This is a genomic window from Pontibacter arcticus (genome assembly GCF_003284895.1).
Taxonomy (GTDB): domain Bacteria; phylum Bacteroidota; class Bacteroidia; order Cytophagales; family Hymenobacteraceae; genus Pontibacter; species Pontibacter arcticus.
In genome coordinates, this window is record NZ_QMDV01000002.1 from 922,745 (window position 1) to 980,415 (window position 57,671).

Consider the following 57,671-nt stretch of genomic DNA (forward strand, 5'->3'; position numbering starts at 1 on the left):
TTTATCACCAGGTCGTTAAATGAAATCTTAACCGGTGATACTTCATTCATACTGGCGCGCGCTTCCATTGCCTTATCCATGTCTATTTCCATGGTGAGGTAGAAGTGCGGTGCCGTGAACTTACTTTCTGACAGACGGCGGGCAATTACCTTGCGCATCTGCGATACGTTCACTTCTTCAAAATCAGCAGCAGGTGCGCTGGCAGGAGCTGCAGCTGGTTTGCTTTGTTGCGGCGCAGCCTGTTGCTGGGTCGCAGCAGCCGGTTTATAGTTTTCAATATCACGCAGCACAATGCGACCGCCTTCAGCAGAACCTTTTATATCAGCCAGGTTAAGGCCTTTTTCTTTGGCAAGCTTTTTAGCTAACGGAGAGGCTTTGATGCGGCCACCTTCTGAAGTTTGCGATTCGTTAGCAGCCGGAGCTTCGGCGGGTACACTTACCTCATCTGATTTATCTGATCTGGCAGCCTCAACACTTGTATCGATCGCTTCGTCTGTCTGTGCGTTTTCCTGGCGTTCCTGTGTATCATCAGAACCAGCCGAGCTTCCACCTTCCAACAGCGCTTTATAATCAGCACCTTCCTCGCCTATTACAGCTATTACAGCATCCACCGGAACAGAGTCGCCGGCAGTTACGCCTGTGTAAAGCAGTGTGCCATCTTCATAAGATTCCAGCTCCATGGTTGCCTTGTCCGTTTCCACTTCAGCCAGTACATCACCGGATTTAACTTTATCACCGGTTTTTTTCAGCCAGTTTACCAGTACGCCTTCCGTCATGGTATCGCTCATTTTCGGCATCCGGATAACAGACGCTTTGATGTTGCTGGTATCTACCGTTGTTTTGGCAGCCGGCGCTTCGGCTTTCGCAGCAGCAGGTTTTACTTCCTCTTTTTTTGGAGCGCTGGCCTTTTCTTCTTTTGGCTCATTGGCTGCTGGTGCAGCTTTCGCATCTCCGCCAAGCAGCGCAGCGAAATCTTCGCCTTCTTTCCCGATCACAGCGATCAGGGCATCAACCGGCACACTTTCACCTTTCTTCGGACCAATGTACAACAATGTACCATCCTCATAAGACTCCAGTTCCATAGTGGCTTTGTCAGTTTCTACTTCAGCCAGTATATCGCCTGAGCTCACTTTATCACCTACATTTTTAAGCCAGGATGCAATAACCCCTTCGGTCATTGTGTCACTCATCTTCGGCATTCGGATCGCTTCAGCCATAAAATATCGTATTGTTTAGATCGCCCTGAGGCTTGAATGTTCTGCCCAAAATTAGATTTAAAAATATTTTATTCAAACTATACGCTGCTTATTTGTTCCTGAAGCGCCGTTCTACTCTTGAATACTCCAAATTAGCGCAAATGCGCCACATCGCAATAACGTTTCACTGTAAACATGCTGCCGGTGTATTCTAACTGGTAAAGCCCGAGGTTCTGGTGTAAAAACTGGTCCATGCACCGGAGCGGGTAGCGAAGCAAATTGCTCAGAAAAATACGCATGGCGCGCCCGTGCATACAGATCAGAACAGTTTCTTCTTCGGGCCTGTTCAGGAGCACATGCTCTATAAAAGGCTTTTGCCGCTCCGATACCAGTTCCGGACTTTCGCCGCCTTCAATGCAAATGCTTGTTTCGCCATCGCGCCAGGTCTGCAGTATGTTCCGGTAATATTCGTCTTCTTCGGGTGTGATGCGGGTGCCTTCGCGCGTGCCCCAGTTTATTTCGTTCAGGGCTTCATACTTTTCATGCGGAATACCCAGATCAATAAACTGCTGCACCGATTGCACGCTTCGCTGTAAATTGGAAGTATAAATCTTATCGAACGGAATACCCTTGTAAGCTTCAAAAAACTGTTGGGCCTGTTGCCAGCCGCGTGCGTTAAGTTCAGAATCCACGCCACTCCCCTGCACAATACTCTGGAGGTTATAATCTGTCTGGCCGTGGCGGATGAGGTATACTTTCTTGCTATTCAAAATTCTTCTACTTTTGCTTTCTTATAAGTTAACGAGCGTAAATTTAGCTATCACAGCCAATGCACAAAGATAATACTACGTTAGAGCGGGTAAAAGAGTGGGGCCGCAACAATATGCTAGAACATTTAGGGATCGAGATAACTGAAGTTGGCCCTGATTATCTGGCTGGTAAAATGCCCGTAGACCACCGCACTCACCAGCCTATGGGGCTGTTGCACGGTGGCGCATCGGTAGCGCTCGCTGAGTCGCTGGCAAGTATGGGCGCAGCCTTACAGGTCGATCTTACGACCAAAGCTTGTGTTGGCCTCGAGATCAATGCAAATCATATCCGGGGAGTGCGCGAAGGCTGGGTATATGGCAAAGCCACGGCCATGCACATCGGTCGTACCACGCAGGTCTGGGAAACCAAAATTACAAATGAAGCAGGCGATCTTGTTTGCATCAGCCGCATGACGGTAGCCGTAATCGATAAAGTAAAATAAGGCAGGCAAACATGGGCACGCAGGCACCTACTTATACGTTAGCAGAAGTATTTAATACAGCTGTAGTAGCTAACCGGGCAATTGCTGCCTGGCGTTTGCCGCATGCTGCTTCCGTGCAGGTATGTATTTCTTTGCAGGATGATCTTTTTATCGGTCAGCCTGTGCTCGAAAATAGTGCGGCCGGTTTTCTGTTCTGTCCGTTCCAGGTTGGCAAGTATAAAAACAGCTTCATCAAAGCAGACCTGGAGTTTGACCCACTGACCGGAATTGTGTTTTCTGCGCCGGATGCCCCGGTTGCCGGACTCAAGGAGTTTTATACTTTACTAGCCGAACCTACAAATAATAGCTGGCACCTCCCGGAAAGTATAGCTCAACTTACTTCTGAAAATTACACGGCCGTTGTGCAGCAAAGTATAGCAGCCATCGAAGCCGGTGAGATGGAGAAAGTAGTGATATCCAGAAACCAGAAGCAGCAGCTCCCTGAAAACTTTTCGCCGGTAGCTACCTTTAACAAGTTACTGGAATCGTACCCCGAAGCCTTTGTATCCCTGGTATCGGTGCCAGGCATAGGTACCTGGCTTGGCGCTACACCTGAGATTTTGGTAAGTATAGATGCTGACCAGGTTTTCCATACGATGGCGCTGGCCGGCACGCAACCTGCCACCGAAAAAGTAAATGACGCGATCTGGCGTCAAAAAGAAATAGAAGAACAGGGCATGGTGGAACGCTATATCCTGAGCTGCTTTAAAAAACTCCGTTTAAGAGAATATACCGAGATCGGGCCCAGAACCATTAAAGCCGGAAACCTGCTGCACCTGCGTACCGATTTTAAAGTCGACCTGAAAGAAGTAGATTACCCTGCCCTTGGGAGCGAAATGCTGCAACTTTTGCACCCTACCTCAGCTATTTGCGGCCTTCCAAAAGAACCAGCCCTGCAGTTTATACTTGCCCGCGAAGGCTACGACCGCAGCTATTACAGCGGCTATTTCGGCCCGGTAAACTGTGCCGCCGGAACGTCGTTATTCGTGAATTTGCGGTGCATGCAACTCCTCTCCCATGAAGCCATACTTTATGCCGGCGCTGGTATTACATCCGAGTCTGATCCGGAAAAAGAATGGCATGAAACGCAACACAAAATGAACACCATCGGTAGCGTTTTAAACGGTTAATTGTTAACTTGTTGGCTTGTTACACGCCCAGCGCATCCATTCGGCAACTCAATATTTTCAAGTTTATACTTTACCAGCTCGCTCAATTGGAAGATTGAAAAACTCATCAATCAGCCTGGCAGCAATCGATAATAAATACCCATGATCTTACAGCCTGTTCGTAATATTGCTGAAATCTGTGCCCGCAAAGGCGTACAAAACGTGGTGCTATCGCCTGGTTCGCGTTGTGCGCCACTTACCATTTCGTTTGCACGGCACCCGAAACTACACGTAAAAACAGTAAGCGACGAGCGCGCTGCTGCGTTTATTGCTCTCGGCATGGCCCTAACAACAGGCAAACCAACAGTATTGATCTGCACGTCCGGTACAGCTGCCCTTAACTACGCGCCTGCTGTGGCCGAAGCCTATTTCCAGCAGGTGCCCCTGCTTATACTTACCGCCGACCGCCCCACTGAATGGATCGACCAACTGGACGGGCAAACCATTCGGCAGCAAGACATTTACGGCAAACACATTAAGCAGAGTTATACTTTTCCGTCTGATTTTGAGCACCCGGACAGCACCTGGTACAGCGAACGCATGGTTTCTGAAGCGCTGAACGAAGCCGTAGCATTTCCGGCCGGGCCGGTGCATATTAATGTGCCGTTGCGCGAGCCTTTCTACCCAGCTCCCGGCGAGGAAATCAGCTTTAGCCAACATATAAAAATCATTGAAGAGGATCAGACATTATCCGAACTCAGCTCCGGGCAAATCGCAAAATTAAAGCAAGAACTGGCAGGTTATAAAAAGATTTTGATAGTTGCTGGCCAGGATGCGGCAGATAACGATTTAATAAGTGCGCTGCAACGTATAACTGCTGAAACAGGGGCAGTTGTAGTAGGCGATATAATCAGTAACATCCAGCAACTACCAGAAGTGATCCGGTACCAGGATGCGCTTTTGTCGAACCCGGATGAGCAGCAACTGGCCCAACTTCAACCTGATTTACTCCTGACTTTTGGCAAATCAATCATCTCGAAAAGCCTGAAATTATACTTGCGCAAGTATAAACCTGCAGCTCACTGGCACATACAACCTGCCGGCTATGTTGCTGATACCTTTCAGGCCTTAACTAAAATTATACGCTGCACGCCAGCCGGTTTCTTCGCAAATCTTTCCGGAAGTATACTTGCTGACAAAGCTTTTACAAATACCTGGAAGCAACAGGAAAATAAAGCAGCTCATTTCCTAAAATCATACTTAGCCGGCACCACATATAGTGAACTCACGCTTGTAGCACGTATTTTTAAGCAATTACCAGCCTCCAGCAGCCTGCATCTGGCAAACAGTATGGCGGTGCGTTATGCTAATATGGTCGGGTTGGAGGCAGAACAAAACGTGCAGGTTTTTGCAAACCGGGGCACCAGCGGTATTGATGGCAGCACGAGCACCGCTGTTGGTTGTGCGCTTACGAGCAAAGGTATTACCACGCTGCTTACCGGCGATATGGCCTTTTTCTATGACCGCAATGGCTTGTGGCATAATTACCTGCCGGCAAACCTACGGATCGTGATATTAAACAACCATGCAGGCGGCATTTTCAGGTTGATTGATGGCCCTAAACAGCAGCCCGAACTGGAACCCTACTTTGAAACGTATCAGGCCTTAGATGCCAGCAACACGGCCCGCGATTTCGGAATGAAGTATACCCAGGTGTATACTTTAGAGGAACTGGAAAACGCTTTGCCAGCCTTCTTTTCTCCTGAAAACGGCGCCGCGATTCTGGAGATCTTTACTGAAAGTCCGGCAAATGCTACTTCATTTACTGACTACAAGACGGCTTTAAGAAATCACTTAAGTACGATCTAAGCGCTGCAGCCTGCTTTAAGATTAACCGAATATCAAATCAGGAAATCTTAAATGCATTATATTCGTTAAACAAAATATAGACGTTTTTTAACTTAATCCTGCCAGTTATGAGCTTACTAAGTTATTTCCGCCCTTCTGAACATTTAAACAGTTCTCAGAATCCGATCTGGATGGATGGCCTCCGTATACTTTTAGGCTTGTTCATCTTCGTGAAAGGTCTTTTGTTTATCGAATATGCCAGCGATCTTTTCGCTGTCTTCGGTGGTCAGTTTTCCTGGAACTACCCGAGAGCACACAGTTTTACAAGTGTTATCCATATAATTGGCGGCCTGATGATCACGGTCGGTTTACTGACCAGGCTATCGCTTATCTGCCAGATACCTATTTTCTTAATGAGCCCGCTTATCCAAAACAAAGAGCAGGTGGCACAGGGAAGCGCTGAGTTCTGGGTAGCTGCACTACTGGTTGCGTTGCTGTTATTCTTCATGGTTGTGGGCCCGGGCCGTTATTCGCTTGACAACAAAGTGCTGCGCCCGAAAGCCGATTTTCAACAATAAGGTATACTTCTGGAGTTAACCCTGATTCTAGCTAAATCATAAAAAAACGGCATTGCCTGTAACTTGTCAGGCAATGCCGTTTTTTTATACTGAAAATTTTAGCCGGATAAGTAGGTATTTATACTTTATCGAAGTGAAAATTTAGTGGCGGGTTCACTGCGCAGCAATTCATGGTTTGGCGTATTAGTTTTTAAAGTACCTTTATTTTTTAGAATATCGAGTCCGGCTATACTTTAACCTCCATGACTGAAAAGTTTCTTACCCTGAACGGCAATAAATTTTACTACGACGAAATTGCCGAATATTCTTTCCGCAACAGCATTCCATTAAACGGTTACGAAAGCAAAACCCTGGAATTTTGCCGAAACTGGCTCACCGGCGTCCAGGAATTTCCGATCCAAACGTCGGGCTCTACGGGAGTGCCTAAAACCATAACCCTTACCCGTCAGCAACTCGAAGCCAGCGCCCGCCGCACCATTAACCTGCTAAAACTGCAGAAAGGCGATACTACCCTGGTTTGCCTGAACACAGAATACATTGCCGGTATGATGATGCTGGCCCGTGGTTTTTTAGCTGAAATGGACATTATTGTGGTAGACCCGATCAGCAATCCGCTTTCGCTTTTAGCACCCGATACTAAAGTAGATTTTGCCTCTTTTGTGCCGATGCAGCTGCAGACCATTTTAGTGGAAGCCCCGGAAATGACCCCGATCCTAAACCAGATGAAAGCTATTTTGGTGGGCGGCGCCCCGGTAAACCCAAATCTGCGAAGAGAAATGATGTGGGTGGAAGCGCCTATTTACCATACGTACGGCATGACCGAGACAGCTTCTCATATCGCGCTCAGGCTATTGAATGGTGCCGGCGCGGCAGAATATTACGAAGCGCTAGACACAATAAAACTCGGCCTGGATAGCCGTGGCTGCCTGACCATACAAGGCGATGTGACCAATAACGAGCTACTAGCCACAAACGATATTGTAGAGTTGCTCACCCCTACCCGTTTCCGCTGGATTGGCCGGGTAGATAATACTATTAACTCGGGCGGCGTAAAAGTACAGATAGAGAAAGTGGAAGTTGCCGTGGCCGAAGCCATGATCGATGCAGAGAAAATGCCCCGCTACTTTATTGCTTCGCAGCCCGATGAACTGTTAGGTGAGAAAATAATCCTGGTAATGGAAAGTGAGCCGCTAGCTGCTGCTGAGGAGGAAGAACTTTTACTGAAAATGCGCAAGCTTTTAAAACGGTTCGAGATGCCGCGCGGCATTTACTATATAACAGCCTTCACCGAAACGGCCACCGGTAAAATACAGCGGCAGCGTACCATGCAAAAGCTTGGCTTGGTTACGCATTAGTATACTTTAAATGAACGGTAAAATAGCTGTACAGTAACTGCTTCTGGTCCCAATTTTCTGCACCCATACTTCGATCCTAAATCATACTTTGTACTGACGAAATCTGACCTATAAAACCTGTATCTGAAGTATTTTTTAACTGAGTAAAAAAACTGGCCTCAAAAATGCATAAGCGCTGATACATGTATACTTTAAAAGCATATCCAGATGAAGCAAACATATAGATTGGCGCTGTTATTGGGCTTCCCGCTTATTGTATTCGGTTTTTCTGCAAATGCGCAAACCAAACCGCTCCCGGCAAGTTCGCTGGAGCAGATGCTTGCCGCCGCCGCTGCCGACACAACCACTTACCGCGAAACATTATCGGGCATCCATCTCAAACCAATTAAAAAAGGGAATTTTATACTTGATTTCTCTCAGGTTTTAAAAGAAAACGCCATGCTGGCCATTACCAATACTGCAGGCAAACTTGTGTACCAGAAACCGGTAAAAGTCTCTAAAAAGCAGCAATCGTGGCGCTATAATTTAGGTAAATTAAAGCCGGACATTTACCTGGTTGAAGTAAAAACATCAGACACCACCTACTGGACCAAGTTTAAAATCGGAAGGTGATCTCACAAAAAAGCCTGCTCTTTTCAGCAGGCTTTTTTTTATTTAGTTCGGTTGAAACGTAGTTTATACTTTGCTCCACTCCTTTACAATCTGGTAAAGTATAGCTGCGCCAAGTTTAGCTGTTCTGTTATCCAGGTCGAACGAGGGGTTCAGTTCTGCCATATCCAGACTCAGGAGTTTACCGCTGGCCATGATCGTTTTTAAAAGTGCCACCACAACATCCGGAGAAATACCAAGTGCATTTACGGCACTAACACCAGGCGCGTAACCTGCTGCAAATACATCCAGATCAATGGTTATATAAACAGCGTCTAGGGTTGTTAAGAAAGCCTCCAGATTTTGCTGCAGAGCTGGCAGGTTATTCGCGTTAACCTCATCCGCTAAAGTATACTTTACTCCTAGGTTTTCGGCTGTATTGAATAATACCTGCGTGTTGCCATACTCCTGAATTCCGAGACAGTTATACTTGAAAGCTTGGCCGGCTTGCTGCATTTTATCCGCAATCTGTAAAAACGGCGTGCCCGAACTGGGTTCCTGCTGATAACTTCTCAGGTCGAAGTGCGCATCAAAGTTTACGATACCTAACTCTTTATCAGTAACAGCTTGTTCAAGGCCCAGGTAATGGCCGTAGGCTATCTCGTGGCCGCCACCTAGCACCAAAGGCTTGTAACCATGCGCAAGCAACAACGCTACTTTCCTGCCCAGCTGCATTTGCGCTTCTTCCAGTTTCTCATTCGAACTGATCACATCGCCGGCATCTACTAATAGCACGTTAGGAGGCAGATGATAAGCAAAAGAAGCCATTGCCTTGCGTAAAGCAGCAGGTCCTGCGGCGGCTCCTTTTCTGCCCTGGTTACGGCGTACGCCTTCGTCGCAGCAAAAACCTAAAAACGCGAAAGCAACCTGATCCTGCTGTACAGTCGGTATTTCCTTTGATAGATCGAGAAACTGAATAGCCTGGTGCCAGCGCTTGCCTGCTTCTCCATCAAGAGCATCAATTCTGCCCTGCCAGGCTCCTTTTGTAGTTGGTTTATACATTAAGCTGATAGTTTTCCTGCTTGCACCTGTACGCCTTTTTTCCAGATAGCAGTAGGTTTCAGTTTGCCCTGGAAGTATAAAATCTCTTTGTAATCAGCCACCGGAAAAGCAATAAAATCTGCCAAACGCTTCCGTTGCAGCGAGCCCCGATCTTTTAAATTTAAAGCCTTTGCGGCACGAACCGTGATAGCTGCCAGGGTTTCGGCGGTGGTAAGTTTTTCGGAAGCACCAATCAGCGCAGCCTGCAGCAGCAGATCGCCCATAGGCGCCGAACCCGGATTCCAGTCGGTGGCGATGGCTACGCAAAGGCCACCATCCAGCATTTTGCGGGCAGGCGCATAGTGCATACCTAAGCCAACAGATGCCCCCGGAAGTACAGTTGCCACCACTTCTGCCTCCTTCAATAAGGCAATCTCCTCTTCCCCGCTGGCTTCCAGGTGGTCGGCACTTATGGCGCCGGCCTCTGCTGCGATCCTGCTGCCATCGGTGCTAAACTGGTCGGCGTGTACGGTCACATCAAAACCCATTTGTTTCGCTTCGAGCAAATAAGTCAGGGCATCGTCTCCATTAAAAGCTGTTTCTTCAATAAAGATATCGACGCGGTTGGCTAATTGTTGTTCCTGGATTTGAGGCAGCAGTTCGGTTACGATGTGTTTCAGGTATAAGCCGGCATCAGCGTGTTCGGGTGGCAGCATATGGGCAGCCAGGCAAGTTGGTATCAGGTCGATCTGGTGGTGTTTATTTACTAGTTTAATCGCTTCCAGCATTTTAAGTTCCTCATCCACCGAAAGGCCATAGCCACTTTTTACTTCCGAGGTGGTAACGCCTTCGTGCAGGTGGCGGTCGCAGCGTTTTTTCAGCAGATCTACCAGTTCGATCAGCGTGGCCTCACGTGTTTTGCGTACGCTATCCAGAATGCCACCGCCACTTCGTGCAATCTCCAGGTACGATTTCCCGGCTACGCGCATGGCATAATCGTTAGCCCGCGAACCGGCAAAACACATGTGCGTGTGGGCATCAATTAAACCCGGAAGCACCACCATCGGCTCGGTAATTTTCTCCAGTTTATAATCTGATTTTTCGGCCAGTTGCAGCATTTCCTGGTAGTTTCCGACCTGCGCTATACTTTCTCCATTTACCAAAATACCGGCATTTTCAAGTACAACCAGCTCCTCATCTTTTATAGGCCCGGCTTCCGGTAAATGTTGCATGGTTACTACCTGGCTGAAGGGGCCAACCAACGTATAAGTATGATTATCTTCTTTCATGAAACTATCTTTTTAAAGCCCCTACAAAGTATAACTTATACCTAATCAAGGACTTTTTTATACTTTGGATTACGAAAAACCTATAGTGTGAAGTATAAAAACAAGCCATCGGTTAAGAATGGCTTGTTTACTTTTTTGCTTGCATGTATTACAGATTCAATCCGAACTTTTCTGCGTTTTCCTGGGCTGTTTCGTAGCCTGCATCAGCATGCCGGAAAATACCCATGGCCGGATCGTTGTACAGCACGCGGCTCAGGCAACGGTCTGCCCTTTCAGAGCCATCGGCCAGCACCACCATCCCTGCGTGCTGCGAGTAGCCAATACCCACACCGCCGCCATGATGGAATGATACCCAAGTAGCGCCACCAGCAGTATTCGACATCAGGTTAAGCAGTGGCCAGTCCGATACGGCATCAGAGCCGTCTTTCATCGCTTCGGTTTCGCGGTATGGAGAGGCCACAGAACCACAATCCAGGTGATCACGACCAATAACAATAGGCGCTTTTACTTTGCCATCGCGCACCAGTTTATTGAACATCAGTCCGGCTTTTTCACGCTCGCCCATACCCAGCCAGCAAATGCGGCATGGCAAACCTTGGAAGGCTACTTTTTCTTCGGCCTGCTCCAGCCAGTTGATCATGTGTGTGTTTTCAGGGAAAAGCTCTTTTAAAGCGGCATCGGTCACTTTTATATCCTCGGGGTCGCCGGATAAGGCTGCCCAACGGAACGGGCCTTTGCCTTCGCAGAAAAGCGGGCGCATGTATTCCGGCACAAAACCCGGTATCTGGAACGCATCCTGCTCGCCTCCTTGTTTGGCAAACTCGCGCAGGTTGTTACCATAATCAAACGTTATACTTCCTTTGTTTTTCAGCTCGAGCATAAACCCAACGTGGCGGGCCATACTTTTAAGCGATAAGGCTTTATACTTTTCAGGATCGGCTTCGCGGAGTGCTTTGGCGGCATCTAACGTTAAACCGTTCGGAACATAACCGTTTATCGGGTCATGCGCGGAGGTCTGGTCTGTCAGGATTTCAGGGATGATGTTATCCTGCAACAGTTTTTCCAGCACATCACCAATATCGCCAACCAACCCAATCGAGATGGCTTCGCCTTTTTCTTTTGCTTCGAGCGTCCAGCGAATGGCTTCTTCGTAGCTGTCGGTCATTTTATCGATGTAACGGCTATCCAATCGCTTTTTAATTCTTTCCGGATCGATATCAACACCTAAAAAAGTGGCTCCTGCAATGGTAGCAGCCAACGGTTGCGCGCCGCCCATACCGCCTAAACCACCCGTTACGATCAGTTTATGACGCAGGTCGCCGTTAAAATGGATTCTGCCACAGGCCGCAAATGTCTCGTAAGTGCCCTGCAAAATGCCTTGTGTACCAATGTAGATCCAACTACCAGCCGTCATCTGGCCATACATCATCAAGCCGCGCTCGCGCAACTCGTTAAAATGCTCCCAGGTTGCCCAATGCGGTACTAAGTTACTGTTAGCAATCAGTACACGCGGTGCTTCGGTGTGGGTTCGTACTTTGCCAACCGGCTTACCTGACTGTACCAGAAGACTTTCATCTTCTTCCAGTTCAAGCAACACTTCAATTATTTTTCGGGCATCCTGCACCGTGCGCGCTGCCTGGCCAATACCACCATATACTACCAAACGAGAAGGATCTTCTGCCACTTCATCTGTCAGGTTATTCAGAAACATGCGGAGGGCTGCTTCTGTCTGCCAGTTTTTAGCGTTAAGTTCTGGGCCACGCGGCGGTGTATAAACCGGGTGTGTGGCGTATTTCTGAATAAATTCTCCAGTGCTGAGGTTAGATCGTAAGGTAGTAGTTGTGTCGGCGGAAATATGCATAGTTTTATTTTCTTGTTCAGGTGTTCAAGTTTCCGAAAAATAATTTAAAAAGTATAGCGAAAGCAGGATAAATTGCCTGTTCTGCTTTAACGAAGTATAACATGACTCAAATACCTGCCCTTACGGACCTTGACGCCATTTTCGGAAATATGGATATTTACCTGTTCGACCAATTGTTGAAAGGAAGTATAAAACCAAGCATGAACGTGCTGGATGCAGGTTGCGGAAACGGTCGGAATAGCAGTTATTTACTGAAAGCGGGCGTAAACATGTTTGGCGTGGATTCTTCGGAATTTTCCATTTCAGAAATGCAGCAGCTGGCTCAAAGTATAAATTCGGGTTTCCCTTCAGGTAATTTTGTTGTTGCTGATCTGGCCGCTTTACCTTTTGATACCAACTTTTTTGATGTGATAGTTTGTAGCGCCGTGCTGCATTTCAGCAGAAGTGAAGTGCATTTCAGAAGTATGGTGCAGGAAATGTGGCGAACCCTGAAACCGGGCGGCATGCTTTTCTGCCGCTTCAGTACCACCATCGGGATGCAAGGTAAACTACAACCTATAAACAACGGTTTTTACCAGATGCCGCACGGGCAAGTATGGTTTCTGGTAGATAAAACGTTACTGCTACAATTGGAGAAAGAACTGCGTGCAAGCCGCGCTGAGCCACTAAAAACCGTTTTAATTGAGCACGACCGAAGTATGACTACCTGGGTTTTAAGGAAGTAAGTTATAGTTAAGCCGCCACTTTATTTTTCTTCAGTAAACAGCAGTTTTTATACTTTTCTCCGCTCCGGCATGGGCAAGGCTCGTTGCGGCTTAAGCGTTTACCGTACGGGTTCAGCAGTTCCCGGAAGTTTAAGCGGAACCGGCGTCTTGGCCTTTGCTGGAAAACTTTGGTTAACATTTCGTACAGCCTCGGGTGGTTTTCGGCAAGCTGACCGGGCTTCTCGAAAAAATATTCGGTTACGACGGCAAAAAATTCTGCTTCGCTGGTAGCGCCGTAGCTGTTAATATCAGACTCGCCTTTTTTTATACTTTTGATTTTCCGGTACATCAGTTCGCGCCACGGTTGCACCAGCTCATCGGGTAAATATTCTTTTGGAATACCATCAATCTCACCATCAGCCTGATCCAGAATATGCGCAAACTCATGGATACCCACGTTTTTGCGGTCCTGCATATCATTAAACCCTCGCTCTAACGCTGGCTTCGATAGTGTTACATAATGGTCGTTCTGGAAAGGGTTTACTAGACCAAGTACCTCTGATACGGCTTCAGTTTCATCGTCTTTATACTTGGCTATACTTCCAGGGAAAACAATCACCTCGCCTAAATTACGGTACTCCCAATCGCGGAAGCCAAAAATAGGAATGATAGCGCTTGCCCCTACCAGTACTTTAGTCAGGTCATCAATCTCGGTTTCGATGCCGGTAATGCGTTTTTCAGATAAGAAAAGCTGCAGCATTTTCTCGAACTGCGCCTTATCTTCTTCTTTTAAGGTATGGTAAAAGCCCACACGGTCGAGGAGAATTTTGCGCCACTCGACCGGAAACTCCTGTGCCAGCACTTTTTTGCGGTTCCGTGTTTTACGGGTGGCCCATCTATAAAAAAGCAGGACGAAGCCTGCCAGCAATGCAATAAAAAATATATAACCCATGGGCACCTTAAACGGCTGGCTGCTACAAAAGATGCTAGGCTATTAAAAGATTGCAACCCCTTATATCCGAATTATCGAAGCGGCCCAGTACTTCGAAACTACCATCGGGATGCATTTTGCCTATATCTTTGGTTTCGATGAATGCGCACGAATCTATATTGGCCAGATCGATGACGTTGATGCCGCCCGAACGTAAGCTGCTATTTATGTAAAAAGGATCATTGAGATCGCGGAGAAGGATCTGCATTGTTTGGCCCGGCCAGAAAATGCCATCGCCTTTGGAATATCCCTGCGACATCAGCTCCGTCATGCCATACTCTGAATGTATACCTTTTACGCCGAAACCATGCTGCAACTGGGTATGCAGTTCTTCGCGTATCATTTCGCGACGGCGGCCTTTCATACCACCCGTTTCCATAATGATCACATCGCTGAAATCTTCTTTACCTTGCAAGGTATCTGCCCAATCCAGGAGCGCGTACGATACGCCGATCAGTATCACTTTCTTGCCACGAAGCCGCGCTTGCGCTATTGCTGCAAGTATAAGTTTGTGCTCATTCAGGTAAAAACCCTTCTCCTGCTGCCCGGTCTGCTTTATAAAATAATCGACCATGGCTACCAACGATGAACCACCCTGCTCTAAATAAGATGGCAGCAAAGCCAGCACCACGAAATCCTGAAGCGGACCGTAAAAGCTTTCGAAAATGTGTTGGCAGGTTTTAAAGTATAAACCGAGATCAGAAACGAAATGCCTGCTGCGGGTTTGCTGGGTGGTGCCGCTGCTGTAAAAAACGGCTTCAGCATCAAAATTACCCGTTTTTACATTCTGAGATTTAAAGAATTCGATAGGCAGAAAAGGGATTTCATCTAGGGCTGTAACCTGCTGTACATCTGTTTTTAAGTGCTTCAGGTATTGCTTGTAAACCTCGTTGTGTGCAGCCTGGTAGCGGAATAATTGCAGGGCTTTTTCCGTAAAATCTGTTTGGTGGGTGTTAAACAGTTGGCTACTAAATTCAGCTTTAAAATCCATTCGTAGAAAGTTACAACAATTACTATATTGCCATCGTTTTAATAAGTAAATTTAGCTTCAATTTTCTGATATCCTGCATGAAATATTTGCTAAAGTATAGCCTGGCACTGCTACTGCTCAGTTCGTGCCGCAAAGAACCAAACTTTCCGGATGAGCCTCAGATTACGTATAACGGCGTTGAGCAGTACACCACACGCGAGCCCGGTGGCCGAGATGTAGATGAGCTTATCCTTAGAATCGGGTATCAGGATGGCGATGGCGACCTGGGCTTGTCGCGCGACAGAAACACAGAAGATTACCGTCCGCCTTTTAATTCGGGATCGCAGTACGAGCATAACTTTATTGCCGAGCTGCAGGTAAAGCAAGGCGACAAGTATATTCCGTATCCGTTTGTAGGGCCGCTTGGCTTTAGTGGCCGCTTTCCGAGGCTAACTACCGGCGAAGGCCGTGCTGAAGCATTGGAAGGTGAGATACGCTACACCATCGAAAGTTTTGCATCCGATACCTACGACCAGACAGGCACGCTGAGCGATACCATCCGTTTCCAGATTTACATTTACGACCGTGCCCTGAACAAAAGCAATGTTATATTAACGGATGACATCAAGCTTTTCAGCGGTTCTCCCCGACCTTAAATTCATACTTTATACTTTATAAAAAAGCCCCGGTAAATCAGATTTACCGGGGCTTTTTTGTGACTTCAAGCTATACTTAGAAAATTACCGGATACGCTTTCGGATCAGCTTCATGCATGATATCATACACCGTTTCGAACACGTCTTCGGTATTTGGTTTTGAGAAATAATCGCCATCAGAAGAGTAAGGCGGGCGGTGTGCGTGTGCTGTTAAACACTGCGGCTTCGAATCCAGATAGCGCCATGCTTCCTGGCCATCAACCACCTGCTGCATCATGAAGGCCGTTGCGCCTCCCGGTACGTCTTCATCCGCAAATAAAACACGATTAGTTTTACGGATTGAGTCAGAAATCATGTGGTTGATATCGAATGGCAATAGCGTCTGTACATCAATCACTTCCGCTGAAATACCGAATTCTTCCAGTTGCTTAGCGGCATCCATTACAATGCGGCACATAGAGCCATAAGTTACAATCGTGATATCGGTACCTTCTTTTATGATTTCTGGCTGGCCCAATGGCACGGTAAACTCCGCAATGTTATTTGGAATGCGCTCTTTTAAGCGGTAGCCGTTCAGGCACTCTATTACAAGAGCAGGCTCATCGGCTTTTAACAAGGTGTTATAGAAACCGGCTGCCTGCGTCATGTCGCGCGGTACCAGCACGTGCATACCCCTGATGCTGTTCAGGATCATACCGATTGGTGAGCCGGAATGCCAAATGCCTTCCAGGCGGTGGCCACGTGTACGCACAATTAACGGTGCTTTCTGACCGCCTTTGGTACGGTATTGCAAACAAGCTACATCATCCGATAAGATCTGGATAGCATAGAGTAAATAATCAAGGTATTGGATCTCCGTGATCGGGCGAAGGCCACGCAACGATGCGCCTATGCCCTGGCCGATGATCGTACACTCCCGAATACCGGTATCCGTAACACGCAGCTCGCCATACTTCTCCTGTAAGCCCGCAAATGCCTGGTTCACATCCCCGATCTTACCTACATCTTCACCGATGGCAAATACGCGTGGGTCGCGGGCAAGTATCGCATCAAAGCAAGCCTGTAATACTTCGCGGCCATCTACAACCGGAGAGTTATCATCAAACTCAGCCTTTACTTCTTCTACTAACAAAGCCGACTCTTCGGATTGGCTGTACAAGTATGAATTAAAGCGGTCTGCATTTTCGCCGAGCGTTTGCTCGAGCCAGCCTACTAGTTCGTGCTTGGCTTCATTGCGCTCATCACGCACGTAGCGTAACGCTTTCCTGATCGCTCTAACTGCGTCGCTCCTGACTGGATTCAGTGTTTTGCGGAGCTCTTCTGAAATAGCAGTCACTTCGGTAATATGTTCGCTGGCGCTAGCCAGGTTATTTAATAAACGAAGTGCATCTTCATGGTCAGATTTAATCGAAGCCATGAATTCGCTCCAGGCGTTGGTACGGGCAACTTTTACGGTTTCTTTCGCTGCTTCTTCGATCTGGTCCAGCTGCTCTTCGGTGGCAATACCGCTTTCCAGCACCCACTCGCGCATTTTCTTCAAACAGTCAAAATCAGCTTCCCAATCCAGGCGCTCTTTTGATTTGTAACGCTCATGCGAGCCTGAAGTAGAGTGGCCTTGCGGTTGTGTTACTTCTTCTACGTGTATTAATACCGGTACATGTTCTTCGCGGCAAACACGTACGGCAGCTTCGTAGGCTTCACAAAGTGCGGCATAATCCCAGCCCTTCACTTTAAATATTTCGTAGCCCTGCTCCTCTTTGCTGTTACGCTGGAAGCCGGCTAATATCTCTGAAATGCTGCCTTTTGTTGTCTGGTATTCTGCCGGAACTGAAATACCGTAGCCATCATCCCAAACCGAAACCAGCATTGGAATCTGTAAAACACCGGCTGCATTGATGGCCTCAAAAAACATCCCTTCTGAAGTAGACGCGTTTCCGATGGTGCCAAATGCCACTTCGTTTCCGTTTACAGAAAAGGTATCGAACTGCTGCAGCTCCGGGTTCTGGCGGTATAGTTTGGAAGCATACGCTAACCCTACCAGGCGCGGCATCTGTGCTGCTGTAGGGGAAATATCAGAGCTCGAATTTTTTTGTTTGGTCAGGTCTTTCCAGTTGCCTTCTTCATCGAGCAAGCGCGTGCCGAAGTGGCCGTTCATGGCGCGGCCAGCCGTAGATGGCTCTGCTTCTACATCTGTGTGGGCGTAAAGCTGTGCAAAATATTGCTGCAGGGTTAGCTCGCCGATGGCAAACATAAAGGTCTGGTCGCGATAATAGCCTGAACGAAAATCGCCTGCTTTAAAAAATTTGGCCATAGCCAGCTGGGCAACTTCTTTGCCGTCACCGAATATACCAAACTTCGCTTTTCCCATGAAAACCTCTTTACGGCCGGCCAGACTGGCTTGTCTGCTTTCCCAGGCGATGCGGTAATCATTCAGGATTTCTTCTGATGTTAATTTCTGATTTATAGACACTTCAGCAGTTTGCATGTTATTTCTATAGAAGTCGGATTACTCATTTTCTGATCAAAAGTACACAAGATTGGCCTAATATCAAATCCGGCTCAATCGGGGCATGATGTTCGCAGTTGCTTTTTAACAAAAAGATTATCTATCTTTGTTTTGTGTCGGTACATTAATTTTTAGCTTATGTCAAAACGTTGGTCTCTTGCAGTGTTGCTGTTTCTGGTATTAGCCGGGTTTAGCGTACGCGCACAGGGCGATCTCAGGTTCGAAAAACAAACGCACGACTTTGGCACTATTACAGAAGGCACTTTTGCGTCTTACGAGTTCAGGGTAAAAAACGTAGGCAACCAACCTGCAATTATTTCGGATGTGCGGCCTGCCTGTGGTTGTACTACCCCTACTTGGCCCAAAGAGCCTATTTTACCTGGTAAAATCGCTGCGATTAAAGCTGTTTACAACAGCACAGGCCGGCCGGGCGCCTTTCATAAATCAATCTCTATTGTTTCTGACGGCGTTGCCCAAAGCCAGGTATTGTACATAAAAGGGAATGTTGTACCAAAAGATCAAAAATCTTTTTATACTCCGGAACAAAAGGCAAACTCGCCGCGTTTGGCAGTAGGAAACACCAGCTATAGCTTTGGTAAACTTGAAAAAGGACAAAAATCTATCGCTAGGTTTACAGTAAAAAACACAGGTCGGCAGGACCTGATCATACAGGGAATTAAGTCGGATTGCAACTGCGTAACTTATAAAGTTTCGGAGCCATCTATTAAGGCCGGACAAACTGCAACTTTGGAACTAACCTACGTTCCTGCTGTGTTAAAGGAGCATAACGAGGTAGTGACCATACTTTCAAATGATATTATAATGCCAGCTCTTAAGTTAACGCTTAAAGCAACCATAGTAGAGCAAACGGCATCTCAGCATATGTTAAGACAGGGTAATTAACCCATACTTAGCAAATAGTTTTTTTCATAGTTTTATTTTGTACTAACGGCAGCGGTTCTATCGCTGCCTTTTTTCATTTTATACCTTTCCTTTTTGCTTTGACCAAGCTAAAAAAATTGCACCGTTTTCATTAAACTCTACTTTACCGGTTAAAAAAAGCAAATAACGTATACTCTTTTATTTATACCCAGAAGTGGTATCTTTGCGGAGCTTTTAAACAAAATAACTGAACGACATGATTATTGGTGTTCCAAAGGAAATTAAAAATAACGAAAACCGTGTAGGTGTAACGCCTGCAGGCGTTATCGAACTGATTCGCAATGGCCACAGCGTATACGTGCAGGCAACTGCAGGCGAAGGCAGCGGTTTCAGCGACGAGAAGTATACAAAAGCGGGCGCAACTATACTTCCAACTATTGAAGAAGTATACGCGACCGCTGAAATGATCATTAAAGTAAAAGAGCCGATCGCATCTGAGTATAACCTGATCAAGGAAGACCAGTTGCTATTCACTTACTTCCACTTTGCTTCTTACGAGCCGCTTACGCACGCCATGATTGAGCGTAAAGCTGTTTGCTTAGCTTACGAAACTGTAGAGCGCCCTGACAGAAGCCTGCCTTTATTGGTGCCAATGTCTGAAGTTGCCGGTCGTATGTCTATCCAAGAAGGTGCTAAATATTTAGAGAAGCCTTTGAAAGGCCGTGGTATACTTTTAGGTGGCGTACCGGGTGTTCGTCCTGCTAAAGTATTGGTGCTTGGTGGTGGTGTGGTTGGTACAAATGCTGCTAAAATGGCTGCCGGCCTTGGCGCGGATGTAACCATACTTGATACAAACTTAGCGCGTCTGCGTTACCTGGATGATATCATGCCAGCAAACGTAAATACCATGATGTCGAATGAGTACACCATCCGTGAGCTTATTCCATCACATGACCTGATCATTGGTGCAGTGTTGATCCCGGGCGCTAAAGCTCCTAACCTGATCACGCGCGACATGTTAAAGGATATGAAGCCAGGAACTGTATTGGTTGACGTAGCAGTAGACCAGGGCGGTTGCATCGAAACTTGCAAGCCTACTACCCACGAAGATCCTACCTTTATTATTGATGATGTGGTACATTACTGTGTAGCGAACATGCCAGGTGCTGTGCCTTATACTTCTACGCAGGCGCTTACAAACGCTACCTTGCCATACGCTATCCAACTGGCTAACAAAGGCTGGAAGCAGGCTTGCGCTGATAGCAACGAGCTTAAATTAGGATTGAATGTAGTGAATGGTAAAGTTGTCTACAAAGGGGTGGCTGAAGCCTTCAATTTAGAGTATACTCCAGTAGATTCTATCCTGTAGTTTATACTTCATACTTACCAAAACGGCTTCTTACTTAATTGTAAGAAGCCGTTTTTATTTTCATAATTCAAGTATGTTCATCCAAAGTATGGCCATGAGATTTTAATATGTGGATCTGTTGGTTTATACTTTTACATAAAATCCCTTCTACCAGTCAGGCAGAAGGGATTTTATGTAAAAGTATAAATTTAATTAAAATGCAACCCCTAACGTAAAGCCTGCACGCAAACCAGCAAAAGGACCATTTGCTTTCGCATTTACACCATTGTCGGTTACAGTTGCTTCCAGGTAGCGCTTATTTCCTACCTCCCCTAACGACTCTATTTCTTCTTCCAGGTCTCTTCTTTCTGCCATTGGCATATCTCTGAGGTCTGACGTTCCGTTCGCTGTACCGGTCATTTTACCAAAATGGCCGCCCACTATGTTCCAGTCAAAAGTTACGCGTTTCGCGATCAGCCATTGCGCTCCCAACATGACACCACCGCCATAGCCTTTGGTCTGGATGCTGATCGGCATGGCATACGTTTGGGTTTCGCCTTCATACTCATAATCGTAGTCGAAGCGCATATCCGTGTAGCGGCCGTAGAGCGATACATAAAAGCCTCGTGCACCTACCTTTTTGCCTGTATAAAACCGAAGCTCTCCTGTGAAGGCATTATTGGACATGAACATTTTGCTCATATCTTCTTTAATATTGAAATCTTCTGAATCATCAAAAGCACCGGCTTCATCCGCAATTTCAATTCCTTTTTTTAATAACGGTACATCATTTAAAGCTGATTTTGGCATAAAGCGATACCCAACAGAAAGCGTCATTTTTCTTCTGATAGCACGCTCGTAGGTAATATTGTAATTATTGAATAGCAGTGAAGTAACATTCAATTTTATAATATTCTTTTTGTAAAGCTCATTCGCAGCAATGTCTGGCTTCACCATCCCTTCGGAAACTTGCGGACCGGCCGTGATTACTACAGAAGGAGCCTCAGCGATAGTAGTTGAAACAGGATTTTCTGCAGAAACGGTAGTATCTATAGATGCAGCCGCTATATTACTGGAATCATTTATTACTTGTACAACTTCTGTAACAGACTGGGCATAACTAACAAAGCAGGGCAAGGAAAGAAGTAGGAGCGTAAAAATTCTCTTCATATAAATAGATAAATATCAAAAGTTACAAATATCAGAACTTCTAACTTTAGTTTAAATACCATTCACTAAATATATGATTTCATTTATGTTAATTCTTACAACTTTATACTTTATAACTTTTTCATACTCAGGTTAATGTTTTGGTTCTTGTTTATAAACCTGAAACAGCAGCTGGAATACGCAAAACAAACCGGGTATGTACCAGGTTCTAGAAAACCTATAGAGTAGTTGCGTTAAGTAAGCGAGTAGGCCGGAACCTGAGCAAGCGGTATGTATTGCTTTGTTTGAAAGTTAATTTCCCAGCAAAAATGTTGCAGCCCGTTCGTTATGACAACGTATTTTGCCTGTAGCGACTGGTTATATACTGAAACCTGTTTGACCACATCCTGCGTAATAGCCACATGCGCAGCTTTGCATTCAATCAGTACATGCGGTTTTCCATCTGAATTATACACGCACAGATCGGTTCGCTTTTGCAAGCTGTTGTAACGGGTACCGCGCTCAATGCTGATCAGGCTTTTAGGATAATGAAGCACGTTGATCAAATAATGCAGGAAATGCTGCCGCACCCACTCTTCCGGCGTAAGTACAACATACTTTTTGCGAAGGATATCAAAGATCAGTGGACTGGCTTCCGCTTGTTTAATTTTATAATCAAAGGGCGGCAGGTTGAGCTCTTGCATCATGCAATTTACACTTTTACAGGCACTCTTTTACCCGTTTTAACGAAGTAGAGGGCATATAATAGCTTTATTTTATATATTACACCATGAAAACTAAAGAAGAAATAGTAAGTGACTGGTTACCCCGCTACACCGGCGTGCCTTTAGATGAATTTGGAGAATACATTCTGCTCACCAATTTTGTTAATTACGTACGCATGTTTGCCGACCGTTTTGGCGTTGAAATGCACGGACTTGACAAGCCCATGCAGACCGCAACAGCCAATAATATTACGATCATAAATTTTGGTATGGGTAGTGCTATGGCAGCCACTGTAATGGACCTGCTTTCCGCTATTAAACCTAAAGCGGCTTTGTTTTTAGGCAAATGCGGTGGCCTGAAACGCAAAACGCAGATCGGCGACCTTATACTCCCGATTGCAGCTATCCGCGGCGAAGGTACATCTGATGACTATCTTCCTTCCGAAATTCCAGCCCTTCCATCGTTCCGTTTGCAGCGTGCCGTATCTTCGATGATCAAGAAGCACGAAATGGATTACTGGACCGGCACCGTTTATACAACCAACCGCCGCGTTTGGGAGCACGACGAAGAGTTTAAAGAATACCTGCGCCAGATACGTGCGATGGGAATTGATATGGAGACAGCCACTATTTTTACGGTAGGCTTTGTAAACGAAATTCCGCATGGTGCGCTGCTGCTTGTTTCAGATAACCCAATGATACCGGAAGGTGTGAAAACGTCGGCAAGTGATGTGCTGGTAACAACAAACTACGTGGAGAAACACCTAAGCATCGGCATCGATTCGCTTCTGGAGCTAATTAATTCCGGCGAGTCTGTGAAACACATGCGTTTCGAATAATTACTGATCTGACTATATGAGAAACCCTTTACGCTCCTTTGCGGCAGCCGTCCTGTTGGGTGGTGCCTTTTTAAGTAGTTGCTCCAACTCCACTCCCGCCGACCTGATCGTTTACAACGGTACTGTTTATACGGTAAATGAGAATTTCGAGAAGGCGGAGGCTTTTGCTGTAAAAGATGGCAAGATCATCGAAGTTGGTACTTCCGAAAGTATAAAAGCAAAGTATAAAGCCACAGAAGAACTTGATGCGGAAGGCAAAACTATTTATCCCGGATTGATAGATGGCCATGCCCATTTTTTCGGGTATGGACTGGCACTGGAATCTGCTGACCTGGTTGGTACTACTTCTTTTAAAGAGATTGTGCAGAAAGTGCAGGAACAGCAGAAAAAGTACCCGGATGCTGACTGGATAACCGGCCGTGGCTGGGACCAGAACGATTGGAACGTAAAGGAATTCCCTACAAAAGATACCCTGGATCTGTTGTTTCCGGATGTAGCCATTATACTTACGCGCATTGATGGGCACGCTGCTTTGGCTAACCAGAAAGCGCTGGATCTTGCCGGCGTTACGCCGCAAACGAAAATGGTGGGCGGCCTGGTAGAAACTGAAGGCGGTAAAATGACCGGTATCCTGATCGATAATGCAGTTGACCTGGTTACAACCAAAATTCCGGAAGCCACGGAAGAGCAGATTCAGCAAGGCCTGAAAAGTGCACAGGAAAACTGTTTTGCCGTTGGCTTAACCACTGTGGTAGATGCCGGCCTAGATAGAGCAACGGTTGAGCTGATGGATGCCATGCATAAGAAAGGCGACCTGAAAATGCGCGTTTACGCCATGCTGAACCCGACGCAGGCAAACCGCGACCATTATTTTAAAAGCGGGCCTTACAAAACCGATTGGCTGAATGTGCGCTCCTTTAAAGTATATGCGGATGGCGCGTTAGGATCGAGAGGTGCAAGCTTATTGAAGCCTTACGCCGATAAGCACAACCACTTTGGTTTCCTGCTGGATTCTGAGGAGAGCTTCCGTAACCTGGCGAAAGAGATGAACCAGTATGGTTTCCAGATGAACACACATGCCATCGGCGACTCTGCCAACCGTTTGTTACTGGATATCTACGGCGAAACGTTGGGCGGCAAAAATGATAAGCGCTGGCGTATAGAACATGCCCAGATCATCAACCCCGCTGATATGGCCAAGTTTGGAAAGTATAGCATTGTGCCTTCTGTGCAGCCTACGCATGCCACTTCGGATATGTACTGGGCCGGCGACAGGCTGGGCGCAGATCGTTTAAAGCATGCTTATCCGTTTAAAGAATTGCTACAGCAAAACGGTTATATCCCGTTGGGTACAGATTTTCCGGTGGAGGATATAAATCCGTTTTATACGTACCATTCGGCAGTTGCCCGCCAGGATGCTAAAAACTACCCGGCTAACGGCTTTCAGATGGAAAATGCACTGTCTAAAGAAGATGCACTGCGCGGCATGACCATCTGGGCAGCTAAAGCCAACTTCGAAGAAAAAGAAAAAGGCAGCCTTGAAAAAGGGAAATTTGCTGATTTCATACTTGTAGACCGCGATCTGTTAACTGTATCTGCAGATAAAATGCGCGAAACGCAAGTGCTGAGAACTTACATTAACGGCAAGCAAGTATATAAAAAGTAAGAAATTATACTTCAACAAAAAGGTCCGCTGCGGTTTATACTGCAACGGACCTTTTTGTTTGGTTATACTCTAGAGCAAAGTATAAATTGCTTGAGTTTATACTTCGCTCATTTCAGTTTATACTTTCAGCGTACTTACTTTTCTCTGTGAAAGCAAGAAAATCAACCCTACCAGAAAGAAAACAGCCAAAGCCACCACGCTAAAGCGCATAGAGCCTGTAAGCTGCGCTATTAAACCATAAGCCAGTGTACCCAGCACGATCGATACTTTTTCGGTTAAATCATAAAAGCTGAAGTATGATGCGTGGTCTATGGTATTGGCAGGTATAAACTTAGAATAGGTAGAGCGGGAAAGTGCCTGAATCCCTCCCATTACCGCCCCTACTACGGCAGCCAACACATAAAAATCAGTTTCGCCCCGGATGTAATAGGCTCCAATACAAATGCCAATCCAGATAACTACGCCGCCGATCAAAGCTTTAATATTGCCATACTTGCCTGATAATTTTGCGAACGAATACGCACCTGCTACCGCCACGAGCTGAATAATCAGGATAGTTAAAATAAGTGCATCGTCTGGCAATTTAAGTTCTTCTATGCCAAAGATGGTTGCCACATACATGACCGTTTGCACGCCCATGTTGTAGAAAAAATAGGCCAGCAAAAACCGTTTGAGCGCCGGCAACTTCTTTACTTGTTCCAGCACTTTCTTCAGTTCTTTCACACCGTTTAAAATCCAGCTTCCTTTGGGCTTGAGGTGATAGACATTGCCGGGAAGATGGTAAAAAGTATACTGCGCAAAAACAAACCACCAGATGCCGGTCGTCAGGAAGGCGATGCGCGGCGGCAGGCTGGTGTTATCTGCTGCAATCCCAAACCAACCCGGCTGCATGATCATCGCCAGGTTAAAGATTAGCAAAAGTACACTGCCCACATAGCCCATCGCAAAACCTCTGGCACTTAACTTATCGTACTGGTCTTCGGTTGCAATTTCTGGCAGGTAGGCATTATAAAACACAATGCTGCCGCTATACCCCACCGAAGCAAGTATAAAAAATAACACCGAAATGGTAAAGGTATCTCGGGTAAAAAAGTATAAACCGGCACAGGACAGCGCACCCAGGTAGCAAAAAAACTGCATGAACATTTTTTTGCGGCCACTGTAATCTGCAATGGCAGTCAGAAAAGGGCTCAGAAAAGCGATGATCAGAAATGAAGCCGATACAGCATACGAAAACAACACCGAACTCTGTACTTCAAAACCGAAAAAAGGCACTATAGAAGAGCCAGTAGTTGTGTTTTTAGCTACCGCGCTGTAATATATCGGAAAAATGGTGGAGGTAATAACAAGCGAGTAAACCGAGTTGGCCCAATCGTAAAAGCACCAGGCCCTGGTTATGGTAGGATCGTTCTTTTGCATCCGGAAATATAAGCAAATCCATACTTTTCAGGCTCCACTTTTTGCCTGTCAAATAAATTTATACCTGGTAACTAAATGCCTTGTTAAGTTTTTTTTGTTTCCAGGGAGGCTAAAATCACTTCCCACAAATGCTCGTACGGCACGATCTCAATCTCAGCATAAGCATCGCCTGGCGTTGGAGTTTCCTGCAGTTTTAAGTAGAGCCGCTGCCCTTTGGTGCGGCACGCCTTGGCGTTCAGGTTTTCGGTAACGGCAAGTATAAGCAACTTAATAAATAACTTACTGCGCTGGCTAAAGCTGTCTTTCAAGTGGAAAAGAATGTACTTTTTAAGCCCGTCGATGCGGTAAATTAACGCTTCGGAATCGCCCTTCTGCAGGAAGTATACAAACTGAAGTATAAGTATGGCCACATTAAACCCTTGCTTATCCTTGCTATACTCGGGCAGCGACACAAACAAATATTCTTTCATGCGGGCGGCAAAGGTCTCGTTAAGGGTTACCAGCGATAAGTAGGCACTATACAGCAACCAACGCTCTACAGATGCCGGTGCAAGTTTATGGTAGCTTGGGTTAGCAGTAACATCCTTTACAATACTTTCGGCCATACTATAATTCTTGGAATGTGAGGCCAGCAGAAAATAATTTTCCATGTAAGCAAACCAGTTACGCGTGCCAGCTTCAAACTCACTTACAAACTTATTGGCATAAATTAGCCCGCTGGCGTATTCTTTTACCCGTAAGTGAGCATAAATAAGTATGAATTTGTTGTAAAGCGATTCAAAACGTTCCGCATTGATTTTCCCTTCGCTTACCCACTTTTCTGAAAGAAGCGTTAGCTCCAGTATTTTAGAAAAATCACCTTCCAGCTCGTGGTAGATCATGGAACCTTTGTAATAAGCATTAAAGGCATCAAAAGTACCGCTCAGAAGCCAAAGGCGTTTCAGATCATCTACTGCATCTGGCAGAGTTGGCAATACTTCCTTCCTGGATTTAATGGATTTTTTGGTTTTCGCTTTAATGAACTGGTAAATATTAACGGCTTCGCGTTCGTGCCTTTTTTTCTCCAACTCAATGCTCAGCAGTTGTTTATATTTCACAAACGCTTTTACATCGCCTTGCTCGGCATAACAAAAAAGTAAGAGTTCATAGCAGGCAATCAGTAAGTTGGTAAACTCAAACTGATTTGAAATGGTAATGATCTTATTAGCCAGATTGGCTGCCAGTTTATACTCGGCCAGTTTTAACAACACCTGCGCCTGCTGCAGGGAAGTATAACATTCAATTTCTTTTTGGGAGAAAAACCGCAGTTTAATTTGTTGAAGGTTAATTAGAACCAGATTGTTATATAGTTTCTTTTTTAACCGATGCTTCAGCATCTTATACCTTATATCATTGGTATCGCTTTGATATAAGTCATTTGCAGCTTCGTCATCGTTAGCATACTTATCATTTCTAAGATTTTCAAGGAAGTAGCCTTCTTTCGTTTCAGCTGTAAGATCGTGGGGTAAAACTGTCTTATAGTTTTTAGAAAACTCAATTAATCTGGCCAGGCTTTTAAGTTCTTCCATAACTTGTTTTTAACGCGTTACTGAGCGTTTTTAAATAATAGCTGAATATGAAAACGAATATCTGATAATAAATCAATGATCAGCAGCACAAACAAAATATTTTTTTTTATTTTTTACAAATGTTACTTTTTCAAAATATTTACCTCAAATATTACTGATTCTATGGGTTTATTTAATAATTTTAGTTGTTTAAATATAACTTAATTTATTTTTAAACCCTAAATACTTAAGTTACTTTTTAGCCTAAAGTTTCCTTTTCTATATACACCCATTACGTCATATTTGTATAAACTATTAAAACCCTCGGTATGATAACTATAATCATTCAGTTAATCCTTAACCTTATTACTCTGAATCCGGATGCTCCGAAATCAGATAAGGTTACTCCAGTATCTAAAGAAGCTACAAACCCAGATGATTTAGCAACATCTACATTCGGTGGCACTTCTACGTGGACTGACGGTGGTTGATTTTACCAAGGCAGCAGGTTAATTTTTCTTATCTTGCCTCTACTCTTTTAGCTAAAAGATGATTTTGAAGATGAAGAAAGTTAACCTACTGTTTTATATCTCTTTAATTTTTTTAAGTTTCTGTAGCCAGCCTGCCCGTGAGCCTGAAGAGGTTAGAATCAGGCTGGCCGCAGATCCTGAAAATCTGAATCCGGTTAGCTATACAAAAGCAGATGCTCTTCAGATCATTAATCTGATTTTCCAGGCGCTGTTAACAGTAGACTTGGCAGATAATACCATTAAACCGGCTCTGGCTGATGCTTTACCCGTTATTGCAAGACACGATTCGGTTACACATTTTACGTACAGGTTAAGAGAAGAAGCCAGTTGGGCCGACGGTAGCCCTGTAACAGCAAAAGATGTTGCCTTTACTTTAAAAGTAATGAAAGCACCTCTGCTGCATAATGAGCAGTTAAAGCCACAGGTAGCGTTTATACAGGATATTGTTTTAGACGCAGCTGATGCAAAGAAATTTACGCTGGTTTGCCAGGGCTTTACTCCCGAAATGCAATTACTGACCGGAGATTTTTTTATACTTCCAGCTTATCTCTTTGATCCGAAAAAATTACTCGACTCTTACTCGGTAACTGATTTTACCGACGACCTTTCCAGGTTAGAAAACGACACAAAACTTAAGACATTTGCCACCTGGTTTAATAGCCCGGATTTTAACCGCAGTGCAGCTCTTTTAAAAGGAAGCGCCGGTTACGAACTGGAAAACTGGACCACCGCGCAATATGTTACCCTGAAACGTAAGACAGACTGGTGGGGAAACAACCTTCGCCAGCCTGTTTCTTACGTTACGGCTAACCCCACCCGCATCAGTTTTCAGATCATTCCGGATAACACGACTGCCTTATTAGCGTTAAAAAATAAGCAAATTGACATACTGGATAACATTCCGGCAGCTGAGTTCACCAACCTGAAAAACAATAAAGCTGTTACTGAAACGTATGCTTTATATACACCGGATGCCTTCGACCTGGTTTATGCCGGACTTAATACACGGCAGCCCAAGTTCGGGGATAAGCAAACACGCCAGGCTATAGCGCACCTGCTGGATATCAATAGTTTTATTAAAATATCGCAGCAATCTTATGCCAGCCCTACTGTGGGCCCGGTGCCCCCTTCTGTAAAGACCTACTATAACAACGGATTAACGCCCGTCTCATTTGCTCCCGCTAAAGCTACGCAACTATTAACATCGGCTGGCTGGCGCATAACACCGGAAGGCTGGTTTAGAACTGTAAACGGTGAAAAACAACACTTAACCATTAACCTTATATTCAGAGCAGGAAATACGGCATTCGAGAATTCTGCATTGATATTTCAGCAGGCAGCAGCAAAAGCCGGAATACCGGTAAACGTGCAGGCCATTGAAGGAAGTGTTGTAAGCCAGCAAGTTCAAGCGCATACATTTGATATGTTCTTCCGGACACTTACCGGCAATCCGTTTTTCTTTAACTTCAAGCCATTGTTTCATACTTCATATAGCGAGCAAGGCGGCAGCAACGCAACAGGTTTTGGCACTACAGAAAGCGATCGTCTACTGGATGAGTTCATTGTTGCGGAATCAGAAGAAAAAAAAGCAGCGCTGTTAAAAAGGCTTCAGGCCATACTTCAGGAAGAAGCGGCTTTTATCTCGCTATACTATCAAAAAGACCGCATAGCGATCCGTAACAAGTATGAAAACCTGAAAATATCTGGTCTGAGTCCGAATTACGATGTGAGTGCGTTTAAAATTAAAAACTAAGCTTTTGCTGCATGCTTGGTTTTTTTATAAAACGTCTGTTATATGCCTTGCCCAGCCTGTGGCTGATCGTGACGCTTATCTTTATATTAAGCAGGTTGCTGCCAGGCTCTTTTGCTTCCGAAAATATCCTTCACTCCCAGTCCGAAAGTTATTACAGCAAAAGCGACAAATCCGCAAAACAGCAGGCATACCAGAACTACCTTCTCCGGACTGGTCAGCACTTGCCTTTGTTCTACTTTAGCGTAACGGCTAACCCGGAACCCGACACACTTTATAAAGTATACCCGGAATCGGAACGGCTGCACTTGCAAAAATTAGCCTGGCAGTATGGCAACTGGCCTTTGGTTACTGCTTATTACAAAAATTTACAACGTATAAACCCCACTTCAGAAACAAAACCTGCACTGGAAATGCTACGAAAAGCCGTAGATGGGAAAGCCATACTTTCGGCCCTGGCAGATTTAAAAAAGGCAGCCCCCTACTCCTCCACTGTGCAGGAACTTGAAAAAAGTGCAGATAATCTAATTCGTAACGGTACAGGTTATACTTACCTTTTACCGAAACTGCATTGGCATGGCACCCAAAATCAATACCACACCTGGCTAGCCGGTCTGTTTACAGGCGATGCCGGGAATTCTTTCCGGGACAGCAGGCCTGTGCAGGATATTATTCTGGAAGCCTTACTGAACACCTGGATCATCGTATTGATCAGCTTACTTCTGAGTTGCCTTTTGGCGATGGAACTGGCTATACTTTTTTTGCAACGCCCGTTCATTAAGCTAAAGCAGCTTATTATGCCTGTTTTGTTTTTGCTGGATAGCGTACCCCTGTTTGTGCTCTGCCTTTTGCTGCTCGTCTTTTTCGCCAATCCTGATTTTCTGCAGTTGTTTCCGGCTTATGGTATGGGGTTTTTTCAGACTGGAAATTTATCCTGGACCGAGCAATTTATTAACCGGCTTCCCTTCCTTATTTTGCCAATTTTATCGCTTACCCTTGCTTACCTGCCTTATATTACAAATCAGTTTTATAGAGCGATGTTGGATGCCGATACTTCGGATTATGTGCGTACTGCACGTGCAAAAGGTTTATCGCATAAAAAGGTTATCAGGCTGCATATTTTCCGGAATGCCTGGTTGCCTATGATTACGGTAATATCTGATTTTATACCTGCATTGGTGGCTGGTGCAGTAATCACGGAAACCATTTTTGCAGTTCCGGGTATGGGCAGTTTGCTTGTAGCATCCGTGCAGGCCCGTGATTACCCAATTATCGTTGCCATTGTTTTTGTGGTGGCGCTTGTCAGGTTTGTATCTCATTTGCTGGCCGATGCCGCTTATATGCTGGCTGACCCGCGCATCCGGTTACAAAGATAATGCATACCTTACTCCAGGACCTCCGCCACCTCTGGAAACTGAAACCAGCCTTTCGGATTGCCAGCGTCTACCTTATACTTTGGGTGGTACTTTCACTTTTCCTGCCGTTACTGCCGTTGGTTTATGAGCCAAATTCGCTTGATTTAAACAATATCATGCAGCCACCTTTTCAGAATAACCCAAGTCAGCCAACCCATTATTTGGGAACAGATGCTATTGGCCGGGATGTGCTTTCGAATGTGTTGTATGGCGCTCGGACAGGCTTTTTCATCGGGGTACCTGTGATGCTATTGGCTTCCGTTATCGGAGTTATACTGGGTGCAGCCGCCGGGTATTTTGGAGACGCCAAACTTAAAAGCAGCAAGGCTTCTATCTTCGCTCTGTGGCCGCTTACGCTGTTCAGTTTATACTTTTACGGGCTCTACATTCCGGCCCAGGCGGCTACTTTACAAATGCCTGTTGCAACTGCAAGCATCGGTATGCTAATTTTTATACTTGCCGGGGCATTTATACTTTTGAGAACGCTCCTAAACCTCATCCCTTCACTTAAAAAACAGGTTACTGTTCCGTTAGATTATATTATTGTGCGGTTAATTGAAGCTGTATCAAGTATTCCGTGGCTGATATTGGTGCTTATGCTGGCTTCATTTTTACAACCGTCCGTCACCATGCTTGCTTTTATTCTGATCCTGACTTCGTGGATGGGCATTGCACGACTGGCACGCGCGGAGATGCTTCGGATAAAAGCGTTACCCTACATGGAAGCTGCCACAAGCCTGGGCTTACCAACCAAACGTATATTGCTGCAACATGCACTTCCCAACATGCTGGGCCCTATTTTAACATCTTTCACATTTGGTTTGGCCAGCCTGCTCACCATCGAGTCAACACTTTCATTTTTAGGAATCGGCATACCTCCTACTGTTGTTAGCTGGGGCCGCCTTATTACAGGCATCCGGTCTGATACGTCTGCCTGGTGGCTGGTTGTGTTTCCGGGGATATTTTTAGCTGCCACTGTACTGGCTTTGCAGGTTTTTAACTACTACCTGTTAGCACTTAGTGCAAATAAAAAGAAAGCATAAATGTTACTTTAAGGCCGAGTTTTCTCATAAAATAAGAAAGACAAGTTTTAAGAATGCATACTTATACTTCAAAATAGCTGCTTAATTTAATTTAAACGCTATTTCAGAAAGTACTCATCTACAAAGTATGCTTTCAGGCAGTTAAATCTCCCAGCCAATTCCATGTTACTTTTTAACTAAAGTTTCCTGTCAACCTTTTCACTTTATCGTTATCCTTGTATGAAATAAAAACTTTAAGCCACCTGTAACATGATTAATACCATTTTGCCTGCAGTAGCAGTACTTTCGGAGGTGGGGAACGTTGCTGTTAGTCCGCCGGGTGCTATTCAAAAGTTTGTACCTGCATCAGATCAGGAAAACATCAGCTTTTCGACCACATACGGTAGTGTATTAAATTACACGAATGGCGAAAATGCGGTTTCGAGTGGCTCTGGTATTTTTATAGGTGATTATTTCGTTGGCCTGGCCGAGAACCCACACCTACCTGTCAGTTCTACTTATATTCGATATTAAGAAATAAATATTGGAGTGAAAGCTCTACTAAGATTTTGGTTGATTAATGCTTTAATTGGTTGTTTGTGTTTAGATTGTGCAAGAAACCCTGTAGTTCCCGCTACAGGGTTTCTGTTTGTATAAATTTATACCAGCACGCTGGAAGTATAATTACGAATTACATTTTATACTTCTGAAAAGCTATTGTTTTAAAAACCGGTGTGTTTCTTTACGTTGGCCATCGTTTACAACTAAGAAATAAGCTCCACCTGGCAAATGGCTTACAGAAACAGTTTGGTTGGCTGCTGAGCTGCTTTCGATGGTAGCCATTGTTTTGCCGGAAGCATCAAGTATAAGCAACTGTGCACGGGCTACATGTAGATTCACGTTAACATCCTGGTTAACGATGGTAGGGTAAACAACAGCCATTTTTTCGTTTTTAGAAGTTGGGTTGCCTACTAATTCCACTGAAATCACTTTGGAAAAAGATACCGTGCCATCCAAATCTACCTGCTGCAGGCGGTAATAGTAAATGCCTGGTGTAGCTGTTGCATCCGTATAGCTGTAGCTTAATTTAGCAGAACTGTTACCAGAACCTTTCACCTGCCCATGTGCCGCGAAATTTTCACCGTCCTGGCTGCGCTCTACAATAAAAACATCGTTATTTTTTTCCATGGCAGTTGCCCAGTTAAGTACAGTACCGATATCCTGCACCTTGCCTTTAAAGGAAATAAGCTCTACCGGAAGCGGAGCCGGGTTGCTTCTGCCATAAAAATTATACATCCCGATACCTTGCTGGCCACGTGCTGCATCGCCATTGTAATATGCAATATTTACCTGATCAACCGGCTCCGTGAAAGAAACCATGGTATTGCCCAGCTCAGAATCCGAAGGGATATCATAAACTGAAGAACTGATGATCTCTCCGGATAAGGCGGTATACTTTGTCTGTGTACTCGCTGCTTTTACATTTTCTTTTGTTGCAGTAACAATCTTACCATCTGGAGCAACGCCGGTTACTACAATCTTGTCCTGAAATTGTCTCACTCCCTGATCTACATCAAATAATGTAAAGGTCAGATCTGAAACAGGTTCTTCAAAGTCAATACGAACTGTGGTACCTCTAACTGCCGTTGCTCCCGTCTGAACCAATGAAAAAGAAGTTTTAGGGCTTTGAAAACGATCATTGCCAATTAAGGCTTCTGTTACATTTACACCTGCATCGCTGGTGCGGGAAAAGCGCATGGCTATGCCATCGAGTCTGTAAGGCGTTGCAGATTGCGGACCTGAAACTGCAAAGGGGTTCTCTTTTGCAGGTCTGGAGCTCCATTCAAATCCTGATAGCTCTACACCCGGCAGTGTTGGCGACATAACAGGCTTTTTGGCTGTTACAGTGATATTATCAATAGCGAAGTATTGCTCTTCACCAACTTTTAACCTCCAGGTTAACTTCAGGTTTTTAACGTTTGATGTTTCTTTCGGGAGTAAAATACGGTTGCCACCGTTTACAACTTCCCAGCTATTGTAGTTAGTATTATCAGCCCAACCTGTTACTTTTTTTGCTGTGCCGCCGTTTATGCTATAGAAAAGCTCCAGTTCATAGTCATTTTTTTCCCAGTAATAAATAAATAACCAACGCAGCTGCGAAGATCTGTAACCGGCCCAGCTTACACTAACATCAGTATAGCCCTCCGTAGAAATTCCAGTTAAATCAAAAGCACGGGTCTGCACTGATTTGCTTTCCTGCGTTCTCCAGCTGCCTGAACTGCGGGACCATGATCCTGAAGGAGTTGCTACAACCTCTTTATTGTTACTTGAAAAATTCTCTGCGTAAAGTTGTGTTTGCTGGGCAAATGCAGAAGTTAATGAAACCAGCGTAAGCAGTAATAGGAAGTATAGTTTTTTCATGTCTTTAACCTTAAGCACATAATGGATAAAGAAAAGACCACGCCATAAACACAAGATCAGTGTTTAGACACAAACCTTCAAATATTAAACAATATAATATAGTATATTCATAATCAATGTATTAGGCAACTAAATTGACTTTAAAATTCAAGGAAAAATATTTTAAGAAAGGATAAAACTAATTACCAAATTGAGTTTATATTCCCTTTATGGGAACAAATTCCAAATATGAATTCCAATACTGGAATAGGATAGGCCTATGTAGTAGGACGTTAGTTTTACTATAAAGCAGTTATATGCATGGATATAAAAAGCGTGAGCCTAAATACAAAAAGCCTGTAAACGTTTTGTTTACAGGCTTTTAAGAGTTTAACTACTACTTAGCAGAGAGAGCGGGATTCGAACCCGCGATACCCTTTTGGAGTATACACACTTTCCAGGCGTGCTCCTTCAACCACTCGGACACCTCTCTTTATCTGGACGCAAAGATACATTTTTATACGGTATACTTGCAAGCGTTTCTTGTTTATACTTTCAGCATACTTAGATTGTTATTTCGCCGCGCAGATTCTTACTGAGCCATGTTCGTGCCTCTTCTAAAGGTAACTTCTGGCCAAGTATAAACATCAGCTTGGTTACGGCGGCTTCTGTAGTAATATCAGCGCCCCCAATAATACCCATGTTCAGCAGATATTTGCTTGTTTCGTAACGCCCCTGGTCTACCCTTCCCTCATCGCACTGCGACACATTTAAGATCAATACGCCTTTGTCAATTGCATCCTGCAAAACACTCAAAAACCAATTGCTGGTTGGTGCATTACCCGATCCAAAGGTTTCCAGTACAACCCCTTTCGCCCCGGAGTCCAGCAATATACTTTTAACGACCTGCTTGGTAATACCCGGAAAAAGCTTCAGAATAACAACGTCGTCGCTTAACTGGTGATGCACTTTAAAAGGTTTGGAAGTAGCTTCCAGAATATATTCGGTTTTATACTCTATTTCGATTCCGGTTTCGGCCAGTAAAGGGTAATTGTCAGTTTTAAACGCATCAAAATGGCTGCTCTCTACTTTTTTTGCCCGGTTGCCACGTAAGAGCACATTCCTGAAGTATAAGCTTACTTCCGGCACCATGGCCACGCCATCGTTTTTTGTGGCTGCAATCTGAAGCGCCGTAATCAGGTTCTCACGGGCATCCGTCCGGATGCGGCCAATAGGTACTTGTGCGCCTGTGAAAATAACAGGTTTGTCCAGGTTTTCGAGTAGATAGCTGAGCGCCGAAGCAGAATAGGCCATTGTATCTGTGCCGTGCAAAATTACAAAACCATCATACTTGCTGTAGTTATCTTCAATTAAACGGGCCAGCATCAGCCAGTCCTGCACCGACATATCCGAAGAATCAATAGCAGGTTCTATACTTAATACCGTCAGCAAATAGTTAAACTGGCGCAGTTCCGGTAAATGATCCACGATCTGCCCAAAATTAAAAGGCACCAGGTGTTTTTTTACTTCATCAAATACCATCCCGATCGTGCCGCCTGTGTAAATGATCAGGATGGAAGCTTCCGGATGGAGCGGTGCAGCCGTTTCGATGTCAACTTTTACAACCTGCATACTATAGTTTAAAGAGGTTTAACGCATTCTGGGTCGTGATCTCGGCTACTTCCTGCAGTGTTTTACCACTCAGTTCGGCTACGCGTTTGGCTATCAGCGGCAGGTAAACAGGTTCGTTGCGCTTGCCACGATACGGCACAGGTGCTAAGTAAGGGCAATCTGTTTCCAACACAATCTGGTCAAGGGCAACGTGCGGTAAAACTTTATCCAGGCCGCCGTTTTTAAAGGTAGCCACACCACCAATCCCGATCAGGAAATCAAGTTCTTTTACTTTTTGCGCCTGCTCAGGCGTACCCGAAAAGCAATGAAAAATACCCCTTAGCGTGCCGTCCTGCGCTGCAGCTACCAGTTCATACGTTTCCTCAAACGAATCTCTGGTGTGCAGTACGATGGGCAGTTTATACTTTTTGGCAAGATCCAGCTGTACTTTGAGGGCTTCCTGCTGTTGCGGAAAAAAAGTTTTATCCCAGTACAGGTCGATGCCGCACTCCCCTATTGCAGAAAATTTGCGTTTGCCCAGCCACTCCTCTACCAGGTATAACTCCCGCTCAAAATCTTTGGTAACGTAGCACGGGTGCAGCCCCATCATAGGGATACATTGTTCCGGATGTTTGTGCTCGGTTTCCAGCATCACATCAATCGTAGTATGATCGATGTTGGGCATGTAGATTTTAGAAACTCCTTCTGCTAATGCACGCTCCACTGCTTCATCGCGGTCGTTAACAAACTCTTCAGAGTAAATATGGGCATGCGAGTCAATTAAATTCATTTCTCTTAAGTATGTTTTTACATCAGCCTAAACTGATGAAGTACTACATTTTATTGAATTTGATAAAAGCTAAAAAGCCTGCACTACCAATTAAAAAAGGACAGATTGCCGGCTTCCAACGTATAAATATAATCCTGCCAACTCTTTCACTTTCTAACTTACCAAGGATTAATATTTGCGCCCTTTCCAGTTCACTTTCGAAGGCAGGAAAAAGAAGATGATCAGGATGATAGAAGAAACAATCATGTAAATTTCGAAGAGCACATAATTCCACCAACTGGTGCGTTCTCCGATACGTTTCAGGCACAAGTACAGGAAAATGCTCTGGAGGATCAGCTTCACCACAAAAATAAGAAATGCAATACCAACCGAAGTATAAGTATAAAAGGGCAGCAACACCGGGTAATAAGCTGCATGCAGCACAAAAATGATGGCCATGTAGAGCGGCAGATGCGCGGTGCCCTTCATCCAGCGTTTGCGCTGGTGCATAAACTGCCAGAACGTGGCGGCAGGCGTACTTTTAGCGAGTACACTTTGCTGATATAAATTTCTGAATTTCCAGCCTTTTTTAAGTATGGCGTTAAAGATGGCGATATCTTCTGTGATAGAGAATTTTATACTTTCAAAACCGCCTACGTCTTCATACGCTTTCCGGCGCAGCAACATGTTATTGCCCATCGATGTTACCGGCAACTTCAGATCAGATACTACCTGCACCAAACCCAGCGCATAATACCAATCGAATGCCTGCATCTCGGCAAAAAAACCGTCGCCTTCAACGGAAGTAATGCCGGTAACCACGCCTACATCTTCTTTCATCACCGATAACATTCCTTGGATCCAGTCTTCGGGAACGGCAATGTCGGCATCGGTATAAAAGAAAAAATCTGTGGTGGCGTACTTAGCCAGGTGTGCGAGTACGTTTGCTTTGCCACGGGCCTCGCCCAGGTTTTCAGTGATCGGAATACACGTACAACCCGGTTTATTACGGATAAAATCAAGTACAACCTGGCGTGTATTGTCGGTAGAAGCATCATCCCCGATCAGGATCTCGAGCTTATCTTTGGGGTAATGCAGGTTTTCGATGGCGTTGAGGCAGCGCAAAATAGTATGTTCCTCGTTGCGGGCAGCGATCAGGATACTCACCCGCGGCTGGAAGTCATACTTACTGTTTTGGTTGCGACGGTTAAAAACCAGCAGGCACAGCAGTACCAGGAAAAGTAAAAAGTAAACGATGAAGTATATAATCGAAAAAATCATAGTACCTCGAATGTATAACCCTGCGCTGTAAAATGAGCCAGAAATTTAGGTAAGGCAAACTGCATGTTGCGCTGGGCTTTTAGGCTGTCGTGGAAAACGATGATGCTGCCTTCCACGGTATGCTCCACTGCTTTTTCGAGGCACAACTCTGGCGATAGTGTCGCGTCGTAATCATTTGTTAGTACATCCCACATAATCAGCTCATATTCTTTGCGAAGTATGGCAGCCTGCGCCGGCGAAATGCGGCCATAAGGTGGCCTGAACAGTTTACGGGAAGTATTGAGCGCAGGGAATTGGTTGAGCTGCTCCTGGCAAAGGGCTGTGTTCTGTACATAATCCGCGACGGGTGTCTGCCAGCCTTTAAGGTGGTTAAAAGTATGATTTGCCAGCCCGTGGCCTTGTTTTACGATTTCTGCCGCTATGTGCGGGTATTTGGCTACATTCTCCCCGACACAAAAAAAAGTGGCCTTCGCGTTATAGCCAGCCAGTTGCTCCAGTACCCAGGGTGTTACTTCCGGAATCGGGCCATCATCAAAAGTAAGATACAGTACTTTGTTCATGGAGTGGCGTTGCCAGGTATAACGGGGCAATAGTTGTTTAAGTAGCCCGGGCGTTTTATAAAAGCGGATCACTTTTGAATGTTAAATTGTTAGTTGTTGATTGTTATTGAGAAAACTAAGCTTGAGGCACTATAACAATCAGTACGCAACAACCAACAAGTAAATTTATTTAAACCGGCACGAAAGCAAGGTAATATCATCACTGAAAGAAGCTTCCTCGTTGTACAGGTTTATTTCGCGGAGCAACTCCAGGTGCAGTACTTTAGAACTCAGAAACCGGTGGCGCTGCATAAAATCGATGGTGCCTTCTATGCCATACTCAGCTTCGTCTGCATCAAAAACCTCGGTGAGCCCATCGGTATAACAAAGTAATACGGAGCGCTTCGGTATCTGCACCGTGCTAACCGACATAAATGGCAGCACATCAAAAACGCCCAGCATCGTACAACCATCATTCAGCAGATCGTGGGTATTGTTTTCGTGCAGCAGAATAGGTGCGTTGTGTCCGGCATTTACATAACTCAGCTCGCGTGTTACCCGGTTGTAAATAGCTACAAAACAGGTAATAAACTTTTCAGCGATGGCATTGATATAAATCAGGTGGTTGAGCTCGGATACGATCGTATTCAGGTCTGTTGTCTGGCGCAGAATAGTACGCAAACCTGCCTGAAAATTAGACATCAGCAACGATGCCGGCACACCTTTTCCCGACACATCGGCCACACAAAACAAAAACTGATCTTTGTCTATTTCGATGTAATCGTAGTAATCGCCGCCGATGGTGGAGTGCGGAATATAACTGGCATGTATGGCAACATCTTTATCGTTTGGCAGCGATTTAGGGAACAGCATCGTTTGTACTTCACGTGCAATTTCGATCTCGCGCCTGATAGATTCCTGCGCTAAACGTTGCCTTGCCATTTTATGGTTCTCAATCGCAACAAGCATGATGTTACTCAGGGTCTGCACAAAATTCAGGGCTTCCGGGTTCGAGTAACTGGCATTAAAGTTTCCGATCATCACAAAAGCCAGCACCTTGTTGTTATGAATAACAGGGATCACGATCTCCAGATCGCGCCAGCGTTTATCGATGTTGAGTTTGGAAGTGCGGGTAATTTCGCGGATCTCGAGTATTTGCTTTGGTAGCGGCTGCTTGCTGAAATCCTGGGAAGTACCTACGCATACTTTATTTTCCCAGTTTTCGTCGTGCACATACAATACGAGCCTGCTGATTTGCAGCTGGGCCAGCAAAGTAAACCTGTAAATTTTGTACAGGGCATTGGCTGGCAGGTTGTTATTGATAGCCTGCGTAATCTCTAGTAAGGCCGTGAGCTCAAGCTTTTTAAGGTTGAGTTCCTGTTTTAGTTGCGGTATAAGTATGTCAGGCATTCGAAATCGGGATTTTAGGGTCGTAAGCATCGCGCAGGCCATTACCGAAAAGGTTGAAAGCCAGCACCAGCAAACTGATGCAAACACTTGGTAAAACTACTAAAAAAAGGCCGGCCCGGGCACCAATCAACTGGAAACCTTCGTTCACCATCATTCCCCACGACGGGGCGGGCGGCTGTACTCCTAATCCTAAAAAGCTAAGGCCTGCTTCGATCAGAATAGCAGATGCAAAATTGGCAGTTGCTATTACAATTAACGGCCCGATAATGTTTGGCAACAAATGCCGGAATATGATCTGGTACTTTGGAACTCCTAATACGTTGGCAGCCTCAATATAGGTCTTTTCTTTTAAGCCTAAAATCTGTCCGCGCACTACTCTGGCCACTTCTACCCACATGGTTAAGCCAACAGCTACAAACGCAACCCAAACGCCTTTACTATCCAGGGCCAGGCTAATGGCAATAACCAGCATGATACTGGGCACCGACCAGACCACTGTCATCAGAAACGTCATCAGCTTATCTATACTTCCGCCAAAATAACCGCCTATGGCCCCAATGGTAACACCGATAACCAGCGAGATAAGAACCGCCACAAAACCGATACCCAACGAAATGCGAGTACCCAGTATAAGCCGGCTCAGCACATCACGGCCAGCTTTATCGGTACCCAGCCAATACGTTCTGTTGGTGATAAAATCGCTTTCTATACGTTCCTTTGCTTGGTCCGGTGTCAGGTTTTTAGCATCGCTGCCCAGTATTTCCCTGAAACCAAAGGTACGCTCCTGGTCGGTAATGGCGCTGTTAGTATTCACCGGTTTAATGACGACGCTATCGGTTTTAAAAGTATAACTTTCGATTGGGATCTCAGCAAAATCAGCCTGCTCGCCGGAAAGTATAAATTCTATAAAATTAACCTCCTGCTGTACACCACCCGCACGCGGTATGCGCATTACCTGCGTTGTAAAGCCCGGCTCTTTTTTCTGAAGCTGCACGATGCCGTTGTTTGCATTTGGCGAACTATCCGGCATAAAAGCATACCCGCCCAGTGCTATTACCACTGAAAAAAGTATAAGCAGCAAACCCAGCATGGCAGGTTTGTTCTGCCATAAACGTTGCCTGATGTAGTAAGAAGGTGGCCGCGACACGGGCGGCTGTGGTTTGGTAAGGAGTGCCATCAGATAGAGTTATGCACGACTAAACCTGCCTTGGTTGCCAGAAAAAAATACTCCTGGTACTCTGTTTTGAAAGCTGTCTCTATGTAAGGGTGTTCGGTGTCCTGGTCTGGGAAAAGAATGCGGATGTAGCCTTTCCCCAACAAAGATTCCAACGTTTCGCAAAGTTCTTTGTCTGTCAGGTTAAGTTTGGTTTTGAGGTCAGGATAAGCGGTTACAAAGTATAACTCGTCCAGTACAGCAAATTCGTTGTCGTTCATAGCGTTTTAAGGGTTCTGCCTTTCCAGGTGTAGCGGCCAAATAAGCCGGCCAGCGCCGTTACCAGCACATAAGGGATGTATACCAGTTGCAACGGAAGTATGTATAAATTATACTTCGGCTTGCCTAAAAAAGCCAGTATGCGGCTTAAAAATAAGAAATCCACCCCAAACTTGGCAACATATGCTAATATAAATAACCAATGCGTCAACCACCCGCCTATAACTGCAGGTATCGCCAGGAAAAGTAACAGGTTAACCATAAACACGGTTAAGGCCACTAACTGCACGTTCAGTTTGGTATAAGAGCGCCACTTACTGGCCCACCGTACCCGCTGGGAAATAAAGATGCTCAGGGTTTTACGCGCGTTGGTATAAACTATCGCTTCAGCACTTTTCAGGAACGTGATCTTATCCAGATAGCGCTCGCTGAGCTTGTGAAGTATAAATTCGTCGTCGCCGCTGGCTACGCCTTCGTTTCCTGCAAAGCCGTTAATTTCCTGAAAAGCTGCTTTTGTATAAGCGAGGTTCGCACCGTTGCACATGTTAGGTTTGCCGAGCGCAATGGAAGCCCCGCCTATTCCGATCAGGCTGGCAAACTCTACCAACTGCATTTTCTCGAACAGCGATGTTGTATCCTGGAAACTGACCGGACCGCTGATAAAGACAGCTTGCTTAGTTTGGTAAGTATGCGCGAAAAGCGAAAGCCAGTTCGGCTGCACCCGGCAGTCGCCATCAGTAAATACAAGCAGTTCGCCGGTTGCCAGCTCCACTCCTTTCTGAACGGCAGCTTTCTTTAAGTATAACTTATCATAATCTTTCAACTGAAGCAACCGGATAGTTACACTTGCCTGGGCTGCAAAAGCCTGCACCAACGCTGCGGTTTCGTCCTCGGAATGATCATCTACCACCAGTACTTCAAACAGTTCTGTCGGGTATGATTGCAGCTCTAAATCCTGAAGCAAGGCGATGATGTTCGCTGATTCGTTCCGGACGGGGATAATAACGGATAGTTTTACCTCAGGCTGAAAAGCGGTTGGAAGTATGATTTCCTGCAAATTATTCCAACTAGTTAATCTCCTGATGATCAGAAAGCTGTAAAGTATAACTACAAGTAAAAGTATAAAACTCAAGCGGCGGCTCCTTTCCTGTTTAAGCGTAACCTTAATACAAAGATAAGCCCCAGCACGCTTGGCACCAGTATGTTGAGCAACCACAAACTCAGGCTGGCGCTAAGCACCTGCAACCGTTCCTGATCCAGCAAACCAAACAAGTACATGGCAGATAATTCTCGAACGCCCAGGTCAGAAAGCAAACTGACAGAAGGCACCACGGATTTCAGAAAAAAAGTACCCGACACGCCACTTACATATTGCCACAGGTTCAGCTTCACTTCAAACATTACCAGCAGTAAAATAAACTGCGCCATAAAAACGCCATAACGCACCAGCGAAAGTAACAGCAACCGGGTAACTTCCCGGGAAGTATAATTTTTGATAACAGCGATGTACGGCACCAGTTTGCGGAGCGGTTTTATACTTGCCACCAGTGCCACCATGGCCCGCGCATGGAAAAGCAGCAGCAGCAACCCGATGCAAAGTATAACCAGCAAAACAACCACGCTCATACTTACACCCGGATATGATTGCCAGTAAAACGTAAAGATAAAGTATAAAAAACCGACGGAGCCAGCCAGCACAGTAGCCACCAACTGGCAGAATCGACCCATAAAAACGGCGCCTATACCTTGCAAATGCTGGTCGCTGTGCAGTTCTAAAACGCGGCCGGCATAATCACCGAGTTTATTTGGCGTTATAAAACCCAGCGTAAGGCCTACCATTACCGAACGATATGCGCGCCAGTAAGAGATCGGTTCTATTTTACTTCCGAGCAGTTGCCATTTCATCGCCTCGATTCCCCAGTTAACAGGTATCAGCAGCGCTACAAGTATAAACAACACACGCAACTCGCTCTGCAGCATTTTTCTAAGTATGGCTTCCCAGGTAAGAAAAGTATCAGGTGCCGTAAAAATAGTATGGTAAAGCAGGTAAAGTGTCAGCAGCAGCACAAAGGCTTTGCCGGCAAGCAAAAGGAATTTTTTAGAGAAGTTAATGTTCAAGATAATTGTCTTATTTTTGCAGCCTTATGGTTTACTCTTCCGCGCTCCCTCCTAACAAACTGATTCTTGGCATTGACCCCGGCACCCAAGTAATGGGTTATGGGCTTATTGAAGTTACCGGATCAAAGGTAAAGGTTTTGCAGTATGGCGTCATCCACTTAAAAAGCTACAGCAACCACGCCATCAAGTTAAAGAAAATTTTTGACCGCATGATACAGCTCATCGACGAATACCTGCCCGATGAGCTGGCTATCGAATCTCCTTTTTTTGGCGTGAACGTGCAAAGTATGCTGAAACTGGGTCGGGCACAGGGCGTTGCCATTGCAGCTGCGCTTTCTAGAGATATACCATATGTAGAGTATGCGCCCAAAAAAGTAAAACAATCTGTTACCGGAAATGGTAATGCTTCTAAGGAACAGGTGGCCAGTATGCTGGTTCAGATCCTGAAAATACAGCCTGACCCGAAAATGTTTGATGCCACGGATGCCCTTTCGGTAGCACTTTGCCATCATTATCAGAAAGGAAACAACGCTAAATCGGGCGCAAAATCCTGGAAAGGTTTCCTGACAGATAACCCGGACAGGGTCGCTAAGTAATTTTATTGAGTAAATAATCGATTGGAAGCATGTTTTAACAGGGTTTCCGGAAATACTCAGCTATTTATCCACTATTCACAAATTTGATTTGTAAGTTTACGTACTAGTTTGCATAACTTTTACTCCAGACAGCTTGCTCCAACATAACGACACCGAATGCGCAGATATGTAACCACAAGAAGGCTCGACCGTGCTTTTCTTGAGCTTTATAGAATCTATTCATTTATAATACGCTTTTTTAAGGAAGCTTTTCTCCCTCCTTACGAATTCAAAGAAATTATAAAACAATGCTACGAAGTAGGCGTGCGCTCGCTGCCGCTTATTTCTGTAACCGGGTTTATCATCGGCATTGTCTTTACAAACCAGTCCCGGCCCTCTCTTTCAGAGTTTGGTGCAACCTCCTGGCTACCTTCCCTTATTTCAATTGCCATTGTGCGTGCGCTTGCTCCTTTGGTGACGGCTATTATTGCCGCTGGCCGTGTGGGCTCTAGTATCGGCGCTGAGCTGGGCTCGATGAAAGTAACTGAGCAAATAGATGCGATGGAAGTTTCGGGTACCAATCCGTTTAATTTCCTGGTGGTGAGCCGCGTTTTAGCCACTACTCTTATGATTCCGGCACTGATGATTTATACGATGTTTGTGGCTTTGATGGGCGCTTACGTAAACGTACATCAGCACGAGTTAACCAGCCTTACCACCTATTTCGGTCAGGTTTTTAGTGCGATCTCGTTTCTGGATATTTTTTCATCGCTGATAAAATCCTTCATTTTTGGCTTTACTGTCGGGATGGTAGGTTGTTATAAAGGCTATTATTCTTCTAAAGGCACAGAAGGTGTGGGCAAAGCGGCCAACTCGGCTGTGGTAACTGCTATGTTCCTGGTGTTTATAGAAGAATTGCTTGCCATGCAGATCATTAACGCCATACGGGCCATGTAACCTGATCCATATGCACAAGGAAACTCCAAAAATAAATTATACTGATAAGGTTATCGAAATTAAAGGCCTTACCAAGTCTTTCGACGAGAATGACATACTCCGTGGCGTAGACCTGGATTTGTATCGCGGCGAAAACCTGGTTGTGCTGGGTCGTTCCGGTACTGGTAAATCTGTTTTGATCAAGATCATTTCCGGATTGCTGCGGGCCGATGAAGGTATAGTAAACGTACTTGGCCAAAACGTAAGCAAATTAACCCCAAAAGAACTGCAACAACTGCGGTTAAAACTGGGTTTCTCTTTCCAGAACAGCGCCTTGTATGATAGTATGACAGTTGCTGAAAACCTGGAATTTCCGTTGGTGCGCCACCAGACAAACCTGACGCGCCGCGATATAAACCGGATTATTGATGTGGTGCTTGATGCCGTTGGGCTGGCACAATCCAGAGACCAGATGCCTTCGGAATTATCGGGTGGGCAGCGCAAACGTATCGGTATTGCCCGCACACTTATCCTGAAGCCGGAAATTATGCTTTACGATGAGCCTACCGCCGGCCTCGATCCAATTACCAGTATAGAGATCAACAAATTAATAAACGAAGTACAGCGAAGGTTTAAAACATCTTCCATCATTATTACCCACGACCTTACGTGCGCCCGTTCCGTAGGAGACCGACTGGTAATGCTCCTGGATGGGCAGTTTCAGCGGCAAGGTACGTTCGAAGAAGTTTTTGATACAGACGACGAACGCGTTCAATCTTTTTATAATTACAACTTTATAGACTAAATGAGTGCAGCAGATAATAAGCGATCCATCATAGTTGGCATTTTTGTATTTCTGGCTATTGCCATTTTTATTGCCAGCGTGCTCATACTTGGCGGGCAACAGAAACGGTTTATCAAGAGCGTAGCCGTTACAGCCGTTTTTGATGATGTGGAAGGAATGAAGATCGGAAACAACGTATGGTTTTCCGGGGTGAAGATCGGAAACGTAAAGGATATTCATTTTTATGGCACAGACCAGGTAGAAGTGGTGATGAACATCGAGGAAAGCTCCCAGAAGTATATCCGCAAAGATGCTATGGCCCGCATCAGTTCCGAAAGCTTAATCGGCAACAAGATCATCGAGATATTCGGCGGTTCGCAGCAGGCACCTGAAATTGCAAACGGCGACAGGCTAAAATCGCAGGCTAACCTGAACACCGATGATATCATGAAAACGCTGCAGGAAAACAACAAAAACTTTGTGGGCATTACCTCAAATATCAGCGAGCTGAGCGCACGGTTGGTAAAAGGAGAAGGAACGATGGGCGCTTTGCTGACAGACTCTACGCTGGCACTTAATTTTAAAGCAATGATCGCGAGCCTGGAACAAACATCGGCTAACACTGTTCGGGCTTCAAATGCACTAACGCAGTTTACCTCCAAATTAAACACAAAAGGTGGCCTCGCAAACGAGCTATTGACTGATACAGCGGTATTCAACCAGCTGCAAAGCTCCGTAGCCGAGATGCAGAAAGCAACCAAAGCCGCCAGCCAGATGGCTGCAAACCTACAGGAAACCAGTACCAAGTTAAACGATAACAACAACGCGGTGGGCGTTTTGCTGAACGACGAGAAATTTGCCAACCAGCTGCAAAGCACCATGCAAAACCTGGAAACCGGGTCTCAGAAACTGGATGAGAACATGAAAGCACTGCAACAAAATTTTCTGCTGAGAGGATACTTTAAAAAGCAGGCAAAAGAGAACAAGAAGCTGCAGGAGCAACAGACGGATAGTATAAACTAAGATTTCCTTGAATAACAAAAGGCCCGTATCTGCTACAGATACGGGCCTTTTGTTTTGATAAAGTATAAACGTATGGATTAGCGTTACTCGGTTTTGCTATACTTTGTTTTAATAGAATCAGCCGTTATAAGCTGCTTTAATCTTTGCTGCTGTTTCTTCAAACGCTTCTTTACTGAACTGCTGCTTGTTGGCAAAATTCATGTCCTGCATCTTGTTCAGCGGGATGAGGTGTACGTGCGCATGAGGCACTTCCAAGCCCACGACCGATATGCCTATTCGCTTGCAAGGTACCGCCTTCTCAATTGCAGCTGCTATTTTTTTGGCAAACGCCATCAAACCCAGGTACAAGGCATCATCCAAATCAAAGATATAATCGGTTTGCTGTTTCGGGATAACCAGCGTATGCCCTTTTGTAGTCGGGAACACATCCAGAAAAGCCAGGTAGTTTTCGTCCTCTGCAATTTTGTAAGCAGGGATTTCGCCGTTAACGATCTTTGTGAAAATGCTTGGTTCCATCAGCTTAGCGGCTTATTTCCAATACTTCAAATTCAATTTTACCAGCCGGGATCGTAATCTCTGCAATCTCACCAACCGATTTACCTAACAAGCCTTTCCCTATTGGCGACTTTACAGAAATCTTACCGGATGCCAGATCTGCTTCCTCTTCTGCTACCAACGTATAATCCATCACCATGTTATTTTTCAGGTTCTTGATCTTTACTTTGGAAAGTATAAGCGCTTTACTCAGATCCAGGTTCGTCTCATCTATCAGGCGGGCATTGCCTACTACTTCTTCCAACTTGGCAATCTTAAGCTCCAGGTGGCCTTGTGCGTCTTTGGCAGCATCATATTCTGCATTCTCGCTCAGGTCACCTTTATCACGCGCTTCTGCCAGTTGGCGGGCTACATGGGCACGGCCCTTGGTACGAAGTTCCTGCAACTCATCTTTCAGTTTCTGTAATCCTTCTGCCGTGTAATAAGAAATGTTGCTCATAATGTTTTTTACGTTTAAAACACAAAAACAAAAAGAACGGTTATGGACATGCATAACCGTTCTTTTTGCCTGATATGTAAATTTTATCTTAAATTCTTGTCTCTAGAATGGTCGCAGCGATTTGTCCGTTTAACAATTGCCTGCTCCTGCTAAGTTTTTTGTTTTTAAAACCGGAGAAGGCTCCGGCTAGTTTCCAACTTTAGCAAATATACTAAATTTTAGTATACCTGAAATACGGACCTCATTATTTTAATAACCGCATTAAGTAATACTTCCGTTACTGCCAATTTATACTTTAAAACAGGAAATGCAAGCCTAAAATACCTGTTAAATTAGCAATGCAGCTATTTTCTGAACGAGTACTTCGTTTATTCTGGAATAGGATTCAAAGGTCCAGCCGGCAATGTGCGGTGTAAGTATAACGTTATTGGCAGCACTCAGGTATGCAAAATCTTCTTGCTGCGCTGGCGTTAAGGTTTGCAGCTTTTCGTTTTCGAGTACATCTAGCGCAGCGCCTTTTATACTTCCGTTTTGGAGTGCTTTAACCAGTGCGTGCTGGTCCACTACCTCGCCGCGTGAGGTATTCAGAAACCAGACAGGCTTCTTAAAACCTTCAAAAAAAGCAGCGTCTGCCAGCTTTGAGTTTTCAGGAATGTATGGGATGTGCATACTCACCACATCGGCTTCGGTTTGCAATTGTTCCAATGTCACGCACTCAATTGGTTCGCATACTTTTTCGGGCGCAAAGCGGTCGTAGGCCATGATGCGGCAACTAAAACCGGAAAGCACTTGCGCAAAGCTCTGTCCCATATTTCCGAAACCGATAATGCCGACTGTTTTTCCGCTGAGTTCTTCGCCCCTGTTTTCTTCACGTAGCCATACTTTGTTTCGTACCTGCTTGTCGCTTCGGGTAATGTTCCGCAGCAAAGAGAGCAGCAAACCCAGCGTATGTTCGCCAACGGCCTGTTTGTTTCCTTCGTTAGCTCCGAGCAACGTTATACCTCTTGCTTCCAGCGCAGCCGCATCAATGTTATCGAGTCCGGCTCCTGCCCTTGCCACAAACCGGAGTTTATCAGCCAGCTTAATGGTATCTGCGCTAATCTGCATTTTGCTTCGCACGATCAGGCCTTCAAAACCAACCAACGCCTCCTGTACTTCAGCTGGTTTTATACCTGGTCTGTAGTCTGCTTCCACGCCTATACGTTGGAGTAGCGGAAACATACTTTCGTGCACTTCATCAATTATAAGAACCCGTGTAGCAGCCATACTTATAAACTATAAAGCCAGTGTGCTATACCGAAATAAATACCCAGCCCAAGTAAATCGTTGGCTGTCGTGATGAACGGACCGGCTGCAACAGCTGGGTTGATACCGAATTTATCCAGTATCATCGGCATGATAGTACCCATGAGCGAGGCCAGCATTACCACCGAAAAAAGCGCAATCGAAACAACCATTGAAAGTTTAATATCGCCTTTGAACAGATAGGTAAACAGAAACACAAGCATAGAAATGATGACCGCATTCAGTAAAGCCACGAGCAGCACCTTTAACATACGTTCCGAGAGGTTATCAAAAATAACGGTGTTAGAGGCCAGCGTCTGTATGATGATGGACGAGGATTGAATGCCTACATTACCGCCGGTTGCTGTGATAAGCGGCACAAAAAGGGCCAGTGCCGGCAAAAGCGCAATATCGCCTTCGAAGAAGCCCATAAACTGAGCTGCCATCAAACCTCCTACCATACCAATGATCAGCCAGGGCAATCGCGAACGCGAAATACGGAACACGGTATCGTCTTCTTCCACATTTTCGGTAATACCCGTCATGAGCTGACGGCTTAGTTCGGCCTGCTCCTGCATTACATCTATCACGTCATCAATGGTGATACGGCCTAGCAAACGCCCTTGAATGTTTACAACCGGAACAGCTTCCAGGTCATACTTCTGCATCACGCCTACCACTTCATTCTCATCCCTGAAAGACTCGATCGAGATCACATCCGGGTTCGAAATATCTTTTACCAGCACATCGTCTTTGGAAAGCAGCAGTGCCTTTACACTGACACGGCCTACCAGAATATCGCGGTTATCGACTACATACACGGTATAAATGCGCTCTACATCTTCGGCTTGCCTGCGGATCTCTTCGATGCATTGGCGTACGCGCCAGTTCTGGTTTACTTTGATAAGCTCTTTTGCCATCAGACCGCCTGCGCAATCTTCTTCGTAATGGAGCAGGTCAAGTATGGCGGCGGCTTTTTCTTCGTTATCGATCAGGGCAAGCACTTCCTCGCGTATCTGTACCGACTGCTCGTTCAGAATATCCACCGCATCATCCGAATCCATCAGGTTCAGGTAACGGGCAATTTCCTGGCTAGTAAAGTTATCGAGAAAGTCTTTGCGGATGTCGTAATCCAGGTCAGAGAGAATCTCGGAGCCGACTTCGGGCGGCAGCAGGTCCATCACATACTTCGACTCGGTTGCATCCAGCTCATATAACACCGTGGTTATATCTGCCGGGTACATGCCGGCCATTGACTCAAGTATAAAATCCTGGTCTTTGCGCGCAATTGCTTCCTCTACCTGCTCAATGTATTCGCGTGTGATCTCTACTTGCATGTTCCTAAATGTGCTGCTCTACCAACTGTGTGAGGGCTATAAAATCGTCGACTGAAAGCTGCTCGGCGCGCTCGTCAAAAACAGGCAACGCAGTAACTTCAGGCGGCAGGTTAAATGTTTTAAGGCAATTACGAAGCGTTTTGCGGCGGGTACCAAAGCTTAACTTTACCACTTCAAAAAAGCGTTTCTCGTTACATGGCAACGATTCGCGCTCGTTCCGGATCAGGCTGATAACCGCAGACTTAACTTTAGGCTTCGGATGAAATACCTGTTCGCTTACCGTGAAATTATACTTTATCGTATAGAATGTCTGTAACAGCACGCTCAGGATACCATACGTTTTAGAGCCCGGAGGTTCGGCCAGGCGCTCGGCTACTTCTTTCTGCAGCATACACACCACTTCAGGTACCACATCGCGGTGCGCCAACACTTTAAAAAATATCTGGCTCGATATGTTATAAGGGAAGTTACCAATGATAGCGAACTTGCCCGGGAACAACTTGCTCAGATCCGTTTTCAGAAAGTCAGCCGATATAATGCGGTCTTCTAGCGCCGGGAAATGTTCTTTCAGGTACGCAATCGACTCGCGGTCTATATCAATTACGGTGGTTGTATATTCTTTATGTTGCAGTAGGTATTGCGTAAGCACACCCATTCCGGGGCCAATCTCCAGCACATTGGTTACACCGCCGGGCATCGTCAGCTGTTCAACAATCTTTGTGGCGATGTTCTGATCGACCAGGAAATGCTGGCCTAAATGTTTTTTCGGACTTACTTTACTCACGGTGTGCTGGTTATAGTTTGAGAGGCAGCGTATACTTTCCGGCTCAAACCCGTTATACTTACTTGTGATGCGAAACAGCCATTTTACACGCTTTTCGCATTCCGTTTTATACTTGTTATATTAGCAGTCTCAAAGATACGAAGGACAAATGCCAACACAACTCAAACATAGCACAAGCTTAAGCAAAAATACTGATTTTGCCGTAGTCGTGCAGCCCGAACAGGCTGGCCAACTCGAAGATTTACAACCGGAAGAGCGCCAGTATGTAGACCAACAAATTAAAAACGAGGCAAAACTTATTTCGTTGAACCGCTACCTGCAGCGCATTTATATTGTAGTAGTGCCAACTTCTAAAACCGAAGATGCCCGCAACGAAGCGCTCCGCCAGGCTGGCCATACTTTATTAAAGCAGGTAAAAGCCGATAAAATCGAAAACTTATCGATTGTAGATAAAACCAACACAAACGCTGCTTTATACCTGGCAGAAGGTTTATACTTAAGTAACTACGAATATAAAAAGTATAAAACCAAAGACCTGAAGCCAACCTCGCTGCAAAGTATAACTATTGCAGGCGAGAATGTGGAGGCGCAGCAAGTAGCAGAACTTGCCAACCTGCTGGAAGCCATCTATAAAGTACGCGACCTGGTAAACGACCCGCACAGCCACCAGAGCGCGGAGCAATTAAGCCAGCAGTTCGAAGCACTGGGCGATGAAGCCGGTTTTAAAACGGAGATTCTGGATGAAATAAAAATCCAGTCTTTGAAAATGGGCGGTTTGCTGGCGGTTAACCAGGGTTCTGATGATCCGGCAACGTTCACCATCATGGAATGGAAACCGGAGAATGCGAAAAACGAGAAGCCTTATGTGCTGGTTGGCAAAGGTGTAGTATACGATACCGGCGGACTTAGCTTAAAACCTACCCCCCTTTCCATGGATTATATGAAATCCGATATGGCAGGTGGTGCTTCGGTAGCAGGTATACTGTATGCGGTGGCTAAAAATAAATTGCCGTTACATGTGATTGCGTTGGTGCCGGCAACTGATAACCGCCCGGGCGGCAAGGCGGTAGCGCCCGGCGATGTGATTACCATGTATAATGGCATGACCGTGGAAGTACTAAACACCGATGCGGAAGGCCGTTTGATTCTGGCGGATGCTCTGAGCTTTGCTAAAAAGTATAACCCGGAATTGGTGATCGATATGGCAACTTTAACCGGCTCTGCCATGCGTGCCGTTGGTAAAGAAGGCGTGGCGGTTATGAGCACGGCTGGCGATGAACTGATGAGCGAACTTAAGCAAGCAGGAAATCAGGTACACGAGCGTTTGGTAGAGTTTCCGCTTTGGGACGAGTATAAAAAGCAGATCGAATCTGATATTGCCGACTTGAAAAATATTGGAGGTGCCGATGCGGGCCATATAACAGCCGGTAAGTTTCTGGAAGCTTTTACGGATTACCCGTGGGTGCACCTTGATATTGCCGGTACTGCTTACCTGCACGCCGAAGATTCTTACAGAGGGAAGCTGGCAACGGCATCGGGTGTGCGCCTGGTTTATACTTACCTAAACTCACTGGCCAAGTAACAAATGGACAACAGACAAAAGCCAAGAATCGGCATCAGCATCGGAGACACGAATGGCATAGGGCCGGAAGTTGTTGTAAAAACGCTATCAGACGCACGCATACTTAATTTCTGCACACCAGTAATTTATGCGTCAGCAGCAGTGCTGCAACATACCAAAGCAGCTTTAAAAGCTGATTATTTTAATTTTGTGGAAGTAGGTACTGCTCATGCGCTGGTTAGCCGCAAGGTAAACCTGGTATCTTGTATTGATGCTGATCTCCCAATCGAAACCGGGACGCCTACGCCATTTTCCGGAAAGGCGTCGCTTTCTTCCTTAATGGCTGCTTCTGCCGATCTGAAAGCCGGTTTGCTGGATGGTATAGTGACTGCGCCTATCAATAAAGACAATATACAGGCAGACGATTTCCGCTTCCCGGGGCACACCGAGTTCCTTACTTCATATTTTGATGCTGCCGACAGTCTGATGCTTTTAGTGAGCGGACCACTGCGTGTTGCCACCGCTACCGGACACATGGCACTCAAAGATGTCGCTTCCAAGCTTTCAGAAGAACTGATTATCCGGAAACTGACCATCCTGCTTGAGTCGATACAGAAGGATTTTGGTATTCAGAAACCGCGCATCGCTGTATTGGGGCTTAACCCGCATGCCGGCGAAAATGGTTTATTAGGCACCGAAGAAACCGAGATCATTCGCCCGGCAATCCTCAAAATGAAAGAACGCGGCCATCTGATTTTTGGCCCTTACCCGGCTGACGGCTTTTTTGGCGTGCAACAGTATAAACAAGTCGATGCCGTACTATCCATGTACCACGATCAGGGCCTGATTCCGTTTAAAACCCTGGCCATGGATAATGGCGTAAACTACACGGCTGGCCTGCGCATTGTACGCACCTCGCCAGACCACGGTACTGCTTACGATATTGCAGCTAAGGGCCTTGCAGACGAAACATCTTTCAGGGAAGCGCTTTTCCTGGCCTGCGATATTATTAAAAAGCGAACAGAAGTATAAAGCTGCCTGTATTAATAATAGGCAAGCTCTTTTATTTTACAGAAATAAATTCTAATTTTGCGTCTTGGGATAAAAAGTCGATGGAGAAGAAGCTAAGAGATTACGAAATCGGCATCGCTAAACTCAGTAACAAGAAACACTTTTACGAGTTTGAGCTTGATGATTCTTTTTTTAAGCTGTTTGAAGGGGAAATTATACTTGGCGGTAATTTACTTGCTAAAGTAGAGTTGGATAAGGCAGAGGCGCTGCTTACCTTCGTCTTTGATATTAAAGGCCACGTGCGGCTTACCTGCGACAGAAGCCTGGAAGAATTTGATTACCCGATTGAGGTAACCGAAACATTCAGGATAAAGTATGGCGAGCAGAACGCAGAACTTGGCGACGACCTTTGGCAGATTACGCCGGGCACACAAAGTATAAATATCGCACAGCATTTATACGATTATGTAAGCCTGGCAGTACCCATTAAAAAATTACACCCTCGGTTTCTGGAGGAGGAAGATGAAGAAGATGAAAACGACATTCTGATTTATTCTTCCAAATCAACAGGAAACGATGCGGAAGATGGAGATAACAACGACGACGAAGACATTGACCCGCGTTGGGATGCCCTGAAGAACCTGAATTAAAAGTTTGGATTAAAATAAAGTTTAAAAACACCAAGTAATTACTAACTAAAAAATGGCACATCCTAAACGTAAGATTTCGAAGACCAGAAGAGATAAGAGAAGAACTCACCAAAAACTTTCTGAGAAAGCCGTTGCCATCTGCCCTACTACAGATACACCGCACCTTTTCCACCATGCTTATGTAGTTGAAGGCGATCTGTTCCACAAAGGCAAACTGGCAATTAAAAATTATACTACGAACGCGCAGTAATCAAAACCGGCTCACGTTCTAATTCTGTATAATTTAACTCTACCCACTACATGAGGATCGCCTTAGACGCTATGGGCGGCGACTTTGCACCTGAAGCTATTGTTAAAGGTGCCTTGTTAGCCACAGAGCAACTCGACTCTAATTTCGAAATCCTGCTGATTGGCAAGGAAGACGTGATCAAGTCACTGTTGCTTGAATATGGATATACAGGCAGTGGCATTAAAGTTATAAATGCTACGCAGGTAATTGAGATGGGCGAACACCCTACTAAAGCTCTTACCCAAAAGCCAGACTCCAGCATTGCAGTTGGTTACGGAATGCTGAAAGCGCAGAAAGCAGATGCTTTTTGCAGCGCAGGCAACACCGGTGCCATGCTTGTTGGAGCCATGTTCAGCGTAAAAGCTATTGAAGGAATCATGAGGCCTTCTATTGCCGGCCTTGTTCCAAAACTAAAAGGCGGATTTGGTCTCATACTTGATGTTGGCGCTAACGCTGACTGTAAGCCTGATGTACTTGAACAGTTTGGCGAAATAGGTTATGTTTACGCCAAGCATGTACTCGAGATCGATAATCCAAAAGTGGGTTTGATGAACCTGGGCGAAGAAGAAGGAAAAGGTACTGTAAACACACAGGCAGCCTACCAGCGACTAAAAGCCAACCAGAAAATCAATTTTATCGGCAACATTGAAGGGCGCGATCTTTTCAATGATAAAGCTGATGTAATTGTTTGCGATGGCTACACAGGTAACATCATCCTGAAAATGGCAGAGTCTATTTATGACATACTAAACGAAAAAAGTATGCATGATCCATTCTTTGACAGATTCAATTACGAAGCTGAGGGTGGAAGTCCTATCCTTGGCATTAACGGAAATGCTATTATTGGCCACGGCGTTTCAAGCCCGGTTGCTATCTGTAACATGGTACTGCAAGCGCAGAAAATGGTCGCATCAGACTTTCCTGAGCACTTGAAAAATCATTTCGCTGAAGAGTAAAAACGGCCTAAACGCCTGAACATACCTGGTATAATCTGATTCAGAACTACTCTTTTGAAGTTACTGACAGCTTATGCCAGGTTTTTTTGTATCTTGCCCATCAATATTACTAACACAAAGACCTTTATATCATGAGTAAAATTACCGCCGCCATCACAGGGGTAAGTGGCTACGTTCCGGAATATGTTTTAACTAACCAGGAGCTCGAAACTTATGTTGACACAAATGATGAGTGGATAACTTCACGCACCGGCATAAAGGAAAGAAGGATATTAAAAGGAGAAGGTCTGGGCACCTCTCATATTGCTGTACCGGCTGTAAAAGAATTACTTCGCAAAACCAATACAAAGCCAGAAGAGATAGATCTGCTTATCTGTGCTACAACTACACCGGATATGGTTTTCCCGGCTACGGCTAATCTAATCACCGCTGAAATAGGTGCTGTAAATGCCTTCGGATATGATCTGCAGGCAGCCTGTTCGGGATTCCTTTTCAGCCTTGCAACAGCTTCTAAATTCATAACTTCCGGGCAGTATAAAAAAGTAGTGGTAGTGGGCGCTGATAAAATGTCTTCTATCATTAACTACGAAGACAGAGCTACCTGCATTATATTTGGTGATGGTGGTGGGGCTGTTTTGCTGGAGCCTAATATAGAAGGTTTAGGCATACAAGATGAGATCTTAAAGTCGGATGGGAACGGCGCGCAGTACCTGCACATGAAGGCCGGTGGCAGTCGTAAACCTGCTTCTATAGAAACAGTTCAAGCGCGTGAGCATTATGCTTACCAGGAAGGCCAGGCTGTGTTTAAATTCGCTGTGAAAGGCATGGCCGATGTATCTGCAGAAGTAATGGAGCGTAACAACCTGACTAGCGATGATGTGGCCTGGCTCGTACCCCACCAAGCCAACAAGCGCATTATAGAGGCTACAGCCAACCGTATGGGCCTTAGCAACGACAAGGTAATGCTAAACATACACAAGTATGGCAACACAACCAACGGTACTATTCCGCTTTGTTTATGGGAATACGAAAGCCAGCTTAAGAAAGGTGACAACCTGATTATAGCAGCATTTGGCGGCGGTTTCACCTGGGGTGCTATCTACCTGAAGTGGGCTTACGATCCTAAATAAAGATTATACCTTACAAAATAAAAAAGCGGCTTTACAAGCCGCTTTTTTTATGCCTTTACTTACTGATTCAAAGAAGCCGTTCAACATTTAAAGTATAATTGATATGATTACTCTTGCTACACGCTCTCATCAGCAAGTAATAGTTGGCGAAGTTATAGTTGCCGATAAAAACAAACACTCACAACGGCAGATTCTGCTTATACAAGCGAAAACGTCAGACAGCATTCAAGTATAAACTATCGTTCAGAAATTCAAAGGCACCAAAAAAGAGCTTAGCATGTGCTAAGCTCTTCCTGATATATCTAAAAAGTAAATTACTTTACTTTGTCAATAATGCTTTTGAAAGCTTCCGGGTGGTTCATCGCTAAATCAGCAAGTACTTTGCGGTTTAAATCGATGTTAGCCTTCTTAAGGGCGCCCATTAACTGAGAATAAGACATACCGTGCTCACGTGCACCAGCGTTAATACGCTGAATCCAAAGGCCACGGAACTCTCTCTTTTTCGCTTTTCTGTCACGGTAG

Annotated in this window: 54 protein-coding genes and 1 tRNA gene (2 of these 55 running past the window's edge); 26 read left to right on the forward strand and 29 right to left on the reverse strand. The window is 45.3% G+C overall.

Features of this window, described 5'->3' with window-relative positions; all coding sequences use genetic code 11:
• Positions 1 to 1,217 carry the 5' portion of a pyruvate dehydrogenase complex dihydrolipoamide acetyltransferase gene (locus DP923_RS09180; RefSeq protein WP_112305515.1) on the reverse strand. 493 nt of this gene lie to the left of the window's left edge, so 1,217 of the gene's 1,710 nt are visible here — the first part of the coding sequence; its start codon is at positions 1,215 to 1,217; its stop codon lies off the left edge, out of view.
• 131 nt (positions 1,218 to 1,348) lie between these two features.
• Complete coding sequence (locus DP923_RS09185; RefSeq protein ID WP_112305516.1) at positions 1,349 to 1,966, reverse strand: histidine phosphatase family protein; 618 nt, start codon at positions 1,964 to 1,966, stop codon at positions 1,349 to 1,351.
• Between the two features lie 59 nt (positions 1,967 to 2,025).
• Here DP923_RS09185 and DP923_RS09190 point away from each other — a divergent pair, with 59 nt between their 5' ends.
• From DP923_RS09190 to DP923_RS09215, 6 genes are all read left to right on the forward strand, one after another.
• Positions 2,026 to 2,448, forward strand: a complete 423-nt coding sequence (locus DP923_RS09190; protein WP_112305517.1) for a hotdog fold thioesterase — start codon at positions 2,026 to 2,028, stop codon at positions 2,446 to 2,448.
• 11 nt (positions 2,449 to 2,459) lie between these two features.
• Positions 2,460 to 3,617: a chorismate-binding protein gene (locus DP923_RS09195; RefSeq protein ID WP_112305518.1), complete on the forward strand. Its 1,158-nt coding sequence runs from the start codon at positions 2,460 to 2,462 to the stop codon at positions 3,615 to 3,617.
• Between the two features lie 141 nt (positions 3,618 to 3,758).
• Positions 3,759 to 5,465, forward strand: coding sequence for a 2-succinyl-5-enolpyruvyl-6-hydroxy-3-cyclohexene-1-carboxylic-acid synthase (menD, locus tag DP923_RS09200; RefSeq protein WP_112305519.1), 1,707 nt, complete (start codon positions 3,759 to 3,761; stop codon positions 5,463 to 5,465).
• A 107-nt stretch (positions 5,466 to 5,572) separates the two neighbouring features.
• On the forward strand, positions 5,573 to 6,022 hold the full coding sequence (locus tag DP923_RS09205; protein WP_112305520.1) for a DoxX family protein: 450 nt from the start codon (positions 5,573 to 5,575) through the stop codon (positions 6,020 to 6,022).
• A 242-nt stretch (positions 6,023 to 6,264) separates the two neighbouring features.
• Positions 6,265 to 7,377, forward strand: coding sequence for an AMP-binding protein (locus DP923_RS09210; protein ID WP_112305521.1), 1,113 nt, complete (start codon positions 6,265 to 6,267; stop codon positions 7,375 to 7,377).
• 207 nt (positions 7,378 to 7,584) lie between these two features.
• Positions 7,585 to 7,989: a T9SS type A sorting domain-containing protein gene (locus tag DP923_RS09215; RefSeq protein WP_239020981.1), complete on the forward strand. Its 405-nt coding sequence runs from the start codon at positions 7,585 to 7,587 to the stop codon at positions 7,987 to 7,989.
• Positions 7,990 to 8,052: 63 nt separating this feature from the next.
• Here the strand turns inward: DP923_RS09215 and hutG are convergent, their stop codons facing one another.
• The 3 genes from hutG to hutU all read right to left on the reverse strand — a co-directional run bounded on the left by hutG (position 8,053) and on the right by hutU (position 12,156).
• Positions 8,053 to 9,027, reverse strand: coding sequence for a formimidoylglutamase (hutG, locus tag DP923_RS09220; protein WP_112305523.1), 975 nt, complete (start codon positions 9,025 to 9,027; stop codon positions 8,053 to 8,055).
• Entirely contained in the window at positions 9,027 to 10,295 is a 1,269-nt protein-coding gene (gene hutI / locus DP923_RS09225; RefSeq protein ID WP_112305524.1) for an imidazolonepropionase, read from the reverse strand. The genes hutG and hutI overlap by 1 nt, the downstream gene beginning before the upstream one ends.
• 148 nt (positions 10,296 to 10,443) lie before the next feature.
• Positions 10,444 to 12,156 (reverse strand): urocanate hydratase, encoded by a 1,713-nt coding sequence (gene hutU / locus DP923_RS09230; protein ID WP_112305525.1) that lies wholly within the window; start codon positions 12,154 to 12,156, stop codon positions 10,444 to 10,446.
• Positions 12,157 to 12,257: 101 nt separating this feature from the next.
• Between hutU and DP923_RS09235 the strand changes: the two genes are divergently transcribed.
• Positions 12,258 to 12,881: a class I SAM-dependent methyltransferase gene (locus DP923_RS09235; RefSeq protein WP_112305526.1), complete on the forward strand. Its 624-nt coding sequence runs from the start codon at positions 12,258 to 12,260 to the stop codon at positions 12,879 to 12,881.
• A 7-nt stretch (positions 12,882 to 12,888) separates the two neighbouring features.
• Here the strand turns inward: DP923_RS09235 and DP923_RS09240 are convergent, their stop codons facing one another.
• Positions 12,889 to 13,812: a zinc-dependent peptidase gene (locus DP923_RS09240; RefSeq protein WP_112305527.1), complete on the reverse strand. Its 924-nt coding sequence runs from the start codon at positions 13,810 to 13,812 to the stop codon at positions 12,889 to 12,891.
• Positions 13,813 to 13,846: 34 nt separating this feature from the next.
• Entirely contained in the window at positions 13,847 to 14,842 is a 996-nt protein-coding gene (locus DP923_RS09245) for an acyl-CoA synthetase family protein (RefSeq protein WP_112305528.1), read from the reverse strand.
• A gap of 77 nt (positions 14,843 to 14,919) precedes the next feature.
• Between DP923_RS09245 and DP923_RS09250 the strand changes: the two genes are divergently transcribed.
• A complete protein-coding gene (locus DP923_RS09250; protein ID WP_112305529.1) occupies positions 14,920 to 15,477 on the forward strand; it encodes a hypothetical protein in 558 nt (185 codons plus the stop codon).
• Between the two features lie 76 nt (positions 15,478 to 15,553).
• Here DP923_RS09250 and DP923_RS09255 read toward each other — a convergent pair whose 3' ends face one another.
• The gene (locus tag DP923_RS09255) at positions 15,554 to 17,962 is read right to left on the reverse strand and encodes an alpha-ketoacid dehydrogenase subunit alpha/beta (RefSeq protein WP_112305530.1); all 2,409 of its coding nucleotides are present in this window, start codon (positions 17,960 to 17,962) and stop codon (positions 15,554 to 15,556) included.
• Positions 17,963 to 18,121: 159 nt separating this feature from the next.
• Here DP923_RS09255 and DP923_RS09260 point away from each other — a divergent pair, with 159 nt between their 5' ends.
• Together DP923_RS09260 and ald are read left to right on the forward strand one after the other, a co-directional pair.
• Entirely contained in the window at positions 18,122 to 18,886 is a 765-nt protein-coding gene (locus DP923_RS09260) for a DUF1573 domain-containing protein (protein WP_112305531.1), read from the forward strand.
• Positions 18,887 to 19,121: 235 nt separating this feature from the next.
• On the forward strand, positions 19,122 to 20,234 hold the full coding sequence (gene ald, locus DP923_RS09265) for an alanine dehydrogenase (RefSeq protein WP_112305532.1): 1,113 nt from the start codon (positions 19,122 to 19,124) through the stop codon (positions 20,232 to 20,234).
• 192 nt (positions 20,235 to 20,426) lie between these two features.
• Here the strand turns inward: ald and DP923_RS09270 are convergent, their stop codons facing one another.
• Both DP923_RS09270 and DP923_RS09275 read right to left on the reverse strand, forming a co-directional pair.
• On the reverse strand, positions 20,427 to 21,383 hold the full coding sequence (locus tag DP923_RS09270; protein WP_239020982.1) for a DUF3575 domain-containing protein: 957 nt from the start codon (positions 21,381 to 21,383) through the stop codon (positions 20,427 to 20,429).
• Positions 21,384 to 21,616: 233 nt separating this feature from the next.
• Entirely contained in the window at positions 21,617 to 22,069 is a 453-nt protein-coding gene (locus DP923_RS09275; RefSeq protein ID WP_317047274.1) for a type I restriction enzyme HsdR N-terminal domain-containing protein, read from the reverse strand.
• An 83-nt stretch (positions 22,070 to 22,152) separates the two neighbouring features.
• On the opposite strand from DP923_RS09275, the gene DP923_RS09280 reads away from it, so the two are divergent.
• Positions 22,153 to 22,926, forward strand: a complete 774-nt coding sequence (locus DP923_RS09280; RefSeq protein ID WP_112305533.1) for an AMP nucleosidase — start codon at positions 22,153 to 22,155, stop codon at positions 22,924 to 22,926.
• A gap of 16 nt (positions 22,927 to 22,942) precedes the next feature.
• Positions 22,943 to 24,592 carry an amidohydrolase gene (locus tag DP923_RS09285; RefSeq protein WP_112305534.1) on the forward strand — a complete coding sequence of 550 codons (1,650 nt, stop codon included), beginning with the start codon at positions 22,943 to 22,945 and terminating at the stop codon, positions 24,590 to 24,592.
• Between the two features lie 117 nt (positions 24,593 to 24,709).
• Here the strand turns inward: DP923_RS09285 and DP923_RS09290 are convergent, their stop codons facing one another.
• Both DP923_RS09290 and DP923_RS09295 read right to left on the reverse strand, forming a co-directional pair.
• On the reverse strand, positions 24,710 to 26,011 hold the full coding sequence (locus DP923_RS09290) for an MFS transporter (protein ID WP_112305535.1): 1,302 nt from the start codon (positions 26,009 to 26,011) through the stop codon (positions 24,710 to 24,712).
• 83 nt (positions 26,012 to 26,094) lie between these two features.
• The gene (locus DP923_RS09295) at positions 26,095 to 27,579 is read right to left on the reverse strand and encodes a hypothetical protein (RefSeq protein WP_112305536.1); all 1,485 of its coding nucleotides are present in this window, start codon (positions 27,577 to 27,579) and stop codon (positions 26,095 to 26,097) included.
• Positions 27,580 to 28,119: 540 nt separating this feature from the next.
• Between DP923_RS09295 and DP923_RS09300 the strand changes: the two genes are divergently transcribed.
• The 4 genes from DP923_RS09300 to DP923_RS09315 all read left to right on the forward strand — a co-directional run bounded on the left by DP923_RS09300 (position 28,120) and on the right by DP923_RS09315 (position 32,809).
• On the forward strand, positions 28,120 to 29,841 hold the full coding sequence (locus DP923_RS09300) for an ABC transporter substrate-binding protein (RefSeq protein WP_239020983.1): 1,722 nt from the start codon (positions 28,120 to 28,122) through the stop codon (positions 29,839 to 29,841).
• A gap of 11 nt (positions 29,842 to 29,852) precedes the next feature.
• Complete coding sequence (locus DP923_RS09305) at positions 29,853 to 31,214, forward strand: ABC transporter permease (protein ID WP_112305537.1); 1,362 nt, start codon at positions 29,853 to 29,855, stop codon at positions 31,212 to 31,214.
• On the forward strand, positions 31,214 to 32,296 hold the full coding sequence (locus DP923_RS09310) for an ABC transporter permease (protein ID WP_112305538.1): 1,083 nt from the start codon (positions 31,214 to 31,216) through the stop codon (positions 32,294 to 32,296). Before DP923_RS09305 ends, DP923_RS09310 begins: the two co-directional genes overlap by 1 nt.
• A 249-nt stretch (positions 32,297 to 32,545) precedes the next feature.
• The gene (locus DP923_RS09315; RefSeq protein WP_112305539.1) at positions 32,546 to 32,809 is read left to right on the forward strand and encodes a hypothetical protein; all 264 of its coding nucleotides are present in this window, start codon (positions 32,546 to 32,548) and stop codon (positions 32,807 to 32,809) included.
• A 180-nt stretch (positions 32,810 to 32,989) separates the two neighbouring features.
• Here the strand turns inward: DP923_RS09315 and DP923_RS09320 are convergent, their stop codons facing one another.
• The 11 genes from DP923_RS09320 to DP923_RS09370 form a co-directional block, all read right to left on the reverse strand.
• On the reverse strand, positions 32,990 to 34,696 hold the full coding sequence (locus tag DP923_RS09320; RefSeq protein WP_112305540.1) for a T9SS type A sorting domain-containing protein: 1,707 nt from the start codon (positions 34,694 to 34,696) through the stop codon (positions 32,990 to 32,992).
• Between the two features lie 384 nt (positions 34,697 to 35,080).
• Positions 35,081 to 35,168 (reverse strand) — tRNA-Ser (locus tag DP923_RS09325).
• A gap of 71 nt (positions 35,169 to 35,239) precedes the next feature.
• Positions 35,240 to 36,307 carry an asparaginase gene (locus DP923_RS09330; protein ID WP_112305541.1) on the reverse strand — a complete coding sequence of 356 codons (1,068 nt, stop codon included), beginning with the start codon at positions 36,305 to 36,307 and terminating at the stop codon, positions 35,240 to 35,242.
• Position 36,308: 1 nt separating this feature from the next.
• Positions 36,309 to 37,076, reverse strand: coding sequence for a TatD family hydrolase (locus DP923_RS09335; protein WP_112305542.1), 768 nt, complete (start codon positions 37,074 to 37,076; stop codon positions 36,309 to 36,311).
• A 168-nt stretch (positions 37,077 to 37,244) separates the two neighbouring features.
• Positions 37,245 to 38,336, reverse strand: a complete 1,092-nt coding sequence (locus DP923_RS09340; RefSeq protein WP_112305543.1) for a glycosyltransferase — start codon at positions 38,334 to 38,336, stop codon at positions 37,245 to 37,247.
• Positions 38,333 to 38,896: a polysaccharide deacetylase family protein gene (locus DP923_RS09345; RefSeq protein ID WP_112305544.1), complete on the reverse strand. Its 564-nt coding sequence runs from the start codon at positions 38,894 to 38,896 to the stop codon at positions 38,333 to 38,335. Before DP923_RS09345 ends, DP923_RS09340 begins: the two co-directional genes overlap by 4 nt.
• A gap of 165 nt (positions 38,897 to 39,061) precedes the next feature.
• A complete protein-coding gene (locus DP923_RS09350; protein WP_112305545.1) occupies positions 39,062 to 40,285 on the reverse strand; it encodes a PP2C family protein-serine/threonine phosphatase in 1,224 nt (407 codons plus the stop codon).
• Complete coding sequence (locus tag DP923_RS09355; RefSeq protein WP_239020984.1) at positions 40,278 to 41,462, reverse strand: ABC transporter permease; 1,185 nt, start codon at positions 41,460 to 41,462, stop codon at positions 40,278 to 40,280. The genes DP923_RS09350 and DP923_RS09355 overlap by 8 nt, the downstream gene beginning before the upstream one ends.
• The gene (locus DP923_RS09360) at positions 41,462 to 41,719 is read right to left on the reverse strand and encodes a hypothetical protein (protein WP_112305546.1); all 258 of its coding nucleotides are present in this window, start codon (positions 41,717 to 41,719) and stop codon (positions 41,462 to 41,464) included. Before DP923_RS09360 ends, DP923_RS09355 begins: the two co-directional genes overlap by 1 nt.
• On the reverse strand, positions 41,716 to 42,849 hold the full coding sequence (locus DP923_RS09365; protein ID WP_112305547.1) for a glycosyltransferase: 1,134 nt from the start codon (positions 42,847 to 42,849) through the stop codon (positions 41,716 to 41,718). Before DP923_RS09365 ends, DP923_RS09360 begins: the two co-directional genes overlap by 4 nt.
• The gene (locus DP923_RS09370; RefSeq protein ID WP_112305548.1) at positions 42,846 to 43,835 is read right to left on the reverse strand and encodes a lysylphosphatidylglycerol synthase domain-containing protein; all 990 of its coding nucleotides are present in this window, start codon (positions 43,833 to 43,835) and stop codon (positions 42,846 to 42,848) included. Before DP923_RS09370 ends, DP923_RS09365 begins: the two co-directional genes overlap by 4 nt.
• A 26-nt stretch (positions 43,836 to 43,861) precedes the next feature.
• On the opposite strand from DP923_RS09370, the gene ruvC reads away from it, so the two are divergent.
• From ruvC to DP923_RS09390, 4 genes are all read left to right on the forward strand, one after another.
• Positions 43,862 to 44,431 (forward strand): crossover junction endodeoxyribonuclease RuvC, encoded by a 570-nt coding sequence (gene ruvC / locus DP923_RS09375; protein ID WP_112305549.1) that lies wholly within the window; start codon positions 43,862 to 43,864, stop codon positions 44,429 to 44,431.
• 156 nt (positions 44,432 to 44,587) lie between these two features.
• Positions 44,588 to 45,367: an MlaE family ABC transporter permease gene (locus tag DP923_RS09380; RefSeq protein ID WP_112305550.1), complete on the forward strand. Its 780-nt coding sequence runs from the start codon at positions 44,588 to 44,590 to the stop codon at positions 45,365 to 45,367.
• A 10-nt stretch (positions 45,368 to 45,377) separates the two neighbouring features.
• Positions 45,378 to 46,151, forward strand: coding sequence for an ABC transporter ATP-binding protein (locus DP923_RS09385; RefSeq protein ID WP_112305551.1), 774 nt, complete (start codon positions 45,378 to 45,380; stop codon positions 46,149 to 46,151).
• On the forward strand, positions 46,152 to 47,153 hold the full coding sequence (locus DP923_RS09390; protein ID WP_112305552.1) for an MlaD family protein: 1,002 nt from the start codon (positions 46,152 to 46,154) through the stop codon (positions 47,151 to 47,153). It abuts the gene before it with no gap.
• A gap of 117 nt (positions 47,154 to 47,270) precedes the next feature.
• Here DP923_RS09390 and DP923_RS09395 read toward each other — a convergent pair whose 3' ends face one another.
• From DP923_RS09395 to rsmA, 5 genes are all read right to left on the reverse strand, one after another.
• On the reverse strand, positions 47,271 to 47,669 hold the full coding sequence (locus DP923_RS09395) for an HIT family protein (protein ID WP_112305553.1): 399 nt from the start codon (positions 47,667 to 47,669) through the stop codon (positions 47,271 to 47,273).
• A 4-nt stretch (positions 47,670 to 47,673) separates the two neighbouring features.
• Entirely contained in the window at positions 47,674 to 48,147 is a 474-nt protein-coding gene (gene greA / locus DP923_RS09400) for a transcription elongation factor GreA (protein ID WP_112305554.1), read from the reverse strand.
• Between the two features lie 327 nt (positions 48,148 to 48,474).
• Complete coding sequence (locus DP923_RS09405; RefSeq protein ID WP_112305555.1) at positions 48,475 to 49,413, reverse strand: NAD(P)-dependent oxidoreductase; 939 nt, start codon at positions 49,411 to 49,413, stop codon at positions 48,475 to 48,477.
• 2 nt (positions 49,414 to 49,415) lie between these two features.
• Positions 49,416 to 50,768 carry a magnesium transporter gene (gene mgtE / locus DP923_RS09410; RefSeq protein WP_112305556.1) on the reverse strand — a complete coding sequence of 451 codons (1,353 nt, stop codon included), beginning with the start codon at positions 50,766 to 50,768 and terminating at the stop codon, positions 49,416 to 49,418.
• Positions 50,769 to 50,772: 4 nt separating this feature from the next.
• Entirely contained in the window at positions 50,773 to 51,552 is a 780-nt protein-coding gene (gene rsmA / locus DP923_RS09415; RefSeq protein WP_112305557.1) for a 16S rRNA (adenine(1518)-N(6)/adenine(1519)-N(6))-dimethyltransferase RsmA, read from the reverse strand.
• 148 nt (positions 51,553 to 51,700) lie between these two features.
• Between rsmA and DP923_RS09420 the strand changes: the two genes are divergently transcribed.
• From DP923_RS09420 to DP923_RS09445, 6 genes are all read left to right on the forward strand, one after another.
• Complete coding sequence (locus tag DP923_RS09420; protein ID WP_112305558.1) at positions 51,701 to 53,134, forward strand: leucyl aminopeptidase family protein; 1,434 nt, start codon at positions 51,701 to 51,703, stop codon at positions 53,132 to 53,134.
• A gap of 3 nt (positions 53,135 to 53,137) precedes the next feature.
• Positions 53,138 to 54,145, forward strand: coding sequence for a 4-hydroxythreonine-4-phosphate dehydrogenase PdxA (gene pdxA / locus DP923_RS09425; protein ID WP_112305559.1), 1,008 nt, complete (start codon positions 53,138 to 53,140; stop codon positions 54,143 to 54,145).
• Positions 54,146 to 54,225: 80 nt separating this feature from the next.
• The gene (locus DP923_RS09430) at positions 54,226 to 54,774 is read left to right on the forward strand and encodes a YceD family protein (protein ID WP_112305560.1); all 549 of its coding nucleotides are present in this window, start codon (positions 54,226 to 54,228) and stop codon (positions 54,772 to 54,774) included.
• Positions 54,775 to 54,826: 52 nt separating this feature from the next.
• A complete protein-coding gene (gene rpmF, locus DP923_RS09435) occupies positions 54,827 to 55,024 on the forward strand; it encodes a 50S ribosomal protein L32 (RefSeq protein WP_112305561.1) in 198 nt (65 codons plus the stop codon).
• A gap of 50 nt (positions 55,025 to 55,074) precedes the next feature.
• Positions 55,075 to 56,019 (forward strand): phosphate acyltransferase PlsX, encoded by a 945-nt coding sequence (plsX, locus tag DP923_RS09440; RefSeq protein ID WP_112305562.1) that lies wholly within the window; start codon positions 55,075 to 55,077, stop codon positions 56,017 to 56,019.
• A 131-nt stretch (positions 56,020 to 56,150) separates the two neighbouring features.
• The gene (locus tag DP923_RS09445; protein ID WP_112305563.1) at positions 56,151 to 57,149 is read left to right on the forward strand and encodes a beta-ketoacyl-ACP synthase III; all 999 of its coding nucleotides are present in this window, start codon (positions 56,151 to 56,153) and stop codon (positions 57,147 to 57,149) included.
• 314 nt (positions 57,150 to 57,463) lie between these two features.
• Here DP923_RS09445 and rplT read toward each other — a convergent pair whose 3' ends face one another.
• Positions 57,464 to 57,671, reverse strand: the 3' portion of a protein-coding gene (rplT, locus tag DP923_RS09450; protein WP_112305564.1) for a 50S ribosomal protein L20. Its footprint extends 137 nt past the window's final position; 208 of the gene's 345 nt are visible here — the last part of the coding sequence; its start codon lies off the right edge, out of view — the gene reads right to left on this strand; it ends in the stop codon at positions 57,464 to 57,466.

Excerpts from the sequence above, each read along its gene's own strand:
- DP923_RS09190 (WP_112305517.1), top strand. The coding sequence starts at position 2,026 with ATGCACAAAGATAATACTACGTTAGAGCGGGTAAAAGAGTGGGGCCGC.
- DP923_RS09195 (WP_112305518.1), top strand. The coding sequence starts at position 2,460 with ATGGGCACGCAGGCACCTACTTATACGTTAGCAGAAGTATTTAATACA.
- menD (WP_112305519.1), top strand. The coding sequence starts at position 3,759 with ATGATCTTACAGCCTGTTCGTAATATTGCTGAAATCTGTGCCCGCAAA.
- DP923_RS09205 (WP_112305520.1), top strand. The coding sequence starts at position 5,573 with ATGAGCTTACTAAGTTATTTCCGCCCTTCTGAACATTTAAACAGTTCT.
- DP923_RS09210 (WP_112305521.1), top strand. The coding sequence starts at position 6,265 with ATGACTGAAAAGTTTCTTACCCTGAACGGCAATAAATTTTACTACGAC.
- DP923_RS09215 (WP_239020981.1), top strand. The coding sequence starts at position 7,585 with ATGAAGCAAACATATAGATTGGCGCTGTTATTGGGCTTCCCGCTTATT.
- hutG (WP_112305523.1), bottom strand. The coding sequence starts at position 9,027 with ATGTATAAACCAACTACAAAAGGAGCCTGGCAGGGCAGAATTGATGCT.
- hutI (WP_112305524.1), bottom strand. The coding sequence starts at position 10,295 with ATGAAAGAAGATAATCATACTTATACGTTGGTTGGCCCCTTCAGCCAG.
- hutU (WP_112305525.1), bottom strand. The coding sequence starts at position 12,156 with ATGCATATTTCCGCCGACACAACTACTACCTTACGATCTAACCTCAGC.
- DP923_RS09235 (WP_112305526.1), top strand. The coding sequence starts at position 12,258 with ATGACTCAAATACCTGCCCTTACGGACCTTGACGCCATTTTCGGAAAT.
- DP923_RS09240 (WP_112305527.1), bottom strand. The coding sequence starts at position 13,812 with ATGGGTTATATATTTTTTATTGCATTGCTGGCAGGCTTCGTCCTGCTT.
- DP923_RS09245 (WP_112305528.1), bottom strand. The coding sequence starts at position 14,842 with ATGGATTTTAAAGCTGAATTTAGTAGCCAACTGTTTAACACCCACCAA.
- DP923_RS09250 (WP_112305529.1), top strand. The coding sequence starts at position 14,920 with ATGAAATATTTGCTAAAGTATAGCCTGGCACTGCTACTGCTCAGTTCG.
- DP923_RS09255 (WP_112305530.1), bottom strand. The coding sequence starts at position 17,962 with ATGCAAACTGCTGAAGTGTCTATAAATCAGAAATTAACATCAGAAGAA.
- DP923_RS09260 (WP_112305531.1), top strand. The coding sequence starts at position 18,122 with ATGTCAAAACGTTGGTCTCTTGCAGTGTTGCTGTTTCTGGTATTAGCC.
- ald (WP_112305532.1), top strand. The coding sequence starts at position 19,122 with ATGATTATTGGTGTTCCAAAGGAAATTAAAAATAACGAAAACCGTGTA.
- DP923_RS09270 (WP_239020982.1), bottom strand. The coding sequence starts at position 21,383 with ATGAAGAGAATTTTTACGCTCCTACTTCTTTCCTTGCCCTGCTTTGTT.
- DP923_RS09275 (WP_317047274.1), bottom strand. The coding sequence starts at position 22,069 with ATGATGCAAGAGCTCAACCTGCCGCCCTTTGATTATAAAATTAAACAA.
- DP923_RS09280 (WP_112305533.1), top strand. The coding sequence starts at position 22,153 with ATGAAAACTAAAGAAGAAATAGTAAGTGACTGGTTACCCCGCTACACC.
- DP923_RS09285 (WP_112305534.1), top strand. The coding sequence starts at position 22,943 with ATGAGAAACCCTTTACGCTCCTTTGCGGCAGCCGTCCTGTTGGGTGGT.
- DP923_RS09290 (WP_112305535.1), bottom strand. The coding sequence starts at position 26,011 with ATGCAAAAGAACGATCCTACCATAACCAGGGCCTGGTGCTTTTACGAT.
- DP923_RS09295 (WP_112305536.1), bottom strand. The coding sequence starts at position 27,579 with ATGGAAGAACTTAAAAGCCTGGCCAGATTAATTGAGTTTTCTAAAAAC.
- DP923_RS09300 (WP_239020983.1), top strand. The coding sequence starts at position 28,120 with ATGAAGAAAGTTAACCTACTGTTTTATATCTCTTTAATTTTTTTAAGT.
- DP923_RS09305 (WP_112305537.1), top strand. The coding sequence starts at position 29,853 with ATGCTTGGTTTTTTTATAAAACGTCTGTTATATGCCTTGCCCAGCCTG.
- DP923_RS09310 (WP_112305538.1), top strand. The coding sequence starts at position 31,214 with ATGCATACCTTACTCCAGGACCTCCGCCACCTCTGGAAACTGAAACCA.
- DP923_RS09315 (WP_112305539.1), top strand. The coding sequence starts at position 32,546 with ATGATTAATACCATTTTGCCTGCAGTAGCAGTACTTTCGGAGGTGGGG.
- DP923_RS09320 (WP_112305540.1), bottom strand. The coding sequence starts at position 34,696 with ATGAAAAAACTATACTTCCTATTACTGCTTACGCTGGTTTCATTAACT.
- DP923_RS09330 (WP_112305541.1), bottom strand. The coding sequence starts at position 36,307 with ATGCAGGTTGTAAAAGTTGACATCGAAACGGCTGCACCGCTCCATCCG.
- DP923_RS09335 (WP_112305542.1), bottom strand. The coding sequence starts at position 37,076 with ATGAATTTAATTGACTCGCATGCCCATATTTACTCTGAAGAGTTTGTT.
- DP923_RS09340 (WP_112305543.1), bottom strand. The coding sequence starts at position 38,336 with ATGATTTTTTCGATTATATACTTCATCGTTTACTTTTTACTTTTCCTG.
- DP923_RS09345 (WP_112305544.1), bottom strand. The coding sequence starts at position 38,896 with ATGAACAAAGTACTGTATCTTACTTTTGATGATGGCCCGATTCCGGAA.
- DP923_RS09350 (WP_112305545.1), bottom strand. The coding sequence starts at position 40,285 with ATGCCTGACATACTTATACCGCAACTAAAACAGGAACTCAACCTTAAA.
- DP923_RS09355 (WP_239020984.1), bottom strand. The coding sequence starts at position 41,462 with ATGGCACTCCTTACCAAACCACAGCCGCCCGTGTCGCGGCCACCTTCT.
- DP923_RS09360 (WP_112305546.1), bottom strand. The coding sequence starts at position 41,719 with ATGAACGACAACGAATTTGCTGTACTGGACGAGTTATACTTTGTAACC.
- ruvC (WP_112305549.1), top strand. The coding sequence starts at position 43,862 with ATGGTTTACTCTTCCGCGCTCCCTCCTAACAAACTGATTCTTGGCATT.
- DP923_RS09380 (WP_112305550.1), top strand. The coding sequence starts at position 44,588 with ATGCGCAGATATGTAACCACAAGAAGGCTCGACCGTGCTTTTCTTGAG.
- DP923_RS09385 (WP_112305551.1), top strand. The coding sequence starts at position 45,378 with ATGCACAAGGAAACTCCAAAAATAAATTATACTGATAAGGTTATCGAA.
- DP923_RS09390 (WP_112305552.1), top strand. The coding sequence starts at position 46,152 with ATGAGTGCAGCAGATAATAAGCGATCCATCATAGTTGGCATTTTTGTA.
- DP923_RS09395 (WP_112305553.1), bottom strand. The coding sequence starts at position 47,669 with ATGGAACCAAGCATTTTCACAAAGATCGTTAACGGCGAAATCCCTGCT.
- greA (WP_112305554.1), bottom strand. The coding sequence starts at position 48,147 with ATGAGCAACATTTCTTATTACACGGCAGAAGGATTACAGAAACTGAAA.
- DP923_RS09405 (WP_112305555.1), bottom strand. The coding sequence starts at position 49,413 with ATGGCTGCTACACGGGTTCTTATAATTGATGAAGTGCACGAAAGTATG.
- mgtE (WP_112305556.1), bottom strand. The coding sequence starts at position 50,768 with ATGCAAGTAGAGATCACACGCGAATACATTGAGCAGGTAGAGGAAGCA.
- DP923_RS09420 (WP_112305558.1), top strand. The coding sequence starts at position 51,701 with ATGCCAACACAACTCAAACATAGCACAAGCTTAAGCAAAAATACTGAT.
- pdxA (WP_112305559.1), top strand. The coding sequence starts at position 53,138 with ATGGACAACAGACAAAAGCCAAGAATCGGCATCAGCATCGGAGACACG.
- DP923_RS09430 (WP_112305560.1), top strand. The coding sequence starts at position 54,226 with ATGGAGAAGAAGCTAAGAGATTACGAAATCGGCATCGCTAAACTCAGT.
- rpmF (WP_112305561.1), top strand. The coding sequence starts at position 54,827 with ATGGCACATCCTAAACGTAAGATTTCGAAGACCAGAAGAGATAAGAGA.
- plsX (WP_112305562.1), top strand. The coding sequence starts at position 55,075 with ATGAGGATCGCCTTAGACGCTATGGGCGGCGACTTTGCACCTGAAGCT.
- DP923_RS09445 (WP_112305563.1), top strand. The coding sequence starts at position 56,151 with ATGAGTAAAATTACCGCCGCCATCACAGGGGTAAGTGGCTACGTTCCG.